45 protein-coding genes (2 of these 45 only partly in view) are annotated in these 57,671 nt (G+C 45.8%); 25 read left to right on the top strand and 20 right to left on the bottom strand.

What is annotated here, in order from left to right; translation table 11 throughout:
• Positions 1–1,475: the 3' portion of a hypothetical protein gene (locus tag QL234_RS11885; RefSeq protein ID WP_281558056.1), read on the top strand. The gene continues 691 nt to the left of window position 1, outside the view; 1,475 of the gene's 2,166 nt are visible here — the last part of the coding sequence; its start codon lies beyond the left edge, outside the window; its stop codon occupies positions 1,473–1,475.
• Positions 1,476–2,002: 527 nt separating this feature from the next.
• Positions 2,003–4,750, top strand: coding sequence for a GEVED domain-containing protein (locus QL234_RS11880; protein WP_281558055.1), 2,748 nt, complete (start codon positions 2,003–2,005; stop codon positions 4,748–4,750).
• Between the two features lie 200 nt (positions 4,751–4,950).
• On the opposite strand, the gene QL234_RS11875 is transcribed toward QL234_RS11880, so the two are convergent.
• Entirely contained in the window at positions 4,951–5,412 is a 462-nt protein-coding gene (locus tag QL234_RS11875) for a MarR family transcriptional regulator (RefSeq protein ID WP_281558054.1), read from the bottom strand.
• 10 nt (positions 5,413–5,422) lie between these two features.
• The gene (locus QL234_RS11870) at positions 5,423–6,049 is read right to left on the bottom strand and encodes a cytochrome b/b6 domain-containing protein (RefSeq protein WP_281558053.1); all 627 of its coding nucleotides are present in this window, start codon (positions 6,047–6,049) and stop codon (positions 5,423–5,425) included.
• Positions 6,050–6,141: 92 nt separating this feature from the next.
• On the opposite strand from QL234_RS11870, the gene QL234_RS11865 reads away from it, so the two are divergent.
• Entirely contained in the window at positions 6,142–6,567 is a 426-nt protein-coding gene (locus QL234_RS11865) for a cytochrome c (RefSeq protein WP_281558052.1), read from the top strand.
• Between the two features lie 13 nt (positions 6,568–6,580).
• A complete protein-coding gene (locus QL234_RS11860) occupies positions 6,581–7,027 on the top strand; it encodes a hypothetical protein (RefSeq protein ID WP_281558051.1) in 447 nt (148 codons plus the stop codon).
• 460 nt (positions 7,028–7,487) lie between these two features.
• Here the strand turns inward: QL234_RS11860 and QL234_RS11855 are convergent, their stop codons facing one another.
• From QL234_RS11855 to QL234_RS11835, 5 genes are all read right to left on the bottom strand, one after another.
• Entirely contained in the window at positions 7,488–8,237 is a 750-nt protein-coding gene (locus QL234_RS11855; RefSeq protein ID WP_281558050.1) for a DsbC family protein, read from the bottom strand.
• 88 nt (positions 8,238–8,325) lie between these two features.
• Entirely contained in the window at positions 8,326–9,237 is a 912-nt protein-coding gene (locus tag QL234_RS11850; protein ID WP_281558049.1) for a permease, read from the bottom strand.
• 190 nt (positions 9,238–9,427) lie between these two features.
• Complete coding sequence (locus QL234_RS11845) at positions 9,428–11,326, bottom strand: TonB-dependent receptor plug domain-containing protein (protein ID WP_281558048.1); 1,899 nt, start codon at positions 11,324–11,326, stop codon at positions 9,428–9,430.
• A 239-nt stretch (positions 11,327–11,565) separates the two neighbouring features.
• Positions 11,566–14,676, bottom strand: coding sequence for an efflux RND transporter permease subunit (locus tag QL234_RS11840; protein ID WP_281558047.1), 3,111 nt, complete (start codon positions 14,674–14,676; stop codon positions 11,566–11,568).
• Positions 14,673–15,764 carry an efflux RND transporter periplasmic adaptor subunit gene (locus tag QL234_RS11835; protein WP_281558046.1) on the bottom strand — a complete coding sequence of 364 codons (1,092 nt, stop codon included), beginning with the start codon at positions 15,762–15,764 and terminating at the stop codon, positions 14,673–14,675. The genes QL234_RS11840 and QL234_RS11835 overlap by 4 nt, the downstream gene beginning before the upstream one ends.
• A 105-nt stretch (positions 15,765–15,869) precedes the next feature.
• Here QL234_RS11835 and soxR point away from each other — a divergent pair, with 105 nt between their 5' ends.
• A complete protein-coding gene (gene soxR, locus QL234_RS11830; RefSeq protein WP_281558045.1) occupies positions 15,870–16,325 on the top strand; it encodes a redox-sensitive transcriptional activator SoxR in 456 nt (151 codons plus the stop codon).
• A gap of 51 nt (positions 16,326–16,376) precedes the next feature.
• Here the strand turns inward: soxR and QL234_RS11825 are convergent, their stop codons facing one another.
• Positions 16,377–17,261: a LysR family transcriptional regulator gene (locus QL234_RS11825; RefSeq protein ID WP_281558044.1), complete on the bottom strand. Its 885-nt coding sequence runs from the start codon at positions 17,259–17,261 to the stop codon at positions 16,377–16,379.
• A 118-nt stretch (positions 17,262–17,379) separates the two neighbouring features.
• On the opposite strand from QL234_RS11825, the gene QL234_RS11820 reads away from it, so the two are divergent.
• A complete protein-coding gene (locus tag QL234_RS11820; RefSeq protein ID WP_281558043.1) occupies positions 17,380–18,039 on the top strand; it encodes an NAD(P)H-dependent oxidoreductase in 660 nt (219 codons plus the stop codon).
• Between the two features lie 214 nt (positions 18,040–18,253).
• On the opposite strand, the gene QL234_RS11815 is transcribed toward QL234_RS11820, so the two are convergent.
• Positions 18,254–18,562, bottom strand: a complete 309-nt coding sequence (locus QL234_RS11815; protein WP_044835609.1) for a hypothetical protein — start codon at positions 18,560–18,562, stop codon at positions 18,254–18,256.
• Between the two features lie 862 nt (positions 18,563–19,424).
• Between QL234_RS11815 and QL234_RS11810 the strand changes: the two genes are divergently transcribed.
• On the top strand, positions 19,425–21,224 hold the full coding sequence (locus QL234_RS11810) for a cytochrome c peroxidase (protein WP_281558042.1): 1,800 nt from the start codon (positions 19,425–19,427) through the stop codon (positions 21,222–21,224).
• Between the two features lie 176 nt (positions 21,225–21,400).
• Here QL234_RS11810 and QL234_RS11805 read toward each other — a convergent pair whose 3' ends face one another.
• Together QL234_RS11805 and QL234_RS11800 are read right to left on the bottom strand one after the other, a co-directional pair.
• Positions 21,401–23,698, bottom strand: coding sequence for a serine/threonine-protein kinase (locus QL234_RS11805; RefSeq protein WP_281558041.1), 2,298 nt, complete (start codon positions 23,696–23,698; stop codon positions 21,401–21,403).
• A 66-nt stretch (positions 23,699–23,764) separates the two neighbouring features.
• A complete protein-coding gene (locus tag QL234_RS11800) occupies positions 23,765–24,322 on the bottom strand; it encodes an ECF-type sigma factor (protein ID WP_281558040.1) in 558 nt (185 codons plus the stop codon).
• A 241-nt stretch (positions 24,323–24,563) separates the two neighbouring features.
• On the opposite strand from QL234_RS11800, the gene QL234_RS11795 reads away from it, so the two are divergent.
• Both QL234_RS11795 and QL234_RS11790 read left to right on the top strand, forming a co-directional pair.
• A complete protein-coding gene (locus QL234_RS11795; protein ID WP_281558039.1) occupies positions 24,564–26,729 on the top strand; it encodes a hypothetical protein in 2,166 nt (721 codons plus the stop codon).
• 444 nt (positions 26,730–27,173) lie between these two features.
• Positions 27,174–27,458 (top strand): SymE family type I addiction module toxin, encoded by a 285-nt coding sequence (locus tag QL234_RS11790; RefSeq protein WP_281558038.1) that lies wholly within the window; start codon positions 27,174–27,176, stop codon positions 27,456–27,458.
• 690 nt (positions 27,459–28,148) lie between these two features.
• Here QL234_RS11790 and QL234_RS11785 read toward each other — a convergent pair.
• Positions 28,149–29,000 (bottom strand): GNAT family N-acetyltransferase, encoded by an 852-nt coding sequence (locus QL234_RS11785; protein WP_281558037.1) that lies wholly within the window; start codon positions 28,998–29,000, stop codon positions 28,149–28,151.
• A 415-nt stretch (positions 29,001–29,415) separates the two neighbouring features.
• Between QL234_RS11785 and QL234_RS11780 the strand changes: the two genes are divergently transcribed.
• The 3 genes from QL234_RS11780 (at position 29,416) to QL234_RS11770 (ending at position 31,106) form a co-directional block, all read left to right on the top strand.
• The gene (locus QL234_RS11780; protein WP_281558036.1) at positions 29,416–30,015 is read left to right on the top strand and encodes a DUF998 domain-containing protein; all 600 of its coding nucleotides are present in this window, start codon (positions 29,416–29,418) and stop codon (positions 30,013–30,015) included.
• A gap of 31 nt (positions 30,016–30,046) precedes the next feature.
• Positions 30,047–30,571, top strand: coding sequence for an N-acetyltransferase (locus QL234_RS11775; RefSeq protein WP_281558035.1), 525 nt, complete (start codon positions 30,047–30,049; stop codon positions 30,569–30,571).
• Between the two features lie 91 nt (positions 30,572–30,662).
• Positions 30,663–31,106, top strand: coding sequence for a CopD family protein (locus QL234_RS11770; protein WP_281558034.1), 444 nt, complete (start codon positions 30,663–30,665; stop codon positions 31,104–31,106).
• A 63-nt stretch (positions 31,107–31,169) separates the two neighbouring features.
• On the opposite strand, the gene QL234_RS11765 is transcribed toward QL234_RS11770, so the two are convergent.
• From QL234_RS11765 to QL234_RS11755, 3 genes are read right to left on the bottom strand one after another with little or no spacing between them, the layout of a single operon-like run.
• A complete protein-coding gene (locus QL234_RS11765) occupies positions 31,170–31,829 on the bottom strand; it encodes a TetR family transcriptional regulator (protein ID WP_281558033.1) in 660 nt (219 codons plus the stop codon).
• A gap of 24 nt (positions 31,830–31,853) precedes the next feature.
• Complete coding sequence (locus QL234_RS11760) at positions 31,854–34,997, bottom strand: efflux RND transporter permease subunit (RefSeq protein WP_281558032.1); 3,144 nt, start codon at positions 34,995–34,997, stop codon at positions 31,854–31,856.
• Positions 34,990–36,312, bottom strand: coding sequence for an efflux RND transporter periplasmic adaptor subunit (locus QL234_RS11755; protein ID WP_281558031.1), 1,323 nt, complete (start codon positions 36,310–36,312; stop codon positions 34,990–34,992). The genes QL234_RS11760 and QL234_RS11755 overlap by 8 nt, the downstream gene beginning before the upstream one ends.
• A 353-nt stretch (positions 36,313–36,665) precedes the next feature.
• On the opposite strand from QL234_RS11755, the gene QL234_RS11750 reads away from it, so the two are divergent.
• The 4 genes from QL234_RS11750 to QL234_RS11735 all read left to right on the top strand — a co-directional run bounded on the left by QL234_RS11750 (position 36,666) and on the right by QL234_RS11735 (position 41,618).
• A complete protein-coding gene (locus tag QL234_RS11750) occupies positions 36,666–36,905 on the top strand; it encodes a hypothetical protein (protein ID WP_281558030.1) in 240 nt (79 codons plus the stop codon).
• Positions 36,906–37,121: 216 nt separating this feature from the next.
• A complete protein-coding gene (locus tag QL234_RS11745) occupies positions 37,122–37,658 on the top strand; it encodes an SRPBCC family protein (RefSeq protein WP_281558029.1) in 537 nt (178 codons plus the stop codon).
• Positions 37,659–37,825: 167 nt separating this feature from the next.
• Entirely contained in the window at positions 37,826–39,718 is a 1,893-nt protein-coding gene (locus QL234_RS11740; RefSeq protein ID WP_281558028.1) for a serine hydrolase domain-containing protein, read from the top strand.
• A 253-nt stretch (positions 39,719–39,971) separates the two neighbouring features.
• Positions 39,972–41,618 carry an SUMF1/EgtB/PvdO family nonheme iron enzyme gene (locus tag QL234_RS11735; protein ID WP_281558027.1) on the top strand — a complete coding sequence of 549 codons (1,647 nt, stop codon included), beginning with the start codon at positions 39,972–39,974 and terminating at the stop codon, positions 41,616–41,618.
• Between the two features lie 73 nt (positions 41,619–41,691).
• Here QL234_RS11735 and QL234_RS11730 read toward each other — a convergent pair whose 3' ends face one another.
• Positions 41,692–43,503, bottom strand: coding sequence for a winged helix-turn-helix domain-containing protein (locus QL234_RS11730; RefSeq protein ID WP_281558026.1), 1,812 nt, complete (start codon positions 43,501–43,503; stop codon positions 41,692–41,694).
• A 371-nt stretch (positions 43,504–43,874) separates the two neighbouring features.
• Here QL234_RS11730 and QL234_RS11725 point away from each other — a divergent pair, with 371 nt between their 5' ends.
• The gene (locus tag QL234_RS11725) at positions 43,875–44,717 is read left to right on the top strand and encodes a hypothetical protein (protein WP_281558025.1); all 843 of its coding nucleotides are present in this window, start codon (positions 43,875–43,877) and stop codon (positions 44,715–44,717) included.
• Entirely contained in the window at positions 44,717–45,025 is a 309-nt protein-coding gene (locus QL234_RS11720) for a DUF1272 domain-containing protein (RefSeq protein ID WP_281558024.1), read from the top strand. Before QL234_RS11725 ends, QL234_RS11720 begins: the two co-directional genes overlap by 1 nt.
• A gap of 261 nt (positions 45,026–45,286) precedes the next feature.
• Here the strand turns inward: QL234_RS11720 and blaVMB are convergent, their stop codons facing one another.
• Entirely contained in the window at positions 45,287–46,018 is a 732-nt protein-coding gene (gene blaVMB, locus QL234_RS11715; RefSeq protein ID WP_281558023.1) for a VMB family subclass B1 metallo-beta-lactamase, read from the bottom strand.
• Positions 46,019–46,507: 489 nt separating this feature from the next.
• Here blaVMB and QL234_RS11710 point away from each other — a divergent pair, with 489 nt between their 5' ends.
• Entirely contained in the window at positions 46,508–47,962 is a 1,455-nt protein-coding gene (locus QL234_RS11710; RefSeq protein WP_281558022.1) for a hypothetical protein, read from the top strand.
• A gap of 264 nt (positions 47,963–48,226) precedes the next feature.
• Here QL234_RS11710 and QL234_RS11705 read toward each other — a convergent pair whose 3' ends face one another.
• Positions 48,227–49,678, bottom strand: coding sequence for a BspA family leucine-rich repeat surface protein (locus QL234_RS11705; protein ID WP_281558021.1), 1,452 nt, complete (start codon positions 49,676–49,678; stop codon positions 48,227–48,229).
• A gap of 825 nt (positions 49,679–50,503) precedes the next feature.
• Between QL234_RS11705 and QL234_RS11700 the strand changes: the two genes are divergently transcribed.
• Positions 50,504–51,913: a DUF945 family protein gene (locus QL234_RS11700; RefSeq protein ID WP_281558020.1), complete on the top strand. Its 1,410-nt coding sequence runs from the start codon at positions 50,504–50,506 to the stop codon at positions 51,911–51,913.
• Between the two features lie 281 nt (positions 51,914–52,194).
• On the opposite strand, the gene QL234_RS11695 is transcribed toward QL234_RS11700, so the two are convergent.
• Positions 52,195–53,304 carry a serine hydrolase domain-containing protein gene (locus QL234_RS11695; protein WP_281558019.1) on the bottom strand — a complete coding sequence of 370 codons (1,110 nt, stop codon included), beginning with the start codon at positions 53,302–53,304 and terminating at the stop codon, positions 52,195–52,197.
• A gap of 270 nt (positions 53,305–53,574) precedes the next feature.
• On the opposite strand from QL234_RS11695, the gene QL234_RS11690 reads away from it, so the two are divergent.
• Positions 53,575–54,399 carry a cyclase family protein gene (locus QL234_RS11690; RefSeq protein ID WP_281558018.1) on the top strand — a complete coding sequence of 275 codons (825 nt, stop codon included), beginning with the start codon at positions 53,575–53,577 and terminating at the stop codon, positions 54,397–54,399.
• A gap of 135 nt (positions 54,400–54,534) precedes the next feature.
• A complete protein-coding gene (locus QL234_RS11685; protein WP_281558017.1) occupies positions 54,535–54,852 on the top strand; it encodes an antibiotic biosynthesis monooxygenase in 318 nt (105 codons plus the stop codon).
• Between the two features lie 57 nt (positions 54,853–54,909).
• Here the strand turns inward: QL234_RS11685 and QL234_RS11680 are convergent, their stop codons facing one another.
• Positions 54,910–56,241, bottom strand: coding sequence for an oligosaccharide flippase family protein (locus QL234_RS11680; RefSeq protein WP_281558016.1), 1,332 nt, complete (start codon positions 56,239–56,241; stop codon positions 54,910–54,912).
• Positions 56,242–56,443: 202 nt separating this feature from the next.
• Between QL234_RS11680 and QL234_RS11675 the strand changes: the two genes are divergently transcribed.
• From QL234_RS11675 to QL234_RS11665, 3 genes are all read left to right on the top strand, one after another.
• Positions 56,444–56,929 carry a nuclear transport factor 2 family protein gene (locus tag QL234_RS11675; protein ID WP_281558015.1) on the top strand — a complete coding sequence of 162 codons (486 nt, stop codon included), beginning with the start codon at positions 56,444–56,446 and terminating at the stop codon, positions 56,927–56,929.
• 52 nt (positions 56,930–56,981) lie between these two features.
• Complete coding sequence (locus tag QL234_RS11670; protein ID WP_281558014.1) at positions 56,982–57,344, top strand: DUF5329 family protein; 363 nt, start codon at positions 56,982–56,984, stop codon at positions 57,342–57,344.
• 62 nt (positions 57,345–57,406) lie between these two features.
• Positions 57,407–57,671 carry the 5' end (the start) of an SDR family oxidoreductase gene (locus tag QL234_RS11665; RefSeq protein WP_281558013.1) on the top strand. Its footprint extends 488 nt past the window's final position, so the window shows 265 of its 753 coding nt (coding positions 1–265); it begins with the start codon at positions 57,407–57,409; the stop codon falls past the right edge of the window.

Genomic DNA, 57,671 nt, shown 5'->3' with positions numbered 1-57,671 from the left:
AAGGGGCATTAAAGGCCAGTCCGGTGCAACTGACTGCACAGGGGCTTTCCTATCACGGCCATTTGGGCTTTGCCGCCGACTATCCTTTATGGGACGGCGCCAGCTGGCAAGGGGCTCAGTTCAACGGTAATAATTGGCAGGTCAGCGACAGTTTCGATAGTGAAAAATTCAACCAGGACGGCCACTTAGTAGTTGGCGGCAAGGTCAAGTTTACCCCGTATCCCATTTCGGTCGACGGTATGTTCAACGTTGATTTCGACCAAAATGATGATGGTCTGGGGGGCGGGCAGGGCCTTGGTGATAAAGTCTCCCAAAAACTGACCGAGCTGGCATCGGATAGCCAGCTTGCCGGTAACGGCACGTTAAAATTGGATCTGGGCAGTGTCTCCGGCATTGGCTTTTCCATGAACCTGGGCAAAGGTTCGATGAATTTTAATACCGCCAATAAGTCGTTTTCTTTTTGGGCAAGCAGCGTCGACTCGCTCGAAGGCGGCATCGCCGGCAACTGGATTAAAAAACTCCTGGCAGGCATGCAAACCCCAGAAGTAATGGTCTATGGCCATATGGACGGCGACGATAGCGGCCTTGCCAGCTACGACAGCTTCTTTAAAGCTGACCTTTCCCACAACGGTTATATTCTCAAAGGCTCGCAGAGCATCAACTATAATACCCCGGGTATTCAAGACGGCTTGACCATGGATGGCCGTTTTGGCTACAAAGGCTCAGATATCGGCTTTAAGCTCGAAGCGAATGCCAGCACCTGTAAAACCACTATCGACACCGGCAGCACGGTAAATGTTGCCGGCTACAGTCTCGGGAATGTCTCCTTTGATTTGTGTAAAGCCACTGATACTTCATGGATCCCGGTTTCCGGCATAGTCAATGTCGGCGAGGACGCCATCGAAGTACTCGGCAATACCAGCGCTACGGCTGTAGATACCCTGTCTTCGGCAGCAAACCAAACCATCAACTTAACCGACGGTACGGTAGAAGAAGCCAAGGTCGAACTCACCGAAGCCGGTGTCAGTGTGAAAAATGCCGCGATGAAGTACGGCAACAAGGCAAAAAGGTTCGTTATGGGGGATTTAAGCTATTCATCAGCCAACAAATTTGCACAAAAATTCAGTGCATATATAGCTAAAAATGGCTTAAGCACCGGTGACTTGCCCATTGGCGGCGGTAACTTTATCAAGTGGCAGACTTTTAAAATTTACGGTGACGGTAAATACCGCGGCGAAGTCAACGGCAGCAAAGCCGCTGCCCGACACGAAACCGAGCTAAAAGTGAAGTATTGCGCAAAAGTTAAATTTGCCGGTAAAAGCAAGCAAACCTGTAAAACCGACAGCTTGGACACGATCAACAGCAACTTAGACTTAAATGGCTGCTTCTCTACGCCAAGCATGAATAAGTCTTTCAAAATATTGGGGATTAAAGTTAAGTTCCCGATCCCGTCCAAAAAACTGTGCATGTTCTAAGCATGCCAGGTGTAATACAAAGCTGCACAACTTAAGTGCAGCTTTTTTTATCGAACAAATAAGGTGCAAGCGCTAGCGGACAGGCTATAAAGCCATTTTTAGCTTTCCCGAAATGGTTTATAACCATCACTTGCGTTTATGTTGTCACTTCGGCATTTTCCCAACCCTTATCACTAAAGACAAAACCTGACACCTTGTTCATTGGGCCTGTTGAACTGACAGACGAACAAATATTTTATCTCTATATCGCATATAAATACGCATTTCATTATATGTGAACTTTTTATTATAAAGTCATTAATATTCATAGCATTAACCTATCCCCACCTTTCCTGCTGTATATTTTTTAGATTTATTTTGGGTATAAAATATACAATATCCCGCATTATTTGCTAACTTGTGAATAGTTATTTTGGTTGCAACGCGATCCAGCCGTTGACACTTAGTGAATGTAATAACGCCAAAGTGAACTAAATAACTGAAAAAAAATAATGAATAAAAACTAAAACATAAGGATTTTGATAGAAATGAAAAACACCAATACCAAGCGCTTGCTATTGCTGACAGCGCTGTCGTCAATAGGCGCTACATCCCACGCCACGATAACAGGCGGGCTTCCAGCCCCCGTCAAAGGTGCAAAGACAAGCTTGGCGGTAAATGCCGATTTAGCTGCTGCGGCCACTTATTGTACCAGTACCGGCGGCGGCGATTACGAATATATCGCCGGGGTAAAAGTCGCGAACCTCGACAATACTTCAACCGGAGTCTCGCCTTACACCGACTTTACCGCACTCACCGCAAACTTAGTGCCCGGTGCCAACGCCATTACCTTAACCCCGGGTTTTGTCAATAATGCCTATACCGAGCACTTTGCTGTCTATATTGACTTCAACCAGGACGGCGATTTTACCGACAGCGGTGAAAACGTGATGACCGGCAGCGGTAACAGTGCGGTTAACGGTACCATTGAAGTGCCTGCAAACGTATCGGGCAATACCCGCATGCGGGTCTTGATGAAATATAACCAGGCGGTGCTTAACCCTTGTGAAAACATTGTCTCTGGTGAAGTCGAAGACTATAGCGTTTCCTTGGGCGGCTCTGCATCCAACCAGCCGCCAACAGCGTTAACAGACGGGCCATATTCCGGTGATGTCGGAGCCGGTATTGCCATGAACAGCAACGGCTCGTCAGACAGTGATGGCAATATTGTTTCCTGGTTTTGGGATTTTGGTGACGGCAATAACAGCAGCTCGGCAAACCCCAATCATGTTTACCATAGTGCAGGCACCTATACGGTTACTTTAACCGTTACCGACGATGACGGCGCTTCAGCTTCTGCAACCACCTCAGTCACTATTCATGATGGCAGCACCAATCCCACAGACTATTGCACGGTCAGCGGCGGCGGCAGCCATGAATGGATCGCCGGTGTGCGAGTGGGTGATTTGAACAATACATCGGCTCAATCCAACTATGCCGATTACACCAGCCAGGTAGCAAAACTGGCAAAAGGGGCCAACACCATTACCTTAACCCCGGGCTTTAGCGGTAATGCCTACACAGAGCACTGGGCGGTATGGATTGACTTTAATAAAGACGGCGACTTTTTGGATGCCGGAGAACAGGTGATCTCCGCCTTAAACGGCAATGGGGCGGTAAACGGCACCATTACCGTGCCGGAAACCGCTTCCGGTTCAACCCGTATGCGTATCGGCATGCAATACAACCAGGCCCTTAGTGCGCCGTGTAGCAATGTCGCCTCCGGCGAATTTGAAGATTACACGGTATCCTTTGACGGTGTCATTATCAACCCGCCCATAGGCAACTTGCCTGATGTCTGTGCCAGCCAGGATCCGGATACCTCAGGCACATTAAAGGACGGCGTGCCTGTGTGTGTACCGGCATCCAGTGCTAAACAGGGCTTTAGTATTTCTGCCTATAATGTCACGCCGGCGGTCACTAGCATTGCCATTACCACTAAACATGGCCTGGGCAATCTTTCCCTGGAAGGCAGGGCAGGGGGCTGGCCTTCGCCGGGCGACGACAGCGTTCGCTCAAAACATGTCGGCAATACCGAATGTGTGATCATCACCAATCCTTCTGCCAGCTGGAATTATGTCAACCTCAGCGGGCTGTTTAAAGGCGCCAGTGTTGTTGCCGACTTTAATAAAACCAGTTGCCGGGAAACCGTTGGCGCACCGGATACCGGTAACGGCGGTTATGACTACGATCATGTCAACCTTATCATCTTCCCGTTTGATTTCCCCGGCTCGCCGCTGGATTTCACCACCGAAAAAATCAATGCCGAAATGGAGCTGGTAAAAAAATACTTTGAAGAGCAATCATACGGCAACTTTACCGTGACCTGGGAAATCAAGCCGAAAACCACTATGGCGGATCCAAAATCAAGATACGATAACGACAAAAACGCATGGCGGCCGGCATATAGAGGAAAAATCATTGCCGCCGGTGTCGATCCTGACTTCCCGGGTGAAGCCACCCTGGTTATGGTGACAGCGCCAAAAATTGGCCCCAGCGATGCGACCTCGATCAATTCTCAGGCGAGCCCGCCGCTGCTGGAAGTCTACACACATAAAGGCAGCACCATAGCCCATGAGATGGGGCATTCCTTTGGCCTGCACCATGCCAGATCCGTTGAAGCGGGTAACAGTATTATTAATTCCGGCAATGACACCGTCAGTGACTACGGCAATGTCTTCGATCTGATGGGTATGGGGGGACATACCTTTGAAGAGATCAACCTGATGTATAAAAGCTACTTCAAGGGCTGGCTCACCGACAGCCAGGTACCCGTAGTTACCAGCTCGGGCACCTATCGAATTTATGCCTTTGACCATGGCAGCGCCAGCGGCACCAATACCCCGGGCAATATCGGCATCAGGCTAAAGTCCGGTGACGGTAAACTCACTTATTGGCTGGAATACAGAACCAGTGCCCATGGCGAGGAAGATACGCCGCCGGCACAGCAATTCCGTACGCCTTTGCTCAGAAATGGCGTGTTGGTTAACGTACAAGATTATATGGAAGAAGATGATGCCGGTGCCTGGTGGGTGCATATTTCCAAACTCCTGGATATGACGCCAAATTCTCAAAGTACCGCCAACTGGGCGCTGGAAGATGAAACAGATGCACCGCTGCAAATAGGCAAAAGTTTCACCGACCCCTGGAATGGTTTCCGTATTACCCCTGTTGCCAAGGGCGGTACTGAAAATACTGCGGATGCCTGGATCGAGGTGGAAGTTGAGAAATTCTAAGCCGCCTTAAATGTAAAATATCAACATAAACTGACAACTGCCTGATACAGGCAGTTGTCAGTTACTACACAAAGCCTAAGATAAGCATATGAAAAATAATTTTAATACCCATGACGAAGTAACAATTTCCCCTTGTGCCAGCCCGATAGGTAATACTCATTAAAAGCTAAAATTGAACTGCTCCTCCCGGCTCCTAATATTCAAAATTTCATATCCGGATTTCGTTTCTTGATTATTCTTAGCATAAGAGAATGGGCCAACTCTTTTTCATCAGCAGACAGGCCTGATAAAATTTCATCATTACATTGTTTTGCTAACGAAGTTGCCTCAGCCTCCAATTCACGTCCTTTTTTTGTTAAATAAACCAAGTGTGCCCGTCTACTCGTTGGATGAGGTTGCCGTTCTACAAGTTCCATTTTCTCTAGCGAGTCGAGCAGTCTGGTAGTAGTGTAATGTGCGGTGTTACAACGGTTCGTCAGCTCTGTCTGGGTAAGTCCGTCTTCTTCCCAAAGAGCAAATAATGTCGGCCAAAGGCTTATATTAAGCCCTATTTTTTTCAAATGGCCGTCTAAGCTGTTAGCCATATCATTACCCAAAACGGCTATTAACCAGCCAAAACTCATATGCCTTGGCAACTTAGGCCCTTGTTGGTTATCTATCAAAAAATACTCCTTATTCGCTTATCGAGATTATTATCAGCAGGATACTAATACTTACCCCCAATAAAATCATCGCTTTATAATTACTTATCAACACAGGTTGCGTTAAATCTCCTGAACTTTCCCTCTCGCCTGTGATCATCGCTTTGATTAACGGTTTACCACGTAACTGATAAACCAATACAGCAAGGATATGCACAGTACTGCAGCCAATCAATGCCATAGCATTAATAGCATGGAACTGCTCAAATATTTTCAATGCTTGGCGCCCCCATAAGTGCTTGCCGTCTATTGCTCCTGATATGCAGATGCCACTAAATGCCTGCAAAAATAAAAGCGTAACCATTAAAAGTACCATTAACCCGCCCAGGGGATTATGTCCTAAATAGCCTTTGCTTCTACGAGATAAATAAAGAAACAACTGCTTGATGGAGGGCACAAAATTAGCAAACCGGGATGTATCACTCCCTACCAGGCCCCAGCCAATACGCCAGATGATTAAGACAAATAGTGCAAGTCCAAACAGGAAGTGTGCACTTTCATTACCGGCCAGACCATAACCGGTACAAGCTAAGCCAATAAACAAAATGGCCTGTAGCCAATGATAAATTCTGGTAGGTAGGTCCCATATTTTTAACATAATTTACTCACAATTGATAATGTTGCATTTGCAAATGTATCAGGCGCAATATATTATGTCACTCGAATTGAATAGATTTTGAGGACGATTAAATGAATAAGTGGCTTTTATTGGTACTGACGGCAATAGCGCTATCTGGTCATTGCCATGCTGAACAGCCTGAAACAGAGCAGCGTCAGCAACTTTTTGAACAAATTGAAGGTAACACTGAACTGCTTGAAGACATCATTGATCAGCAGGATTGGCAACAAGTGTCCACTATGGCGTTAAAACTTGAGCAGAACGTTATTTTGCTGAAAAGACTTTTTCCACAAAGCAGTAAAGGGGAAGGGCGCAGCAAAGAGAAAATTTGGCATGACTGGAAAAATTTTGAACATAAATTAACCCTGTGGTCGATAAGCTTCAAACGCGTAGCAACGTCCAGCAAATCGAAAAATCATAGGCAAGTTATTAAGGCATTGGATTCAGCCACTTCAAGCTGCCGCTCTTGCCACATGCAATACCGTTCACTTTGGTAACAGGAGATAAATAATGAAGCAGAAACTAGTGAAAATTCATGCGATTGCAGCAACTTGTGCATTACTTATGATCACCGTATTTTTTATCAGCACCTTGATTTCAGAGTTATCTGGTAACCTGCTATATATCACCACGGTCAAGTCGTATATTTTCTACGCTATATGGTTACTCATTCCAACTATGGCAATTGCCGGTATTACAGGCAATAAGCTTGCTCCTAAAGCCAATAGCGGCACCATAGGAGCAAAGAAAAAAAGAATGCCCTTTATAGCGTTAAACGGCTTGGTTGTACTCATTCCTTCAGCCGTATATTTGAAATCTTTAGCTTTAACAGGACGTTTTGATACGACTTTTTATATCGTGCAAGGTATTGAGTTGATTGCAGGATTTGCCAACATAACCATGATGTCACTAAACCTTAGAGACGGTTTAAAAATTAGAAACCAAAGAAAAAAGTGAATAAATAGCGACTTATTTTTGAAGGTGCATTAACCAGGGGATATTTGGCGATATAAACCGATACCATAAAATTTCCGGGCTAACTATCCCGATTTGGCTGTGTCAGGTAACGTACAGGCAAAGACCTCGTCACTCCCTGGTATGGTTTTCGTATTCAGTTGTGGCAATCAGTAGCGATAAAAGGGAGAACTGAAACTCCCGGCTACCCGGGTTTAGATGAAAGTTGAGAAACTCCAAGTCGCACTGATATCAAATATAAACTTAAACTGACAACTGCCTGATACAGGTAGTTGTCAGTGAGCACCAGAAGCCTGTTAACCTAAGCTCGGGTTAACTGAGTAAAAGACAAAAGCGACATTTTTCACAACAATTGGCCAACTTCGCTGTTTAACCTTACTTTTATTCCAAACCTCCCCAGCAGTAGATGTTCAATACCAGTAAGCATTTGATTAACAAATTATCAAAAAATGGCTAATGCTTGGGCCAACTGATTCGCAGTTCTATACCCGTGCAATAATGTACCGTCCATTAAAACAATACCAGGTGTGCCAATTAATCCCATTAACTGGCCTAATTTAAAATGCTCACCAACGGGGCTGTTCTTACATGATTGATAGGGAGAGCGGATATTGATCATTAAATCTTCAATACGTTGCTTGCGATTTTCAGCACACCAGGCCGTTGTCATCTTGTGGTATGTATCTGAATTTAAACCCGCCCTGGGATAAGCCAAATACCTGATTTCTATCCCGAGTTCATTCATGGCCTCAGTTTGTTTGTGTAAGTTTCTGCATGCGCCGCAGTCGACATCCATAAAGGCATAGACAACGGCTTTTACTTGACCTTGAGGTGAGTAAACAATAGCCGTGCTGAGATCTATTGTTGAAATCAGCATCTTTCTTCTTGCCCTTGCGGTAATGTCGGTAATATTTACGGCCCCGGTCGCCGAGCTTTTATAAAGATCCCCCTCGAAAAAATAACCTGTGCTATCTGAGTAATAAATCACTTTGCCGCCGTTCATATTTGCCCGGTAAAACCCCGTTAACGGACTTTTCTCGATAGAAGCTATTTGCCAGTTTTCATCAATCTTATTTAATTTAGCTTTTATTAAGCTTAACTCGGGCTCTTGTAAAACAGGGTTCAGCTGTTGAGACATCGCTGGCCCGGATAAAAAAATCAGGACAAATACTGCCTGCACTGCTTGATACATTTTATTGCTTCCAAACTTAATCAAATAAAACTAAAAAGTTTCTGATCATATAATCAGAAACTTTTTACAGGTATCGCTTCAATAACGATTAGAAAAGGTAGCTATACAGATAACCGGCCGCGACAGCCATAGACAGTATTACCGTTAAGAAAGCCATTATCATCTTGTTTTTAAAGATAGATTTTAATAATACAACTTCCGTCAGACTAGCGCCGGCACTGCCTATGATCAACGCCATCACGGCGCCAAGTCCCATGCCTTTTGCAGCCAGGGCCGCACTTAACGGGATAACGGCTTCAGCTCTGATATACAAGGGAATACCGATCACAGCGGCCACGGGCACTGCAAAAGGATTATTTTCATTTGCAATGCTGGCGACAAATTCTGTCGGCATAAAGCCGTAGATCATTGAACCTAATGCAATACCGCCGATTAAGTAAGGCAAAACTTTCTTAAAATCAGACCAGGTGCTATTCCAGATCTTTTTCCATTTATTGACGGGTTTAGCGCCGGAGCATCCTGAAGAACATCCTGAACTTTCCGGGGTAATATAAGCTTCGGGCCTGATGTGTTTTTCAAAGCCCAATTTTTCCAACGTTATGCCGGCGATAATTGACACCCCCATGGCAATAGCAAAATAAAACAAGGTCACCTTAAGCCCGAAAGTAACAGCAAATAAACCGATAATAATGGGGTTGAGTAACGGACTGGCAAATAGAAACACCATCATAGTGCCAAAGCCTGCCTTTGCCCTAAGCAGCCCTTTTAAAAAAGGAATGGTTGAACATGAGCAAAATGGCGTAATGGCGCCCAAGAAGCCGGCAATGATATAACCTTTGCCTTTTTTGCTACTCAATATACTTTGAATTTTGCTTGGCGGAATGTACACCTGCAGCACACCTACCAGATAACTAATAAGTAAAAAGAGCAGGGTGAGTTCAACCGCCAAAAAGGCAAACATGTTTAAGGTATCAAATACCATTTGTTGTGTGATCGTCATAATAAAACCATTAACTCTATATTTCTAGATTTTTCGAATTATAAAGCAAGAATTATCTGCGTCAATATATTTCTAGAAATATCGAATTATGTAATAATTGTCAGTGAGTACTGTCGAGATCAAATCAATCGCTAAAGCCTTGAAATAATGAGGGAACCCGACAAAGTTTGCTATATGGTCAAAACAGCGCTTAAAAATACCACTGTAAGCCAAGTTCGCCGTGCCGGCCTTGACTTATGAATTGCTTGGGATCCAATCCCCGGACATTAGCGGAGTAATTTTCTTTATCGGTTAAATTTCGGATCTTAAACCAAAGTCTGCTGCCCTTAGGGGTTATGGGATAACTGAGGTTAAGGTCGGTTAAAAAGTATTGCGATACCTTAAGGGTGCTCTCAGCTAAATCTTCATCTGTATAGCGAGTCTCAATCGCATCCGTGTATTTAGCGGATAAGCCTAAAGTTAAATTTGGCAATACCTCATAGCTGAGCCGTAATCCCAGTTTGTTTTTGGCTATGTCTGTGCCGCTTTTCGGCCTGGTATGGCTTAGCCAAAAAACCAGCAACCCCTTGGCTAACTGCTGCTTGTACTGGAATTCCGCCCCGGTGACATGGGTTGCCCCTTCATTAAAAGCACTGAACAAGTCGGTATCGGGATCATCGTCCGCCACCTGGCGGTTAACAATCAGCTCGGATGCATTATTTCGAAACCAAGAAAACTGCAACCAGCTGCGATTATTTGGGCTATATATGCTGGAGACTTCCCATGCTTCCATCAGGGACGGCTTCAAGTTTTCATTGATCTCCAGTTCAAACAAGGTTGGCGCCCGAAATGCCTCGCCATACATAAATTTAAGGTTCAGCGACGGCGACACAGGTGTGGTGTAGCCGAGCCGATAAATAGCCGGGCTGCTGTATAACTGATGATGGTCACTACGCACTCCCAGGGTTAACTGATCTGTAGCTGAAAATACTTGCCCCTGTATTTGTGCATAAAGATAACTGTTCTCCTGGCTAAGAAAAGGGGTTAACTCAGCGAAATCTTCCAACTCAAAATCAGGAGTCTGCAAATCACGTTTTAAAAACCCCACCCCGGCCAGCAATTGATAACCTTCCCCTTGATAACCACCGTTCCAATTTACTTGCCACTCACTAGAGCCGGTAATATCAAACTTATACAGCGGAGATACGGTGCCGTCCACAGGCTCACGAAAATTAAAGTCATTTAACTCGTCATCTTCCCGAAAACGTACATTTAAACGATAATGCCAGGCAGACTCGGGCGGCTGATAAGCATAACCGGCACTTAATTTAAGTTGTTCACGCCTGGTCATAAAATCACGGAAGCTGATTTCGGGAGACTCCTGCCCGCCACCGTCCCGATCAAGCAACTTTAACAACTTTAGATCAAAGTCCTGCCCGGGTCGAAGACGATATGTCATCCCCGCATCAAGATGATAAGCATAATTTTCATCCCGGTAAGGATATAAACCGGAATTTAACAATGTTTGTCTCAACACTTGATGCTGTTCGCTAAAATCTTTTGTTTTAACAAACTGGCTAAAATCAACATCATCAAGATCTTGATAATAAGAGAAAAAACGCCAGCTAAGCTTATCGCTGCTTTTCCTGACGGCCAAAGCCGTCCGTATGCCCTGATAGTCCCCGTCTCCCCGTTCCAGCGCCAGGGTCAAGCTGTTTTGTTCATCTTTACGGGTCACAAGGTTGATAATGCCTGTAAAGGCATCGGCACCATAAATAACCGAGGAAGGCCCGGGGATCACTTCCACCCTTGCAATATGCTCCAACGGGAATTGATGCCCGATAAATGCTTCCCCGGTATAAAGCAGGTTAACCTCTTCGCCATCGATCAATAATTTGGTTTTTGACCAGTTATCGGCAAAACCGCGTAATCCCCCCTGTAACCAGGAGTGCGGATAGGCATATTCTACCGAAGGAACAAAATTCAGTAACTCTAACAAAGAGGATATGCCAAGCGATTTGAACTCATTTTTTTCTATGATATAAACCGTCGCCGGTACCTGATTGAACGACTGGGGAAGCTTAGATACTGAGGTTATTTTAACCGACATCAACTGCTCTAAAGACATATCATACAAGTCGACATCGGCTGAAAATACAGGGACAGAACAAAGAATCAGCCAAGCAGAGATCAGTGTTGCTTTAACGCTCAGGTCAATCAAACAGGCCTTTATCAAGACGTTTGTCCGGGGCTGATACAAGAAAATGTAGCCACTAGTATAGAAGAAAATACCGGCATTATTGCATTATCTATCACCGGGCAGGCTGGCTGCCCGGTGTGTTAGTGTCATCAGGCTGATGCCTGTGCCTTCACCTCACTTGCCATCGCTTGCGGATACAGCACTTCAGCCGAGCCTGCAGAGCGGTTAGTGGCAAGCCAGACATAAAATACCGGCAGTACAAATAAGGTAAACAAAGTACCTATAATCATGCCGGCCACTAAGATAATCCCGATACTGTTGCGGGCCTCGGCGCCAGCGCCTGTTACCAGTACCAGCGGGAAGTGGCCGAGTACGGTAGCGGCAGTAGTCATTAATATCGGTCTTAACCGGGTAGTTGCCGCCTCTATCACTGCAGCCAACTTCTCCTGACCGCTTTCCTGCAAATGGTTGGCAAACTCAACGATTAAGATGCCGTTTTTAGCGATTAAACCGATCAGGGTTACTAAGCCTATCTGGGAATAGATATTGATTGTCGTCAGGGATAAAAACGGCAGTAATAATGCGCCGGCAAGGGCAAGTGGCACACAGCCGAGCAAGATCACCAGCGGATCCCTGAAACTGTTAAACTGCACCGCCAGGATAAGGAAAACAATCACCAGGGAAATGGCCATCACCACAATCAGGCTGCTGCCTTCTTTACGGATTTGCCGGGACTCACCGGCATAGTCCAGATTGTAGTTTGCCGGTAAGATCTGCTGCGCACTTTGCTCTAACCGGGCTAAAGCCTGCTCTTTGGTTACCCCGGGCAAGACCCCGCCATAGATGCGAAAAGCATTGAGGCGGTTAAAGGAGCCCAGCTTTCTCGGGACGGTTTTCCAGCGAATCTCGGTAAAGTCGGCAATAGCAATTAATTCCCCCGAGGGCGCCTTAATGGTTAAATCCAGTATTTTTTCAGGCGAGCGGCTGATATCGCCGTTGATCATAGGGATCACCCGGTAAGCTTTGCCGTTATCATCGAAGCGGTTGACATAATTGCTGGATAGGTAAGTCGACAACTGCTCGCTCACCACGCTGATATCCAGGCCCAAATCGGCTATTTTTTCCCGGTCAAGTTGCAAGTCAATTTGCGGTAAATCGATTTTTAAATCGGTATCGGCATAAAGAAACAGGCCAGACTGATAAGCCGCGGCGATCAATTGATCGGCATAGGGTTTCATCTCGCTAAAAGGAGCCGAAGACTTCACCACCAGCTCAATATCGTATTGACCGGCGGTAGGCAAGGGCGAAGGCAATATCGGCAAGACATCCAGGGCGGTTGACCCAGAAAGGCGGCCATAAACTTCCGGCAATACCTCGGCTGTGCTTAAACTCCGCTGCTGCGCACTTTCCAGTTCCAGCCCACCGAAGCCGCCGTTTGCCAGTAATATTTGCCACATTTGCCGTGCGCCATCAAGGGACATCAGGTTATCGACTATCCCGGGCATATGATTTTCATTGTAGGCCAGCGAAGTATCCGGCGGAGATTGCACCACCAGGGTAATGCTGCTTTGATCTTCTACCGGCGCCAGCTCTTTAGCCGACTGCATATAAAAAGGCACAATCAAGGCCGTCACCACCAGGGCGATCAGCAACATGGAAGATTGATTTTCCATGGTGCGTTTAAGCACATTAGCGTATCCGGATTGTATTTTATCAAAAAGACCATTTACCTTTTTTGTAAAAGCGCCTTCCTGACCGCCTTCACTGGAAACATAGGCACTCATGATCGGCGACAAGGTAACCGCAACCACACCGGAAATAAGCACGGCAATGGCCAGGGTAAAAGCAAATTCCTTGAATAAAACCCCGGTTAATCCGGACAGAAAACCTATCGGCGCATAGACCATGGCCAGGGTAAGTGTCATGGAAATGACCGGTACCAGCAATTGCCGCGAACTGATCAAGGCCGCCTGCATTCTCGGCATACCGCTGCGCATATGGCGGGCAACATTTTCCACCACCACTATGGCATCGTCCACCACCAGCCCCACAGATAACACGATTGCCAGTACGGTCAGCAGGTTCAGGGAAAAGCCCAGCAGCCATATCACGGCAATGGCCCCTAAAATAGAGATAGGAATAGTGACCAGCGGCACTAATGCAGTGCGAAATGAGCCCATTAATAACAGCACCACTAAACCCACCAGGACCACGGTTTCAAGCAGGGTAGTGACGATTTCTTTGAGGGCATCACGCATATACAAGGTGCCGTCGTAAGCCACATTGATATGGAATTTTCCCTGACTGGCGGCATTAATGTCATCAATCACCCGGTAAAGTTTATCCCCGATAGCGATTTCATTGGCGCCGGGCAGCCCCCATACCGAAATATAAACGGTGTCGTCCTGATTGAAACGGGCAGTTGAATTCGCCTGCTCGGAGGCATAGGCAATATCGGCAATATCGCTGAGATAGATAATGCCCTGGTGATCGTTTTTAATGATCAAACGCTTAAACTCTTCAACCGAAGACATTTGGGTATTAGCGACAATATCAATTTTTTGCTGGCTGTTTTCGCTATAACCTAAAGTAGAGATACGGTTATTGGCACTAAGTGCCTGGTAAACCTGATCGGCGCTCAAGCCGAAAATATTCATCTTATCGAGATCCAGCCAAACCCGCATCGCCGGAATACGGCTGCCTTCGATGTCGGCTTTTTGCACGCCATCAATATTCGCTATGATGGGATTGACCTGGCGGTTTAAATAATCGGTGAGTTTTTCCAGCGGCACCCCGGGGGCTTCTACGTTCAGGTAGAATACCGCATAAGGCCGGTCGGTACGCTTTACCGAGACCACGGGATCTTCCGCACCTGAGGGTAATTCAAAACGTATCTGACTTAGCCGGGTATTGAGCTCGGCCAGGGCATCTGTGCTGTTTTCGTTCAGCGCGAGCCAGGCAGTTACCGTGCTGTTGCCGGAGGTGGTGCTGGAGTCAACAAATTCAACGCCGGGCACCGAGGCCGCTGCTTTTTCTATGGTATCGGTGACAAAACCTTTCACCACTTCGGCGGATGCCCCGGTGAAGTTGGTATTGATTTCCAGTGAAGCACTTTCTATTTGCGGAAACTGCAATACCGATATTTTATTCGCCGCAAGCACACCTGCCAGACAAATAAAGATGGATAACACTATGGCGATCACCGGCTTTTGCACGAAGATGTCCATCACTTGTTTTTGGAATTGAAACTTGTCGTTCATAGCAACTCTCCCTGGTTTTGGGCAGGTGAATTGAACCGGGTTTGCACCCCAGGCCATAATTTAAAAGCCCCTTCTGAGGCAATTAACACACCGGGCTCGATACCCGAGTTAACGCTGACTTGATCGGCAAAACGGATACCCAGATCTATTTTTACCTGGTGGGCGCGATAGGCCTCACCTTCTTTTTTCAACACGAACACATAATCACCGAGTTGATCTCTTTTTACCGCCAGCTGCGGGATCAGGGTGAGATCTTGCGCAGGCCCTACCGGAAAATTAACTTTGACCAATTGGTTGGGAGTTAACGTCAGGGCCGACTTGGCTATTTTTGCCCGGTATTTAAGCTGGCGTGAATTAGTATTTAATGCCGGTGATATTGAAACTATGCTCGCTTGCGCTGCTTGTACGTCCCTGCCTTTAACGGCAATATCCACAGCTTCACCTAAGGCCAGTACCGGGTAGGTTTGCGGCACATTAAAGTCAATCCAGATAAAGTCATTATTGCCGATCAGCTCAGTGATCTGGCTGTTGCTGTCAAGATACTGGCCAATCACCAGATCATGGATACCGGCATAGCCGGAAAAAGGAGCGGTGATAATTTTCTTATCTATGATGGCCGCGATACGATCCATCTCAGCTTCGGCTTTAGCCAGCAGTGATTTTGCCTGATCTACCTTATCGTCACTGATGCGGCCACTTTGCTGCAACACCAGATAGCGGTCTAAGGTTTGACGATTTAATGCCGCATCGGCTTTCGCGGCTTTTAACAAGGCATCTTCTTCGCTGTGACTGAGCTCCACCAGTAGCTGACCCTGGCTGACTAAGTCACCCGAGCGGAAATTAAGCCGGGTGATTTTACCCGCCAACTCATTCTTGATACTGGCTTGTTCTACGGCATGGGCCTGGCCTATCAACCCTGTGGTTTGCTGATAGCGCTGCACTTGGGGATAAGTGGCTTTAATACTCATCACCGGCTCAGGCATTGCCTGGTTGTCAGCGGCGTTGGCCAAATGATGCTTAAAATAGAACAGGCTGGACAGGCCTATGGCCAGGATGCCTGAAGTGATCAGCAAAGGATTGAGTTTCATATATTCACCTGTAAATCTGGGTTAATCCTGAAAAGTTGCCGACAGCATATGACCTCAACTATACTTGAGGTCAATAACTTATTTTAAATTTGTTTTGAGATTTTTATGGCATTAACAAAAGAACTTTCGGTAGGCGAAGTCGCCAGTCGTGCCGGGGTTGCAGTATCAACCATTCACTTTTATGAGAGCAAAGGGCTTATTTCCTCTTACCGGGACAGTGCCAACCACCGCAGGTTTCATCGTGATATTTTGCGTAAAATCTCGGTGATCCGCATTGCCCAGCAGGCAGGAATTCAACTGAGGGAAATAAAGGAAGCGTTAAGTACCATACCGAATGATAAAACGGTTTCAGTTAAAGACTGGGAAAGATTGTCCACCAGCTGGCGGCAACAACTCAATGACAGAATCAACCAACTGACAGATCTTAGGGACAACCTGGATACCTGTATCGGCTGCGGCTGTTTGTCGATGAAAAACTGCAAACTTGCCAACCCGGACGACATCTTGGGCAAGGACAGTCCCGGCCCGCATATTTATCACGGCGAGCCATTAACCGATTAATTTATATGGTAAAAAATCCTTGCCGGTAAAAATTGCCTTTGCAGCCGGCAACTAACTTAGTGCCTGTAACAGCCACTGCTTAAATTTTGCAATGCTATGACTGTGAATATTGTGCTCAGGCACCAATAAATAATAACTTAAACCTGCCGGTTTTTGAGTATGCTCCACATAGTTGTATTGTGTTAACCAGCCTTGTGCCAGCGCATTTTTAACAAGCAGCGAACTCACCAGGGCGATGCCCTGGCTTGCCAGGGCCGCCTGAATAATATGATGCTCCTGGGAGAACTTCGATATCTGGTAGCGACTTTTATCCCTTGATGCGCCTTTAAGCAAAGCATGCCAGGTGAACTCGGGAAGATTGGCATTTTGCCACCTTGCTTCTAAAAGGTTTGCCATTTGTCCGGCGGCAATACTTTCAACATAACTTGGGGTGGCATACATGCCTATACTTTCAGTGACCAGATTGGCTGCGTTTTCTAGCGTGTCATCATAGACACCATATCTGATCGCAACATCTATGCTTCTGTCTTTTTCTAAGTCATCAACTTGCTCGCCTGTTTTTACGACAACCTCAATGTTCGGGTGCAATTGATTGAATTTGCTTAAATTCGGCACTAACCACATGGCAGCAAAAGAAGAGGTGGTACTGACGGTAATACTGTTTTTAGTGCTTGCTATTTCACTGACGGTATTAGTCAGCTGCTGTAAAACACTATAGGCCGTTTCGGCTAATCGTTTACCGTCTTGAGTTAATTGAATCGCCCGGGTTTTTCGCACGAACAATAGAGTACCAAGCGCTTCTTCAAGGGCTTTAATTTGATGTGAAACCGCCGTCGGCGTGACATGAAGTTCTTCAGCCGCTTTCTTAAAGCTTCCTGATCTTGCCGCAGCATCAAACACTCTGATGCTGTTCAGCGGGGGGAGTTGGGCATACACCTTTAAACACCATAGATAAGTTTTTCTCATCTATAAGCTAGTATTCCTCGTTTGTCAACAACAAGCGACAGCAGCACAATAACGCCATGAATTATTCAAACAAACGGCTGGAATAAATATGGCAACAGTATTACGTATAGACACAAGTGCAAGAAGAACAGATAACCAAGTTCAAGATTACAACTCAATTTCTAAAAGCCTGGCAGCGCACTTTACCGATAACTGGCTCACCTTAAATAGTGAAGATAAAGTTATCTATAGAGACTTAGGGTTAAATCCGCCCGAGTTTATCAGCCAGGATTGGATTGCTGCGGTATTTACCCCGGATGAAAAACGCAGTGCAGCACAAAAAGCGCTTTTGGTTTTATCCGACACCTTAATTGATGAAGTGGCTCAGGCTGACATCATAGTGATCTCTGCTCCCATGTATAACTACGGTATGCCGGCGGTACTTAAAGCTTGGTTCGACCAGGTGGTGCGCATTAATAAAACCTTTACCTTTGATTTGGCCAGGGGTGACTTTCCGTTATCACCAACGATGTCGGGGAAAAAGCTCATTCTCATTTCTTCCAGCGGCGAGTTCGGCTTTGAAGCAGGCGGGATCAGAGAAAAGATGAACCACTTAGGCCCGCATGTTAAAACGTTAAGCAAATATTTGGGCGTAGAAACCTTTTATGAGATTAAATCTGAATACCAGGAATTTGCCGATGAGCGACACCAAAAATCGCTTAACGATGCATATCACGCTATTGACGATTTGGTAAAACAGCTTGCTTAAGCTTTAGGTGATTAGCTGCAAAGGCAGATTAATGCTTTGCCTTATCTCAAGATAATGTCTTTGCAGTAAAAAATAAAAGCACGGTCATCCATTACAGCCTTAAGGCCTCGCAATAAGATGACTGTGCTTTATCAAGGGCAGGGCAGCGTGCCACATCAAGCTGAGAAGAGGCTAATATACTGCCATGCCCGATAAAAACTGCGGTTTATTGTTATTATTCGCCTTCACCCACAGGTTCGGTAGAAGTTGATAAGAATCCGCGTCCCTGCGCATAGTATACATATACCGGTTTTTCATTACGCAAGACATCCAGAACCCCTTCAAACATGCTTGAAGGCAAATGCATTTTGATCCTGCCGCCGCTTTCCGAGTCTTCCTCAAACTTCATTTCAGGATCATTAAACCTGACAAAGGCTACCGTATTACCACTACTGTCATACAATGCAATCTGCGCCCGATTTGTTTGATAGCCGTTGGGACTGCCATACATCAGCACGTGATACTTCATTACTTGTGTTGCCATAATATGTACCTTAATTTAGATTGAACGCCGGCTTATACTGCTTGCGGCATGACTGCCGGCGGATAAGACATGCCATTTAACTTTATTTTTATCGACGTATTGCCCGTACTGTCATCACAGGCTGCTATGTAGCAGACCAACAAGGGATATCCCGGGCGTAAACTGTTGTCCCTACCCTTATCCACTGTCCGGTAACAGCGCTTGCCCCGTGCATTGATACACAGAGTCGGTTTCGCTGCCGGGATGGAATCGATATGTAGCGCGGGTAACTGACTGACGGGAATGATAAATAAAACACCCGATCACCATTTTTATATAATGGCGCCGTGATAGTGGCGAGTGACCTTCATCCATGATATATCCCTGCTCGCTGGGAGAGAAATTTACAGCCTGCTGGCCGTAATCCTTAGAATTCTCTTAAAGGTAGAAGAAAATCTCTAAAGTTCAAATAAATAGATTAGTTTTTAGCAATTCAGGGAAGTTAAAGCAGGCATCCGTCCATTATTTGATAGCATGTGAGCTTTTTATTAAACACTTAATTTGGGCGGCGAGCACGACAAGATTTCGGGAGGTAGATGCAGCCATGTTAACCGAAACTTTCAGGAGCTGGCTCCCGTTTTTTATCACTTTTCAGATACAAGACATCCATCTGATTTATAAGTTTTTTTAAGAAAAGTTGTACAAATTCCCTTTCTGCATATTCACTGCATATTTCAATGATACCCTTACTTTAGCCCCCTCATGAAAATTACTATCACAATACCCAGCAAATAAAACCTGGGGATTTTGCATGATAGAGATCAACACATATAAGGCCGTTCGGCATCCTTGCCAAGCGCCATATATTTAAGGAAAGCAACCTATGAATATTTACTTAAAACTCAGGAACAATATCTTCTACCCCCTCAGTTTTTTATCGCTTTTTCTGCTGATAACAGCCAAGGAGGCATATGCTGAAACCGATATCCAGCCACAACAATTGATTGTAAACACCCTTTCAGCCAGTGAAATCAGCTTGTCGTGGCAAGCACCGCAAGACAGCGCCACTGTCAAGGAATACCTGATTTTTAGAAACGGCGAACAAGTCGCGACCACCCAAGAGACTACTTTTGTCGATACTGAGTTAAACGCCAATAGCAGCTACAGTTATTACATCGTCGCCACCGACGAGCAAAGCGCCCCGGGCGAGCCATCAAACAGCGATACGGCAACAACCCTGGTCAGCAATGATAACGACGGCTTAAATAACGGCTCGGTGATCACCCTGGTAAATTTGAACCTGCGAAATGTTTGCGGTGTCAGGACAATTGCCGATGTACCGGCAGAAAATCTGGATAGCTGTTTAGACCAAGTGATAGAGGCTTTCACCTTGAAAGAAAGCGTTGAAGATATCAGGGCCTTTGTCGCCCGCTTAAGGCGTCAGGAAGATCCTGCCCTGGTCGATCTCGGCATGCGTCTTTTCCACAGTAAGTCCTTAAGCCAGAACAATGACACCGCCTGTTCTTCCTGTCACCATCCGGCCATAGGCTGTGGCAGTGACGGCTTGTCATTACCGATAGGGGTTGATGCCGACAACCCGGACCTGCTCGGCCCGGGCCGGGCCGATGGCAATACCGTACCTTTGGTAGGTCGTCATTCTCCGCAAATTTGTAATTCGGCGCTTTGGGTTCACAGTATGTTTTGGGATCAGCGCATTGTGTTAGAAGATTTCCGCACCGATCCTGTTGGCCAGGTTTCAACCAAAGAGATCAGAACCCCCGAACGCGATGTCACCCGAAGCATGGCAGCAGAAGTAGATAGTGCCGACCCGCTAAGGCTGTTAATTGCCCAGGCACATTTTCCGGTTACCGCGGCAGAAGAAATGGGCGATACCACAGGCTTTGACTCCCCTCAGTCTTATAGAAACCATATCGCCACTAAACTCACCACCGACTGGAAAGATGAGTTTAATCAAGTATATGGCAGCGAAGACGTTACCTTTATGCGTACTGCCCGGGCGCTGGCTGCTTATGAAGCTTCCTTCTTATTTATCGACAATCCTTTCTTCGATTATGTTGGCGGTGACCGCGACAGCTTAACGGAAGATGAAAAACGCGGCGCGTTATTTTTCTATACCGGCGCAGGCTGCTCCAACTGTCATGACGGCGCCTTATTTACCCCAGACAGAACCCGTCCGCCGCTTTATCCGCAAATTGGCGCCAATGCCGTGGCTGATGGCAACAACCAGGAGCAATTTAGAATGCCGAGCCTGCTAAATGTTGGCCTTACCGCCCCTTATGGCGACAAAGGCGTATTTCCTACCCTGGAGCGGGTGATTGAACATTATTCTAATACCCACCAGTCACTACTTGATTATTATGAAAATAACGAAACCTGTGATCTGCCCCAGTTCCAGCACTTGTCGGATGAAGAATGTGAGAGCGTAGTCGGCGGAGGTAAAGAGTATATCCTGGCGAGAATGGAAACCGACGGTACCATAGATGCCCCGACCCCGAACTTTACCGAACAGGAAGTTGCCTACCTTGCCGCCTTCCTGCACTCGTTAACAGATAAAAGCGCCATGGCCGGCAGCAATGAAATCAATGCCTTAATCCCGCCAAGAGACGGCGGCCCGGACGGCAATCAGCTTGATGCCGAAGACAAGGATGGCAATCCGCTATAAGCGATACCTTGTTTTGTTGTAATAAAAGGCTTCAGTTTTGTGCTGAAGCCTTTTTTGTCATTATGTCCCGTCCTGGATAAGCCGTTTTAAAGTGAAAGTTAGCTTGTTAGCGCTGATAGAGCCTAAAACCTCAAACCCTGAGTTCATATTCGTACCAAAACAGCTTGTAATCGCCCTTACGACACAACCGGCGTACCAAAAAGTTCCGCAAAAAAATCGATGGATATCTGCTCCATATAGATGTTACTTTGCTTAAGTTTGCCATTCAAATAAACTGTTTTCATTCGTAAAGCATAACCCTTTGCTTCTTCTGTTTTGCCAGAAAACAACAAAGATTCAATCAGCATGATACCCGCCTCAAGGGTGGTATAGGCATCGGCAGCCTGTATTTTCATAAACCCTTCAAAGCATGGTCTCAGTACCTTTTCTGCTTTCTCATAGGCATTACTCCTCATATAAGCAAGCGCTATGGAACGCATAGTGCCCAAAGTATAATAATTCTCGATGCCGAACACTTCTTTTTGGATGGTTAAGTTCTTTAAATGTAAAGCCAACCCGCTTTGATAATCACCTTTCATCTGGTAAAAAGTGGCCAGGTTATTGCGCGAATGTGAGGTCTCGGGATGCTTTAGTCCCAATACCTGTTCTCTCAACGCCAGCAGCTCTTTCATTTCTTTAATGGCGCTTTCCATCAACGGCTTGTCTTTATTTTTTCGTCCTTTAACAAATTTTCCGATAGCCACATTATTCATCAGGCTCAAAGTTTCAGTGTGCCTGGGTCCTAAATGCATTTGAGCAATAGACAAGTTTTCAGTATAAAGTTCCAATGCTTTATCCTGATTTGAATGCCGGGTTACTTCACCAAGTTCGGTATAAAGCCGGATCATTTCCAAATCACTTCTTTCAAGATATTGCGATTTAATCGATATTGCCTGATTCAGGTTTTCCAGTGCTTTTTCCTGTTGCCCCAGGCCGGAGCGGGAGCGCCCCAGGGTAAATAACAAGCTTGCCTTGATATCCTGTTCATTATCATTAAAGTCATCGAGCTTTTCTTCGGCGCGGTCCAGTAAATCGACCACCTTGAGGTTCATGCTGCCTTTTCTCGGGTCAGCAGAAGCTAAGATATCGGTAATAAAGCGGTTAATGGCATTACTCTTTGCCAATTCATTTTCAGCCAGCTGTAGCGCTTGCGACTCTTTATATAAAGACCAGGAGCTGATCGCCGCCGCCGATATCAGGCTCAAAAAAACGCTCAGCGAAATAGCCACAGCCCAGCGGTTACGTTGCAGGTATTTCTTAAAAAAGTAACGCCGGTCACCGGAAACAGCCGACAAAGGATAGTTATTTTGCCATCGCTCGATATCAGCGACAAAGGCTTCCACGGAGGCATACCTGAGATCCGGCTCAAGCGCGGTAGCTTTTTGAATCAAGGCTTCAAACTCGTGGTTCAATTGCCCTTTGAGCCTTTTTGCCGTTAACCGGCGTTCATCCGCAATAACTTGCAAGGCTTGCTGAGTTAACTCAAACCCGCTAAAAACGGAAATATCGCTTTGTTTTTGCCGCAGCAATTCATCCAATGTCAGTCCTTCACGGGCGAAGGGCTGTGAGCCGGTCATTAACTCGCACAGCAGCAACCCCAGGGCATAAATATCTGAGCGGACATCGGCCTTTTCATCCCCCTGCAATTGCTCCGGGCTCATATAGGCAGGGGTACCCAGGATACTCTGGGCTGAATGCACATTTTTTATTTCGTCGGGGTCAGAGGTTTGAAAATGCCCGGCAATGCCAAAGTCGATGATCTTCGGCTCTCCCTGGTCATTTACCCGGGTGATCAATATATTCTGGGGTTTAATATCGCGATGCACAATCCCCTTTTGATGGGCATATTGTATGGTATTGGCGATCTTAATAAACAACTGTATCCGCTTGCTGATCGACAAACGGTTTTCATCGGCATAAGTAATGAGATCAACCCCCTCGATAAGCTCCATAACAATGAATGCATGGTCATCGGCGGTAGTGCCGGCATCATAAATGTGGGCAATATGGGGATGTTTAAGTTGCGCCAGAATATTCTGTTCGTATTGCTGTTGTAAGACATTGGAATAGGCCAGCTTTTGCCGCGAGAGCTTGATCGCCACCTGATGCTCGAACTGCTCATCGTCACGACGGGCTTTATACACGACCCCCATGCCGCCCTCACCAATCACCTCAGTGATCAAATAACGGCCGATACGATCTCCGGCATCAAGCTCAAGTTGGCTATTTAATAATTGATGGGCATTTTTGAGTACCAGGGTGCGCAAACCCGGCTGGTCTCCTTGTCCAGCCTCCGCATCCAGCAGCTTTTTCACTTCAGATTTCACCAGTAGCGGTTCATCCAGAGCATCCAGCGCTGACATTTGTTGTACCAAAGGCAATTCGATAATTTGCTCGAAGTGTTGCTTGATCTTTTTCCAGTTATTACTGTCCATGTATTGTTAATCTTGTTATTTATTGTTGATAGGGGGTTGGCCGCCAGGTGCCAGACCGCTGCGTAACTAGTGCTGACACCTTAACCAGGCCTGCGCCACCCGGATTTCCCTTTCCACTGTCGATAATGAAAGTCCGGTCACGTCGGCCACTTCGGGATGGGTTAAGCCACCAAAGATCGACAGCTCCAGCATATTGCACGCCCGCTCGTCGAAAGCGGTGAGTTTATGTAATAAGTCATCCAGAACTATCAGCTCTTCCGTCGCCTGATGATGGGGCAGGGAATCTTCATCGAAAGTCATCTGGTCTTGCAGCGACACCCGCTTTTGGGCATTTTTCCGCTTGGCATGGTCGACCAGAATACGGCGCATGGTTTTCGCGGCAATGGCCATAAAGTGCTTTTTATCTTGCCAATCGACATCCACTTGCGCCAGACGCAAAAAGACTTCATTAACCAGCGCCGTTGCCTGCAGCGTATGGGAAGTGTTTTCCCTGGCCATATATGCCCGCGCCAGCCGGTGCAACTCTTGAACGATTAAGTCATCCAGTTCCAGTTTGGCGGCTTGATTGCCGTATCGCCAGTGGTGGAGCGTTTGTGTAATGAGGGTAGTGACATCCTGGGTCATAAAAAAACATATTCCGTTAAACAGGGCGGTAGTATATCAGTTCCAGATAAGCGATTAAATTGCCTAAACCGATTAAGAACAACAAATAGCCGATTAAATTTCATCATATCACGCGAAACTCCCTCGAAAGTGCAAAATTTCACCGGCTGAAAAGTTTTTTCATTTTTTTTGAGGGGATTTCTGAAGTTCTTTCGCTTTAACAGGTGAACGATTCAGATAAATACACATTAAGGAAATATCTATGTATAAACTTGTTCGTAGGCATCCTTTGCCAGCTGCTGTTGCCCTGTCTCTGGCAGCCGGCTCATTTTCAGCCGCTGCGGCTCCAGCCTATCAATTACCGTCAACCGATTTAAAAAATGCGATGTCTGAGACCCTGAGCTCGGCGACATCGAACTCGCTGAGCCAAACCGGCGACACCATGCGCTACCAGCTCGACAGTTTTAAGGCAGATATTACCTGTTTCAACGGCTGGGTGGATATCTCAGATCAATACAGCAGCCATAATGCCTACTATCAGTGTGAAGGTTCGGTGCAGTTTTCGCCGGTTGCCGGAGATTTAGAAGGAATCATAGGGTTTACCGTCAATAGCTACCAGGTCATTATCTCTGACAACGGTGAATTCTTCGGTGAATTACGGGAGATTCCTAACCTGGGTTTCGACGGCGCCAATTTGCTGACCGACAATATGAGCGGCAGCCGCTTTGCTTTTGCCGTGGCCAAGGGCGCGATCTTAAACGATTACGCCAAGGTTAAAGTTGGCTTACCCGACAACCGCATCATGGCCTTTTTCGATTTATCTTATACCGACGGCGGTAAGATGGCATTAACCGACTCAATCGAAGCCTCGGTTGGTAGCAACTCTGCCAGCTTTAAATTTGTTTTAGACTGGAAAGATCCGCTTTACTATTTTGAAACCAACTTATTTACCAAAGGTGCATTAAGTTCCAGCCCGGTGCAGCTTACCTCACAAGGGCTTTCTTATCACGGCCGCCTGGGATTTGACGCCGATTATCCTTTATGGGATGGCAACAGCTGGCAGGGGGCAACGTTCAACGGTCAGCACTGGGAAGTCAGCGATAACTTTGATTCGGAAAAATTCAATCAAGACGGACATTTAGTTCTTGGCGGTAAGGTTAAATTTACCCCGTACCCCATTTCTGTCGATGGCTTGTTCAACGTTGACTTTGACCAAAACAACGATGGCCTGGGCGGCGGGCAAGGTTTTAACGACAAAGTGTCCAAGAAACTGACAGAGCTGGCTTCAGATACCCAGCTTGCCGGTAACGGCACCTTGGCAGTAGATCTGGGCGATGTCTCAGGCATTGGCTTTTCAATGAACCTGGGAAAAGGCTCAGTTAATTTTAACACCGCCAAAAAATCATTCTCATTTTGGGCAAATAGCCTGGATCCACTTGAAGGCGGCATTGCCGGGAACTGGATAAAAAAACTGCTCAAAGGCCTTCAAACACCTGACGTGCAGATCTACGGTCATATGGATATCGACGACAACGGCCTTTCCAGCTACGACAGTTTCTTTAAAGCAGATCTTTCCCACCACGGTTTTCTCTTAAAAGGTTCACAAAGCATGAACTACAAGACACCGGGTGTAAAAGACGGTTTTACCATGGATGGCCACTTTGGTTACAAAGGCGCTGATATTGGCTTTACACTGGAAGCGAGTGAGCACTCTTGTAACACCACCATAGACACCGGTATTAACGTGAACATCGCAGGCCACAACCTGGGCAGTGCCTCTTTTGATTTGTGTCAGGCCGTTGATAACTCATGGATCCCCGTTTCCGGCATAGTCAATGTTGCCGGAAATGCCATTAACGTTATCGGCAACACCAGCGCAACAGCCGTCGATACTTTATCGTCAGAAGCACATCAAACAATAACCTTAGTTAACGGCAGGGTAGAAGAAGCCACGGTAGAATTAAAAGAGGCCGGGGTAACCGTTAAAAATGCCGCGATGAAATATGGCAACAAAGCACACAGGTTTGTTATGGGAGACTTAAACTATGCGTCAGGGACACATTTCGCACAAAAGTTTAGTAGCTACATAGCTAAAAACGGCTTAAGCACCGGAAACTTATCGCTCGGCGGCGGCGGCCTCATCAAATGGAAAACCTTTAAAATATACGGTGACGGTAAATACCGTGGCGAAGTTAATGGTAGCAATGCTGCCGCAAAACACGAAACCCAGCTAAAAGTGGAGTTCTGTGCGAAAGTAAAGGTTGCCGGTAAAGGCAAGAAAACCTGTAAAACAGATCATTTGGACACCATAACCGGTAACCTGGATGCAAATGGTTGCTTTTCAACACCTGGCATGAATAAATCATTTAGTTTGTTAGGCATTAAGGTTAAATTCCCTATTCCGTCTAAGAAATTTTGTATGTTCTAAACCGCGAGTTGTATTGCAAAAAACACAGCCTTGGCTGTAATGCCGGTCAGTTAAGCGCTGACCGGCTTTTTTAGCATGTTGGGGCAACTTTTTTCACCGTGGAGCAGTGATTAAGTTTGCTGCTATTCAACTGCCTGGGAACGGCTCCCGGTAATAAGAATGGCAGGACGACTAATCTCCTTTTTAACAGGGTTTGCACGGAAAACAACGGTTCAAATTTATCCTCAAAAAAAGACCAATTCACTATTGATTTCCTCCTGAATTGGTCTTTCCTTAATAATGCTATCCCAGTCTTAAAAGAGAGCATTTATTGCAGCAGTTCTTCCAATGAACAGCGGCAATAACAGGCGTTACTACCAAGCAAAAGTAGTAACTTAAGTCGCAACCCCTGAGTGGTAGGACACTCAGAGGTCGCTAACCACAACGAACTCAGCGGAGTAAGTCATGGCTAAATGTCATCATACGCCAGAGCCAGCCTCGGCAAAAGTAAAATATCCCATTTATCGGCAACTTACCGTACAAGAGACGGTTTGCAACACGGCAACAAAAACCCGCGGCATAGGCATTAACTATGTGCCGGTCAAGCTTGAGCCCTGTGTGATACTCAGGGGAAAATGGCTGCGGTTGGCCGGTTTCCCGGTCGGGCAAAAGATCAGTATTGCTGTCAATCAGGCAGAGCTGGTCATCACACCTAAGCAGGAGGAGGCAAAGCTGTCGGCTGAAAACTAAATCAGGGCTTTATTAAAAAGCCACAAACTAAACTGCTGTGCCTTAAAGCTGGTACAGCAGTTTTATCATTCGGGATAAGGCTGATGAATATTGCTGGCTGATGCCGGACAAACCAGCCAAAAAAGTTACTTAACCCCATTTATGCTTGACCACGTAAACTTGGACTGATGTGTGGCCAAAACCAGTTGGCCACTTCAATGCGATTACTATTAAAGTAAGCTCCGAATAATCGTCAATACTCTTAAACGAATAATAATAACTGAACGGATATTTAGGATGAAAAAAATACTGCCAACAAAGTTTTATTGGCTTTGGGGGCAGGTTTTGGTTTAGCCGTGAGTTCCGTTGACCATTCTGCGCCTGATTGTGAATACCTAACTTATCAATACGAGCATGGCACAGGTGAAGAAGCAAGAGAGGCATGTCGCCTTTGCTCTTTTGGCTGCAATTTTCCATAGATCCTGCCTGCGCTATTGCTCTGGCTGTCGTACTACTTTTAAATGACTTTTATCATTAATCGATTGATTATTTAATACTAAAAACTGGACAGCCTAAAATTAATTATATCGTCGGCCTAGTTTTTGGGGATATGATTTTTAGCTGTTCAGCTTTGCAGGCCGTAGACTGAGGCGCTTGATTTTAAGGCGCTTCAGCCTTAGCGAAACTTTCGTACTGCTGGACTTCAAACCCCTAACCTAATTCAAAGGTGGTAATACCGAATACTTTATCATTGGCGATATCAGGTAAACCCTTTTGGTACATTCGTGCAGTAGCGAAAATAACCTTCATGCCTGCACACTCCGCTAAAGTCACCGCATCTTTATTAATTTCGGGCACATCTAGCAGCACGGTCTCTCCTTCAATATCGGTTTGCACAGCGTTTAACAACTGCTCTGCCACATCGGCGTTGTCCGCAAATAGAGGACCAATTTTGTAGCCTTCAACACAACGCCGCCTGACAATATATCCTTGAAGAACATCATCAACACGGTATACCAAAGACATTCCTTCGGCTTGTTCAAGCCACTCTTTCAGGAAAAGTTCTCTAGGGGCAGGAAAGCACTGACGGTCATAGGCTAAAAGCTGTGCCAAGTCTTCACGATTCACAGGTTTGATCGCTGCGGAATTAAATTTTTTATTGGCTGCAATCAACTTATAACGGCGATTTTCATAATAGGGTACATAACCTATACGCTGATAAATTTTGACATTCTCTAACACGCCATCAATGCCGACGTTCCGGTCACCACAATAGGCTAAACGGTGTTGTGTGAGAGCTAACCCATAACCCTTGCCGCGATACTCGGGCGCTACAATATACAAGCCACAAAAAGCAAAGTGTTCATCATACACAGTGGCGCTACCCACAGCGACTGCTTGACCACCAACTTCGCCAACGAAAAAGCCACTGGGATCAGCCTGGTGAAATAGGGCAGCATCGTAGCGGCCAGGGTTCCAGCCTTCTCGTTCAGCCCAATTGATTGCCAGACCTAATTCTTCAGCGTTCATTGTACGAATAGATAGTGTTGTGTCCGTCATCATTTACCTCGCGATGAATAATTGAAGTGCCCTTAATAAAATACCGTCAGCCAAAGTGTTTCAACCTCGAAATCAGTCCAGGCAGGCCTGCATTTTGTAGCAGTTACTATAGCAGGAGATAAAACTGAGTGTAATAACAAGATCATCCTACAGCCGGCGATTAAAGAGGTCCTGCGTTTAGATTACGAGACAATTCTACTTTTAGCTTCAATTATTTTTTTGGGGGATTACCGTCTTGCGCTTGCTTATGTACTTTTTGACGGCTCCGGTAAGGTGATAGGCAACTATTTAACTGTAATATTTTCCTTGGTAAAAGTTTGCTTAAATCCCCCAGATAATTGAGTATAATCAAAGCTTAACCAAGCCAGGACAACCTTGTTTGCTTAGTGCGCTACTGGTTTTGAAAAAGGAGTTCTCTATGACTGAAAGTTTTTATGCTTACTGCGGCCTGCTGGCATCCGTCTGGATAGTGTTCGGTGTCTTTATTGCCGCAAAGCGTTACCAGGGTTATAACCATGCCAAACAGTTTTGCAGCGAACTGGGCGCAGTCGGCAGCCCCACAGAAAAATTTTCACCACTCATCAATAATTATCCCCTGGGTGTTTTATTTTGTCTTTTTGGTTACTACTTGATTGCATCGGCTACGCATTCGATATTGCTGATGGCGATAGGGGGACTGGTGATTGTCCATGGTTTAGGGACCTTAGTCGCCGGTTTTTTTCCTATGGACGCCGATCCCTACACCAAAAATCCAACAACGGCGTGTAAAATACATTCTTGGGCAGGTTTTATCATGTTATTGTCGCTCTACATTGCGCCGATTTTAGCCCTGTTCGAATCAAGCTTTACTCTCTATTTCAAACTCTTTTCCCTGGCCTGTTTTCTTTTATCTGTCTATTTCACCGTTACCCTGGCAAAAGCAATTAAAAAACAGAGTAATCCCGGCACCCATCAAAGACTAGGGTATGGTGTACAACTTTTCTGGTTGTCTGGCTTATCCATATTAGTGGCGCAATAAAAACCGGCAGTGACTGTCTATAGGAAAATCCATGAATATAAGAGTATCGACCGAGCAGGATAAGCAAGACATTTTCCAGCTTCATCGGGATACATTTGAAAAAGATGAAGCTGAGGCCGTCGCCCAACTGACGCTTGATCTGCTTGAGGATAATACCGCCTTACCCCTACTTTCTTTAGTTGCGGAGCAAGACGGGGAAATTATCGGCCATATTCTTTTTTCATCGGCATCCGTTGAAGGAACAGATATAGGACAGGGCTATATACTCGCCCCGCTTGCAGTGCAAAGTAATCACCAGGGGCGTGGCATCGGCACGGCGCTTATTCATAAGGGGCTTGAAACCCTCAAAGCGCGCCATGCCTGCTTTGTGTTGGTGCTCGGAGATCCTAAATATTATTCTCGGGTCGGTTTTACAGCAGGGCACGGCATCAGTCCGGCTTATGAGTTGGCGTATCCCCAAGCCTGGATGGCGCTGGAATTAAAAAAAGATGCACTAAAAAATATTAAAGGTAAAGTTCAATGTGCAAGATCACTCAGTCCGGCACAGTTTTGGTAACGCAGCCCGCTGCCGACAACAGGCACATAAAAACAGTCAGGCATATCTGCCGGCATTTACACAACAAACAAGACTCACGGAGGTTTAACTAATGTACGGCTTATTACTTGCGCTACACTTGCTGGCGGCCACAATCTGGACCGGGGGTCATATTGTGCTATCCATGGTGATCTTGCCAAAAGTACTCAAGCAGCGCTCGCCGGAGCGACTGTTAGACTTTGAGTCCGCCTATGAAAAAATCGGCATGCCGGCGCTGGTCATCCAGGTAGTAACAGGCCTGATGCTGGCGCATCACCTGCTGCCCGATGTCGGTTTATGGTTTGATATGTCTAATCCGGTAGCCCATGGCATTGCCGCCAAATTAAGCTTGCTGGCCCTGACGGTAATGTTCGCGTTGGACGCCAGGTTCAGGGTGATTCCGAAACTCTCTGAAGACAACCTGGTTGATATGGCGCTGCATATTATCCCGGTAACCCTTTTTTCGGTGCTGTTTGTCCTTGCGGGGGTTTCCTTCAGAGCCGGTTGGCTGGCTTAAATACAAAGTCGTTGTCAGTTCTTTGTTAAACACTTACCAACAAAAAGAAGACATCTGCACTTATTATTGAGCCAGATTAATCGAAGCTGCGGCTTGCTCCAGCAGGGCCGGGCGGATACCGCTGCCGGATAACACTATTTTAGCGGCATCAAGAATTTGCCCGGACAGGCTGCCTTGTCTGTCCCGGCACCAGCGCATTAAAGTCCCCGTAACCGCGTCTATGGCTATAGTCGCTATAAGTTCAGGATTACCCTCTTGATTATTCTGCCAGCCGTTATCCGGTAACTTTTTTAATGCCGTGGTGATAATTTCCTTGGTTTTGGCCACTTCTTGCTGGTCAAATTTGAGCAAAGGGGTCAACTCCCGGGTATATTCGCACTTGTAAAACGACACGGTAAACAAGGCGATTAATTCGGGAGATTTCTCCACCTCGCTGGCGTAATACGCCAGCGATTGAAATAACCCGCTCAGGGGCTCCGCCGCCTGTTCGAGCATATTGGTGGCTTGTTCATCCAAAGGCTGTGAATAGGCTTCGACTATGGCTTCAAAAATTTCTAGCTTGTTTTTAAAGTGCCAGTAAAACGCCCCCTTAGTGACTCCGGCCGCCTTGGAAATATCATTGAGCGTGGTGTGGGCAACACCATGCTCGCTGAAATGCATTAAGGCGGCGTGGATCAGGGTTTTACGGGTACGTTCTGCTTCTTCTTTCGTTTTTCTGGCCATAATCTGTATTGTCAGGGGCAGGCGTTAAGCCGGCCCGGTTTGCTGCTGGTGCGAGACTAACATATACATTGTCGGAATGACAATCATGGCCACCACGGTTGATGCCAGCAGGCCAAAGATGATCGCCATGCAAAGGGGAAACCAGATGGGATCGCTATAAGCCAGCGGAATAAGCCCGACCATAGTGGTAACCGTTGTGCCTAAAATAGGCCTCAATCTGTCTGCCGCGCCGCTGGCGCAGGCTTCCACCAGGGGCTTGCCGTCATCTATATGATTGTTCATGGTATCCACCATCACAATGGCGTTATTGACCACTATGCCTACCAGGGCAATCAAACCTATCATCGCCGGGAAGGAAAATGCGATGCCGAACAGCCAGAAACCGGTGAAGGTGCCGATCAAGGCTAAAGGTATAGTGATCAATACCACCAGCGGCAGTTTAAAGGAGTTCAGCGCCAGGGTAAGCACGGCAAACACCATAAAGATGGCAACAGCAAATACCATACCGGCAGCACCGTAGGTTTCTTCCGAACTTTGTGCCTCACCGGCAAAGTGATAGCTATAACCCTGGGGCCAGTTTTGTTCGAAGGTTTCCATGCTGGGTTGCAGGCGCTGAATGACCTCGCCGACGGTAATGCCTTCGAGTTTACCTTTTACCGTAATTGAGCGTTGGGTTTTGTTATGGGTAAAAACCGGCGGCGTTTCACTCAATTCATAATCCGCCAGGTTACCTCCCGGCACCAGGTGTCCCTGCGGACTGAAAATATTAATCAGGCTGATCTCCGCCATAGATCTCGGGCCGCCTATCTCTTCACCCCGGCTTTCCCAGTAGGTGCTTAAACGAATTTTTAAATCGTCCTCAATCCCGGCAATCTTAAATTTACCGTATTCGTCTGCTTCTGTGGCAATACGCAACTGGCTGGCAAAGTCCTGCTCTGTGATGCCGTGGAAGTTTAATGCTTCGGCATTGGCAATCACCCTGACCTGGCTTTTCCACGGGCCCAGGTTGTTACGAACATCGGTGACTCCTTCGATAGCGCTCAACTCGTGCTCTACCTGCCGGGCAATTTCGCTCAGGGTTTCCATGTCTGCACCCTGCAACACCAACTGCAAGGGGTCGTCACTGCTGGAGCCGCCCACTTCGGGTTTAAACAAGACCGTGATCCCGGGTACATGATACAAGGTTTGCTCCAGTCCCTGCCTTAAGCTTTCAACATATTGATAACCCAACTTATCCCGCTCGCCTTTAGGTACAAACAAGGCAGAAAAACCTATCAGGTTAGGGCTTTCGTTAAGGGAGAGCTGTTCGGTGATGGAGCCGACGGCGCGCGGGCTCTTTTTCCCCACGTACATGGCAACATTTTCAAAAAAGGGCTGCTGCCTGAGGTAGTCACCGGCGAGTTTGGCCACTTCACGGCTTTTCTCCAGCGGGGCATCCGGTGCCAGCTCTATGGTGATCGCCAGGTTACGGCCATCCGCCTTGGGATAGAGCAGGGAGGGCAGGGTGGTAAACAAATAGATGGACACCAGCCAGACTCCCAGCACTGCCATCAGCCAGCTTAGTGCCTGTTTACGGCTTTTCAGGGCATTTTTCAGCAGCCAGGCGCGCAGCTTGCTGCCGGCCAGTCTGGCAAAACGGTCAACCTGGCTGGGACCGGCATTGTCGGTATTTTTCAATAAAAATTGCGACAGGGAAATACAGATCACAAAGGCAATGATATAGCTGAAGATCAGACACAAGACAGCAGTGATCGGGATCAAACGGATAAATTTACCGTCGATACCGCCAATGGCCATCATAGGCGCCATCGCCAAAATGGTGGTGAGCTGGCCGGAAAATGCCGGCATGGCATAGGTTTTTACCGTTGCCATGGCGGCATCGGCAAAAGACATTTTTTTCTCATAAAGATGATCATGCATGCCTTCCATTACCAGGATAAAGACATCCACCAGCATACCCAGCGCCAGGACCATGCCGATGATCACCATAGTATTTAGGGTATAACCCAGCATCCCCAGCACCAGCAGTACCCCGAGGAAGGTAAGCGGAATTGCCAGCCCGGCAATCAGGGCTTCGCGCCAGGTCAGCAGTACCATTAAGATAATAAACACCGCCAGCATCGCCTGCCAGATATTGTTGAAAACGTTGTTAAATGACTCTTCGATGATCTCGCTTTCATCGCTGATGACGGCGGCCTTAAGCCCTTTCGGCCAGAAACTTTGCTGTTCGAACTCAGCCATCAGGGTTTTAACTTCATTGATCAGGGTAATGGTATCGACCCCGGGACGTTTTTTCACGCCAAGGGATACCCCCTGGGTGAACTGTGAGCCATGCTGGGAAAAGTAAGTTTCCGACTTTACCTTGTCCAGTCCCTTATATACCAAAGCAACTTCTTCCAGGCGCACCACACGGTTATCGCCCATACGGTAGACCGGCAAGGCCCGTAATTTTTCAATACTGTCGAAACGGCCCGCCAGGTACAGCTGGATAATGGTTTCGCTGTTGTCAAATTCGCCCCAGCTCATATCCTGGTTGGCTTCTTCGATACGCTGGCGCACAATATTGGGGGAGATACGCAGGGACTGTAACCTGTGGGGCAGCAGGCGCACATGTACGCTGGTTTCACGATAGCCGCCTTTTTCAACTTTTTTTACCCCGGATTGCGCTTCCAGGCGTTTTTCGATGCGTTTTACTACCTGGCTAAAAGCGTAGTCGTCAAGGTCGCCGTAGAGCATATATTCGATCACCGGCGAGTCATTAACGGAAACCTGCTCTATCAGCGGTTTCTTTACCGCCTGCGGGAATTCCGCCTGACCTTCATCTACTTTGGCGCGCAGCTGTACCATGGCATCGGAAATAGAAATATCGGTATTAAACTCTACCGCAATGATGGCAAAAGAATATTGCGAGCCGCTTTGCAGCTTTTTCAAGCCCTTTAAACCATTGAGCACATCTTCTAACGGCTTGGTGACTTCTTTTTCTATTTGCTCTGCGGCGGCCCCCGGCCATTCCACCGTGATAAGCGCCTGGGGAATTTCCAGATCCGGGTTGTTTTCTTTCAGCATGGCGTTATAGGCCAGTACGCCGCCCAGCAGCAAGACCCCCAATAATAAGGAGGAAATAACTTTTTCGACAAACAACTTATAGGCAAAAGAAGACTTATTCATGCAAAGACTCCTGCACCAGACGTACATCGCTGCCGTCCACCACTTTGTGCTTGCCTTCGGTGATCACCTGCATGCCGGTACTGAGACCACGGGTGATTTCCACCTGGTTCAGATCCTCGATACCGGTTTGTACTGCCACCAGTTCGGCTTTATTCTGCTCTGTTACCGCATAAACATAAGGTTTATTGTTGCGGGTCACGATAGCACTGTTGGGCACCAGGGTGACATTTTCTTTTTTATCCACCATGATCCAGGCGGTAACATGCATACCGTCTTTTAATAGTCCGGCACCCGAGCGGGTATGTACTTTCACTTCTATCGCCCTTTGCTCCAGATTAATACTGGGGCTGACGGAATAGACAACACCTTGGCTCACCTGATTGCCGCTAAAGCCGCTTTTTGCCGCCGCCAGCAGTTTCGCCGGACTCCAGCTGAGAAATACCGCCTGGTTTTCCTGTAACTTGTCACCGGCATAATAGGGAACATTAAGGGTGACTTCATACTCCCTGGTATCAACAACGACCATGGCAGACGAGGCTTCCCGCTGGCGGTCACTGGTGGCTGCCGCCGGACCGCCCCAATAATCCCCCTGGCGTACGTTGACCTTACGCAGCACCCCGTCAAAAGGGGCAAAAATACTGGTTTTTTCCAGGGCAACCTTAGCCTGGTTCAGCTGGGCAAGGGCCGATTTTTCCTGGCTCCTGGCCGCAGCCAGCTCGGCTTTGGCGGTGGTTAACGATTCTTTGGCATTTAACAGTTCGGTACGGGAAGCCTCATATTTTTCTTTTGGGATCAGCTTTTTTTTCCAGACAGACTCGTTACGGGCAAAGCTGTTTTTTGCCAGCTGCAGGTTATTTTCCACCTGTTTTAACTGAGAGTCCGCCTGGGCAATGCGCAGGCGGGCGGCATTTAAAGCGGCTTCGAATTCACGGACCGACTCGATATCGGCCCTTTCGTCAACCCGGGCAAGTAACTGGCCGAATTTCTCCCCAGCTTTAGGGCCATAAACCCGGCTACCGGCGCGCAGCGGGATCTGGTTATCGTCACTGGCGATAAAGGTGATTTTGCCGCCTTTTTCAAAGCTCAGGTATTCACGGCGAATGCCCTGTGCGACCCCTTCACTGAAAGCCCAGTCATAGACAGTACCCGTTTCTACTGCAACCGCCCGTACCGGCTGACGCTTGACTTGCGATGCTGAAACTGAGCTAAAAGCGGTGCAGCTTAAGAGCATACACAAGAGATAGTTTCTTAGCCTGAATGTTCGGGCCGGGAAGGTAGTTAAGTAACGCTTACCTGGATTTTTTCGTTTTGACATTATACATACCATCGAGAATGTTTATTTTGGCGGGATTTTACATACTCCTTGGTATGTATGCAACGAATTGTTTAAATTCCATGCAAGCGGGGGGAGGTTAATGGCTACAAATCGACCGCCCGGCAAGGCTTCCAAGCGCAGCTATGTTTTGCAACACCAGCTGGCTTTTGACTTTTTTCTGAATAAGCCGAGCCAGCATCAGCTTTAAAAATGATGCTTTGTAAGCTTTACAATAAAAATTTGTTGTATTATTGTGAAATTTCAGGGAAGAGCGCAGTAGCAAAATGAATTAGGAAAATTGACTTTTGTTTTCTGTCCCTGGCTAATGTTAGTAACAATGAAAGGATTTATTTATGAAAACAGCATTAAAAAAAGCCGCTGCTATAGCGGTAGCAGCTTTATCATTTTCGTATGCTTCTCATGTATATGCAGGCTATCTACTTACGATTACCTATTACTCAGACGCCAGTTATTCTCAGGTTGTCGGCGAAATGTTTATAAATCAATGCCGTGGCGACATGGAGACGATTACAGGAACCGTAACGTCTTATTATAGGGTCACCAGAGGTGCTGCTTGCGGCTTCATCAATTAAAAATACTGTCCCAGATTTTAACGGGCAGCAAGTTTACCCATAGCTTCGGTCTATAACCGGAAAAACCACTTAAGCCAGTAATACTAAATTGCTGGCTTTTTATTAACTGCTTTACGGGCAGTGTCACTATCCGGAGATATATTGCCAAACCCGGCAATTGAAAATTTAATCTTATTAGGCCACACTAGAGCAAAACAATAACAGGTTGAATTTCTTATGTTAAAAAAAATCGCGTTAGTAATAGTCACTATCATTGCCATTCCTCTGGTAATGGCGATATTTGTGAAAACAAGTTATGACGTTGAAAGGGAAGTGGTGATTAATAAACCTAAGGATCAGGTGTTTAACTATATTCGTTTCCTGAAGAACCAAAATGAGTTTAGTAAGTGGGCTAATATCGACCCCAATATGACCAAGAGCTATCGGGGCATTGACGGGGAAGTCGGTTTTGTTTCCGCCTGGGACTCTCAACACGAGGAAGTGGGCACGGGTGAACAGGAAATCGTCGCCATACAAGACGGTCACCGCATCGATTTTGAATTAAGGTTCCTTAAACCCTTTGAGGCAACCGAGCCCGCCTATATGATCACCGAAGATGTTTCCGGTAACCAGACCAAAGTAAAATGGGGCTTTAGCGGCCATATGGACTACCCCATGAACCTGATGTTTTTGTTTATGGATTTTGAAAAAATTATCGGTGACGATCTGCAAACCGGCCTGGACAACCTGAAAGAAATTCAGGAGAGCCGGTAGCGCTGACTGATTTTTTCGGGCAGCCAACTATGCCTGCTCTGTGTCTGCCCGGTAACGATTCAGCCGGGCTAACCTTGTTGTAAAAAGCGGGCTGCGGCCCGTTTTGTGTTTTATCAGCGCATCACTGGCGGGTTGTGTATCAGCTAATGTTCGGCACGGGAGTTTTAATGAAACGGCTTTTTTGGCTAATAACGGGGATTTTTTTACTTTGCCTTACAGTCTACGGACTGCAAAGCGGACAAGCACAAACTCCGCAAACCTCAGCCCATTCGTTTCACACTTCCGCCCATTCAATCCCGCACTCTTTGCCTCAGCTAAAACAGCGGCTGGAGCTTTTGCTGGCGCTGGAAAAAATTCCCGGCCTGCAAATAGCCTTGTTTGATGAACAGGGGATTTATTGGCAGCAGGCCCTGGGAACACGGGATATAGATAAGGCGTTACCGGTAGAACAAGAGACCCTGTTTCGGGGCGGCTCAACCACTAAAACCTTTATCGCCCTGGCCATTATGCAGCTGGCCGGACAGGGACGGCTGACTTTGCAGGACAAGCTTACTGACCTGGCGCCGGAGGTCAAAATAGAGAATCCCTGGCAGGCCACACATCCGGTAAAACTGGTGCATCTGCTGGAACACAGCGCCGGGCTGGATGATATGCACTTTCGCAATATCTATAATACTTCCGATCCCGGGATCAGCCTGCTCGATGCCGTCAACCGGGATGCAGGCGCTTTAAAAGTGCGCTGGCAACCCGGCACACGGCATGCCTATTCAAACCCGGGTTATGGCGTACTGGGCTATATCATTGAAAAATTTTCCGGCCAGAGTTTTGAGCAATATATCAGGCAACATATTTTGCAGCCGCTGGCGATGCAGCACTCCACTATGGGGCCATCGTCCAGCCATCAGCAGAAGTTAAGCCAAGGGTATAGCGCCGGGAAAGCCGTGCCTTACCGGGATATTTATCTGCGCTCTGCCGGCAACATACAGACCCGGGCATATGAGCTGGCCTTGTTCGGCCATTTGCTGTTAACCCGTAACCGGCAAAATATCCTGGCGGATATCAGCGCTGCCGATATCTTGCAAATGGAACAACCACGCACGACTTTGGCTGCCCGGGCAGGTCTTAATTACGGTTATGGCCTGGGGCTTTATTCCAGCAGCCAGAGCCGGCGGCCCTGGTTAGGACACGGCGGCGCCATCGCCGGATTTTTAGCCGCATATGGTTATTCGCCGGCAATCGGTCAGGGTTATGCACTGGTCGTCAACTCCGACTCTGCGCATATTCATACCCTGCTGACACTCATCACCCGCTACCTGGCAAAAGATCATCCTCCCGGCAAGCAAATACAAGTTGCCGGTATTGATGCTGAGATCGGCGGCTACTACCGTATGGTGAATAACCGCAATGAAATTTTTGCCGGTCTCAGTTATCCCTTAGATACCATCATTATTGAGGCACGCGACAGCGAAATAGATCTGATACCTGTTATCGGCGAAGGGGAGAGGTTGCTGCATGTGGGGCAGCAACAATTTCGTTTGCCGGGCAACAGCCATGCCAGCGGGGTTTTTATCAAAGAATCGGTTGACGGCAAAGTATTCGTGTTTGACGGTCAATATTATGCTAAGTCAAGCGCCTTTGCTGCCTGGGGTATACCAATTATGCTGGCATGGGCCTTTTTTGCTGTGCAGCTTACCCTGTTGTATCTTCCCTATTGGTTGATAAACCATACTTCGGGTAAACTGCCCGGAAAAGGGCGGCTTAGCCTGCGCTTATATCCTGCCCTGGCAAGCGTGTCTTTGGCTATAGTGATGATGGCCTTATTTTGCTTGTCTCCCGAAGAGGCGGGACAACTGAACTGGCAAACACTGTTTATCTGTATCTTTACTCTGGTGTTTGCCATTTGTTCCTTGTTGGGATTATTGCAACTTGTAAAAATGTGGCGGCTTGAACCCCATTCTGGCGCCAGATATTTTTCCCTGATTTCTGTATCCGCCCTGGTGATGCTGACGGTTTACGGTTGGTATTTTAATTATATCGGCTTAAGTTTATGGTCCTGGTAGGCCGGGAAACGGGTTAAAATAACCGCATTTGGACTTTGCGGGCAGCTGCAATCACATTTTTTCGTCTCAGCTCCTTAATTTTTGCCACCTCCTTAAAAGACAACTTAAAACAGGTGCTTACATGTTTTTAACAGGCTGTTTTTAAACCTTATAAATCTATAATTTTTCTATTTTAAGCAATATCTAGCTTTTTTATAGGATTTTCCAGCCCGGCTTTTTCATGCTTGTGCTCTCTTTAAAAAAGGAAGCTCAAATGAAAGTAAACAAATTATTTATTGCCCTGTGTTTATCTGCAAACAGCTATGCGCTTTATGCCGGCGGACCGATAGAGCCTGTAATGGTCACCATTCCTGCGGGAAGTTTCGAAATGGGCTCTATGGATTATAACAATGCCCAGCCTCTACATAAGGTTGATATGCCAGAATTTAGCATGGGTAAATATGAAGTCACAGTGAACGAGTTTCGTCAGTTTATCCGGGCTACCAACTACCCGGCATCAAAGGAGTGCCGACACGAGTTAAACGGCTGGTTCAGACCCGGCTCTAAAGGCAACTGGGAAACCAATGCCTTAAATACCAGTGAATACCAGCCCGTAGTCTGCATTACCTGGCAGGACGCCAACGCCTATGTGAAATGGCTGGCAAAGGAAACCGGCAAGCCCTACCGTTTGCCTTCGGAAGCCGAATGGGAATATGCCGCCAGGGCAGGGACAAAAACCAATTATTATTTTGGTGATGACAGCGATAATACCCTGGTATGCGACTATGAAAATACCGGCGATCTCAGCGGTGAAAATATTTTGCAGCGCGACAGCAATACCAGTTATTACAACTGGACCGGGGAAATTGCCGATTGTGCCGATCACTCGGGTTATGCCAGTATCGTAGGTATGTATAAAGCCAACCCGTTTGGCCTGCATGATATGGTGAGTAATATCCGCGAAATGCTGGCAGATTGTTATAGCGGGGATTACTCCAAGGCAAGCAGCGATGGCTCTGCCAACCTCGAAGGTAGCTGTGAAAGCCGTGCTATCCGCGGCAGCAGCTGGCATTGGAGTCACTGGCCGTTGGTGCAACGCAATAGTTTTCCTGAGGACTTTGCCGGCGGGGTGGACGGTTTCCGCCTGGCGCTTGACGGCAAGGCGCCAAAACTGTCAAAAGCCAGCAAGCGGTTCCTGGCCAGGCTGACCTTTGCCCAGGAGCAGGAGCAAAAACGCCGCAATATACAGCCTGAATTCCCGCAAGCCGTGACCAATGTCACATTGCAGCAAACCAGCGATGCGGTAACCATCAGCTGGGATAAAAGCAAAGAGAGTGATGTTGAAAGCTACCGGGTTTACCGCAATGAAATTGCCGGCGGCATGTTTAAACTGCTGGCGAGTAACTTAACGCAAACCAGCTATACCGACAGTAATGTCAGTCCCTATAAATACGACTATACGGTCGTGGCTGTGAAGTACCATAAGCAAGGGCATTATAGCGAGCCGGTTTCTACCAAGGCTGGCTGGGTCAATGTTCCCGGCAGAGTCGAGGCGCAATGGGCATCAGATTACAGCGGCAGCGAGCTTACGCAAACTTCAGATGTTGACGGTGGCTATAACTTCACCGGGGTTGGCGGCATTTCAGATAACGCCAGCCTTAAATATCAGGTTGAAGTGGCAAAAGCCGGACTTTATCAGCTCGAATATCGTGTTGCTTCACCGCGTGATACCAAAGGTTTCGAGCTCTATGCCAATGATGAAAAAGCCGGGGTAAACCAGGTAGTGAAAACCGGGGGCTATCATGAGTGGCAAACCCAACAGGGAAAAGCAGTTTATCTTAAAAAAGGGAAAAACACGGTTACGGTTAAATCCCTGGATAATAACTGGAAGTTAAACTGGTTAACCCTTAAACAGGGTTAATACCGCAGGCATAAGCTGCAGCAAAAGGGCAGGGATATCCTGCCTTTTTGTTATTGGCTACACCTTATGCTCCTTATAACTTAAGGGCAAGTAACTTGTTTTTATTGGCGCGCCGCCAGTACAGCGGGGCATTTTCATGAATGTATTGCGAATAAAAGTCAAAGTTTACCTGGCTGTCGGGGGTAGAGCATAGCAGCAAGGCGACATCTAAACTCAACGACCGTTCTCCTGCCAGGTGGGCTTGTTCGAAAGTACGCTGGGCATGGCTGATAAACAGCTCAGGTTGCTGCCGGGCCTGTGCCAACAAGGTTTTCAGGTAAGAGCGGTGGGCATTATCGCTTGTCAGGCTGTCAACCAATGCCCGGGCCTCGCTCAGGCGGTTCTGGTCGATATAATATTTCATCAGCTGCTTGCGGCTTGACTGCGCCACCCAGTGATCCGGGGTTAACGCGGTAAATTCGAGCACTTGTTTTAAATGCGGCTCTTTATCTGCCCGCTTTTTAGCAAAGATAGCATAATGGAATGGTACTTTGGCAAAATGATACACTGGCAGCTGATACGCTTTCATCTTATTTTCAGCCTGCTGCAGGTACAGGTATTTATCGGCTTCCTGATGATGTTTATGGGCCATTACCGACAGGTAGGTTAGGGCATCCAGCTCCCGCGCTTTATCCCCGGCATCAAAAGCCAGCTGTGCCGCCTTGAGTAAACTGGATTTAATCGCAGGATAATCATCTTGTTGATGGTCAAGCCAAGAGTGTGCATGCCAGGCATCCGCCTGGCGTTTTAAATCGCCGATGTGCTCAAACTGCTCAATTGCTAAAGCAAGCTTATGCGCGCTTAACTCAAATAACTCCTTGCTGGTTAAAATTCTGCTTTGCTGCAGATAAGCATTGCCGGTTTGCTGGCCATTGTTTTGGCTAAGCGCGATGCTGGCCAGCTTATCTGCCATCACCATAGCTTTTTCAAGTTCACCGGTTTCGATATAAGTGGTGATCAGATTATCAAGAACAATGAGATCCTCAGGCGCCTGCTGGTGGGCGATCAGCAGATTAGCCTGCTTAAGTTCGGGGGCCTGGGCGCTGCTGAGCAATTCATAGATAAAAGGCTGCTGTAAATGCTGTTGCATTTGTTTTATCGCCTCATCTTTTGACGCAGCGCTGATTTGTCCCTGCCACTGGCCATAAGGGCCTTTTAATAAGAAATCCAGGTGTGTCTGCCCGCCGTAAGTGCGGCTGTGACCGGTTAACACAAACGGGTGTTCATCTGTCAGGTTTGGGTATTCAAGCTCAGCTGAGGCTTCAAAATAGGCGGTATCCAGATGCGTTAATGGCGTGAAATCAAAATGAACATCATCCTTTAAGGTGATGCTGCTGTCCCGGTTGTCGGTGAGCGGGATATAGGCCATTTTTATGGCCGGTCCAGTCTTTGGCTGCACCGGCTCATTTTGCCAACTCATTAGCGCAACCATTAGCAAAACCATGCCTGCCAGCACCGCATACGGCCAGTAAGCCCGCTTTTGCCCCGGTGCAGAAGGGACGGCTTGTTGCCTTGTTTCGTCAGGACTGGTAGCAGGCTTTGCAGCCGATGAAAGTATTTGCGTTTCGAGCTGCCATTGATAACCCCGTTTGGGGAAGGTTTTAATAGCCTGATTGCCAAAAAGGTTTCTTAAGTGGCTGATGTTTTGGAAAACGGCCTGTTCCGACACCACTTTATCTTGCCAAACCCGGGATAGGATTTCTTCCTTGCTCAGGACATTGTCTTTTTGTTCAAGCAAGAGGGCCAGTACTTTGGCTTCGTTGTGGCGAATATCGATTGTTTCGCCATTTTTTGCCAGCACAAGACTGGTACTGTTAAATTCAAAATCGGTAAATTGATAACGCATTATTTTTATTATCTGAACTTGGCTGTTTGATCATTTTCTCTGTCATCATAACTGATCGGCGCTAAAAGCTGCATTGATTTATCGACGAAGCAACTGATTAGCGGGATGTAAGGCGTAGTGATATCAAATGCAAATTGATATGGTATTTAACAGAAGCGGCAATGACTTGGTCCGGCATCAGTTAGTATCGGCGATAAAATCGGCCAGTATCTTTTAATCGCATAAAATAATAATTGGATATATTAATGAATGCATTTGTAAAAACTTTTTTGGCCAGCCCGGTGATGGCAACAATCGGCCTGTGTTTAATGACTCATGTTTCTCATGCTCACGGATTGGCAAACACGCACGCAACCGCTCCTGAGCCGGTTATGGCTAAAACAGCAAGCTATTGCTGGCAAGATCCCAAGTTCCAGGCCATTGAATTAAAAGCGGGTAAAGGCGCTTTTACCATCTATCACTATGCACAAGATAAACAACTGGCAACGGAAATTGCAGACTCGGCCTTAGCATTAGATAGTGAATTACAAAATTTCTTTGAGCTGGACCGCCAGTCTCCCTTTCGCCTGTACGTAGCAACCGATCGCTCCCACTGGGAACGCCTTGCCGGTACTAATCTTGACTGGGAGAAAGCCTGGTATGTGGTAGGCTCTATGCTGACCGCCAATGATCAGGTGGTGATCAACCCAGATAAATGGGACAAACGCTCTCACGACTTTGTGGTACTGCGCGAGCTGGTAAAACATGAACTGGCGCATTCTTATGCCTATGCCCTGCGTGGAGAATTTGACAGTGAACAATGCCTGCTAAAAAGCGAGGATGAGCTGGCACAGGAACAAGAAAAAAGCATGTCGCCTTATTGGATTGAGGAAGGCTTGGCCACGGTTGTAGCCGGACAGATGCTCACCTGGAAAGATCGCCTGGTGAAGTCTTTAAAAGAAAATGCCGAATTTGCCCATGCCATGGATCCCAAGCGTCCTAATTACTCTCGTGCCGGGGCGGCCACTTTATTTTTATTGGAAACCTACGGCAAAAGCTCCTATTTTGAAGCGCTGAAACTGGTAACAGACGGCTGCCGGGATGATCAGGCAAAGTGTAATGCTAAGTTTTTAGGGCACTTTAACAAAGATAATCATCAACTGGAGCAACAGTGGCTGGATTATATCAATAAGAAATGGCCGGAATATAAAGAGAATAGAGAAGGGGAGTCCTGATGCTGGAAATTCGGCCCAACTGTGAATACTGCGATAAGGATCTTGCGCCGGATGCCGACGATGCCATGATTTGTACATATGAATGTACCTTTTGCCAAAAGTGTGTGCTTGAAGTGCTTGAAAATGTCTGTCCAAACTGTGGCGGTGGTTTCACCCCCAGGCCGGTAAGGCCCAAAACAGCCCGCAGAAAAGGGGTTAGCCTGGCTCATCAGCAAGCTGCAACACAAAGGGTTCATACAAAATTTAGCCTGGACGAGATAAAAGCCTTTGCAGCATTGGCAAAAGCTATTGATCCGAAAGCACGTTAACATATGCTCCTTTAGGCTGATTGATTGGTCGGGAGCTTTACAGGTAAATGGAAACTAAGGAAGCGCAAGGTAGTTGGTTTAAACAGGCTTTTTTAACTGATACTGTTTCAGTGGTTTTAGACCGGTTTTGCCACATGCGCGACATTAGGAGATTGGCACTTAAAGCTAATTTGGATTAGATTGTGTATCGATAATACCACGATAAGCGGCTTAATAATATTTGGCTAAAATAAGCGACAAAGGAGCTAAAGCCAACGGTTTTTAGTCCTTGTTAGAGGCCTTTGCAGACAAAGCTAATTTTTGTGTATGAGTGAGTAAACTAACGTCTCCAACTTTACCATGCCCAGGAACAACTAACTTAATATCAGGATAGCGATTAATGACTTTCTGAATAGAGTTTGACCATTCACCAATAACAGCGTCCCCAGTATAGCCTAAATGTTTATTGTGCAGGCTTTTAACAAAACAGCCGCCGAATAGTATCTTTTCCTTAGGCAGCCAAACAACAATATTATCTTCTGTATGTCCTACTCCCGGGTAAAAAACACTCACGACACCATCAACTAATTCAAATGTATTACTTGATATTTCATCACTAGACGTTTCTTTTTGGTTTGATTTGAGCAGTTTGTTGGTTAATGATGTTGCATAAGTTTTTATTTTTAGATCATTTAAAAGTGGTAAATCGCCGCTAGCATCTTCATGAAAATGAGTAACGACAGTATTTTTCAAAGTTAGCCCTTTAGCTTCAATCCACTCAATTAATTCTTTAGTTCCCTGAGTTGTCCAAGGAGTGTCAATCATATGTGCTTCAGTACCATTAATAACAACGAGACCTGATGCCTCTACTACCCCCCATGGTTCAACCCTCCTAGATGAAATATGCTGATAGACGTTATCACTTAATTTTTTAATTTTAAGTTGTTTAACACTTTCATTCTTTGCAAAAGCAATACAAGGAAAAACGAGTATAAGTAGAATAATTGATTTCATAGTTAAATAGCCTCTAACGCCCCATTAACGGGGAAATAATCGTTGGTCAAAATAAGCGACGCAGGAGCAAGAACCAACTGTTATTGGTCCCGGTTTAAACGAGTATCTATAACCACTTACTATGTTGCGCCCATTTAGTGAGGGCTAGTATATCTTTAAGTTTTGCTAGAACAATGCTCAAGTCATGATGAATTATGGCAAAACATGACAACTTAACTAGCAAAGCAAGACAGCCAAAAACTGAATTTTCAAGCGACAATATTTCAGCAAAATCACATGTAAACTTTTGTAAAACTTGACCCCTCGCATTTTTACATAACATGCCTGTTGTAACGTTAAACGAAGATCTATATTAGCCCTAATTAGGGCTATCTGGTTGATAGGAGCTAGTCATCCAGTGCCTCTTTGCCCAACACTATTTTTGCGCAAAACTCACCACTTTTTATTTGGCACGGGTGATCTAACCTAAATAAAAATAAGGAATTACCGATGAAAGTTAACCTAACACGTTATTCACGCACCTTTGTATTTGCTTGTTTGACATTCTTCAACATCACGATATCAACAGCATTAGCCGCAGAAGCTGAAGAGTTTGTCGCTAAGCTCAAAACACACTATCAAAAAACACTGTCAATTAACGCCTTCACACTGAATCAGCACTTCACAAACAAACAATATAGAGACCTTAATTATTGGGACTATAAAACACCAAACGTATACATGTCGGTAAGATCGGCCGAGGTGGATCTGGCAAGAAAGCATTTTTATGATAACGATATCCTTTATTATGCAGGCGGGCGGCTATACGACAGAGTTAAAATGCAGAATAATACAGAAAGTTTTTTTTATGAAAGAAGTGCCACGACCATAGGGAAAGCTAGTTTCAAAAGAGGCATGGATTACTTTGATATCTTTAAAAACCATATTGTCATGAATTTCGACTTTCTGGCAGTAAGGCCTCTCTTTGAAGAAGCCAATATTGAGGAAAATATTACCCTTCACCAGGACAGCATACCGGGAAACACAACGCTTACCCATAAAATTTCTGATGATAATGTTATCGATTATAAATTTAGTCACAATCCATTGCAGCTTGTGTCAATCAACAAGGGGGGCCAAAGTGGCATTTTTGTCTATAGTGACTATCAAACGACTAGAGGTTTAACCTATGCCAGAACCGTACACAAATATTTTGAAGGAACAACGGAACCAACCTATATAACCTTTAATGATCACTTTGGCATCATTGATAAAGTGGACCCTGGCAAACTTCAGGTTCCAGAAGGATATAACTCCAAAATCCCTAAATGGGACGGGGTGTTAGTGTCAAAAGAAATTGCACAAGACCTATACCTTGTTACCGATGCTTCAGCCTATCAAAATAGCTTGTTTAAAGTGAACGGTGATAAAATTGCGGTATATGGTGCAACTGAAGATTCCGATTTAGCAGAGAAAACTATCAAGCTTATTCTTGAAAAATTTCCAAATAAGAAAATCACCTCTGTTTATGTTACCCATCCTCACGGAGATCAAATTGATGGCCTCAAAGTCTTTGTGGATCAGGGTATTGAAATACTTGCCGATGAATATAGTATTTCTGCCATCAAAGCCTACCCACGCTTTGCTGACGATATCACCAGGTTCAAGTTTCAAACCATTGAACATGAGCAAGTCATTGATGGAGCACATTTTTATGTATTGGAAAATATGCACTCAAAAAGGCAAAGCTTTGTATATTTCAAAGACAGCGGGATTATTTTTCAAGCAGACTTTCTGCACATTCCTTACGATAATACCATTGCTAAGGTAATACCAAGTTACACAAAAACCTTTATTGATTTTGTCCGAAGTAAGCAGCTTAAGGTCAACCGAATTGTTGCTTTCAAGCACAATAACAATATCTCTGTTGATATCATGAATAAAACCTATGATGTCAATATGTGATAATTGAACTAGATGATGCTTTAGCACTTTCGAAAGCTACAGATATATGACCAACGCAAAGAATTAGCAAGCATGGACGCTTTCTGCCACTTTCCAGACATTGTCCGCACTCAATTTGGCATACGCACTTCGCTCGTTTAGGCGACCAACAGCGGACAACAAATAATGTAGGATAAATATTGGGAGATTGGCCCCCAATATTTATCACCTCAGTCAGTATTTTTAAAAAACGCTGCCTGAACATTCACATTTTGCATAGTCAACTTAATTGGCAACACCACCATCGCTGATGTTCCACCCATAGGTAACCGTGAGAACATCTCTGGCACTTTGCGCTGAATTTGAATATTGACTATTGCCAGCGTGGAAAGAAATATTGTGCTGCAAAGGAAAGTTAAGCCAACCAATCAGTAATGCGTCATAGTTCTCTGTTGAAAGTGTTACTCCGTCAAACATCCCAAACATATTTGTGGCATTTGATACATCCCAACTGCTTAGATCCTGATTGAAGTTACCGGCATTCCCGAACATGCTGTGCATAGACATGACATTCGATACATCCCAATTGCTTAGATCCTGATTAAAGGCCTCGGCCCCAGAGAACATAGCGCCCATATCCGTGACATTCGATACATCCCAGCTGCCTAGCTCCTGATTAAAGACCTTTGCCATATAGAACATATGGCCCATATCCATGACATTCGATACATCCCAGTTGTTTAGCTCTTGATTAAAGGCCTTAGCAAAATCGAACATGCCATTCATATCAGTAACATTCGATACATCCCAGCTATTTAGCTCTTGATTGAAGGCCTCAGCAAGAAAGAACATGTCGCTCATATCGGTAACATTCGATACATCCCAACTGCTTAGCCCCTGATTAAAAACCTTGGCCCCAAAGAACATAGCACTCATATCCGTAACATTAGACACATCCCAGCTGCTAAGGTCCTGATTAAATACTTCAGCACCCTCAAACATAGAGCTCATGTCGCTCACATTCGACAAATCAGGTTTATCCGTTGCATTGCTGATCAGGGATTTACAGCCTGCAAAAGCGCGATGCATTGAACGCCACTCAATATCGCCCCATTGCTCGATTGAACGTAGCTTGTTGTGGTCACTGCTATAAAGATCATAATATTCGTCAATAGGCGCTTCAAAATAAAGTTGAGGAAAACTACCGTTTATTGTAACGGTATAGGTACCTTCAGCAGCGTATGTGTGTACGATATCACCGGTAACATGTTCATCCACGGTGCCGTCACCCCAGTCGACCTGATAGTCATATCCCGTGCCATCAGTATCTATCATGATTTGATTATCGTCTGAAAAGGCTTTACCGTTGGCATTGGTTTCCCACGTGGTGATAAAAGGTCTGGGAGCCGAGACAATAATATCACGGGTTATACTCGCGCTATTGCCGGCAATGTCAGTTGCGGTATAGGTAAGGGTGTAATTACCTAAAGTGCTGGTATCAATAGCGCCGGAAATAGCAACCTCAACAACGCCATCTTCATTATCGGTAGCACTTGCTCCTGGCTCACTATAACTTCTTCCCAGGGGCAAAGTCATTGTGCTGTCACCATGAAGGGTAATAACCGGAGGGATTGTATCTAATCCCGTATTATCGGAATTTCCACCACCGCTACAGGCAGTTAAAAGCAATAGCGTACTGCTAGACAATATCCTTAGTGATTTTCGTAGTATCCGCATAGCTATATTTCTTTCCTAAAGTGGTTTTGGGTCTATTGATTTTCTAAGTTGTTAATTGTGGCAATATTTATATCGTTAGCCATCTGTGTTATTGAATGCTCAAATAAAAACTATTCGTCAAATTTTATGCCTTTTCCCTGGTTGGCAAAAGTATCAAAAGTATGGGGCATCCACAAACGAATATCCCTGAAGTTTGATATGAAGCAATAAATAAGCTTTTCAAATCATTAGGAAATATATGGGGGTATTTCTAGTGTTAATATCAGCAATGCGCAAGGAACTACCTTAAATGAATTTGAGACCAAATTATCGGTTCAACGAATTTTTGAAGAGTTTGCTAAAGGGCAATAAATGCCATGGAGCGGAAATCAAAGGCTAGCATATACCACTAAGTGGTAGTGATTTGACATCACTACAATAAGCGGCCACTTCAATCAAAAATACCGAGGTAAGAAAACGGATACGATCAACCATCCACTGCCACCTGTGATGATAATTCTTGTTGATATATTTATCATCACCGCACAGTAAAGTGCGACAAATACAGCGGGAAACCAAATGGTAATAACAGGTATCGAAAAGGGAAATTTGGGAACGTCATGCGTGAGTCATAGTGAACACCATTGCCAGTAAAATAACTAGAAGTAATCAAGGACACTCAAAACTTAGAGATGTCCTGTTCGGTTGTGAAAATTAATAACGCCAGCATCTTTCATAACAAATATTTTACATTTTAACTTACAGCCGCCTGTAAATATGAGATAATGATGGAAATAATAATATCAAGCCTCCTTTCCATCCCATTTGTAATTTGGATTTATCTTAATGAAAAAACTATTAACTGTATTGCTTCCGGCAGCAGTGCTTACCGGTGTTGTTGCACCTAAGATTGTTGGCACTCAACTTGAGTCGTCTATTGATGAAATAATCACTGCCGCGAATGTAAATCCGGCATACACGGTTGAAGTAAAAAACATGGAATCATCCTGGTTTTCAACCCGGGCAACCTTGCTGGTAAGCATGGATGTCAATGCTGTCTCGGGTGTATCAGATGCCCCTGAAGTTGACCCTTTTTCCGTAGAAGTCGATTTTAGCGCTTCCCACGGCCCCTTTCGCTTTGGTGAACATGCCGGTTTTGGTTGGCTCGGCTGGACGGTACAAGTTGCCGGTGAGCAATTACGTGAACATTTGGATTGGGCTGAGCAAACTCCTTTTTATCAGGCTCATGGCAATATGAATGTTTTAGGTGGTTATCACTATAACGACAGCTTTCCGTCATTTACTGCCGATATTGAAGAGCATAAAACTCAGTTAACTTTTAGCGGTTTTCAGGGCAAAGGGCAATATCAGAATGAACAATTAACTTACCTGGGAGGGGTCGATAGCTTTTCCGCCACTTCAGAGTTAATGGACGCCAAGGTTGAAAGATTGACTATGGATATGAAGATATCCTCCTCCCTTGAAGAAATCTTTGAAGGTGCTTTTTATGACTCTGATACAACCATTAACTTTTCTGCCATCAAGTTCAATAATAAAGCACAAAACGAAAACATTGACATTGCCGACCTGTATATAAAGGTCATTACTGAGCTCAATCAGGAAAAACAACAGGGGAATATGCAACTTGCCTACGGCACTAAAAAGGTCGATATAGATGAATTCCACGGTGAAGATCTGGCCCTTGAGTTTGAGATCACCAATATCAGCCAAGCATTTTTGAAGTCTTACCTGGATTTTACCAACACACTCAATCAGCTGTCAGCTGAAGAAGCAGGTGCTAAGGCAATGGAGTTTATGGGCGCTAATCTGTTGTCTTTAGTGGCCGGCGAGCCTCAAGTGAACATCACCAGCTTACGTGGCACTTTCCCGCAAGGCAGCTTTAACAGTAACCTTCATACCAGCTTAGTGGGCATCAGCGCATTACCGGATCAACTACTGGATCCGGCTTTCTGGCTGTCACATGCCTTAGTTGACGGTAAGCTAAGCGGCGATAAAGCCGTGATTGAATTTATTGCCGTACATGCGATGAAAGCTCAATTACAAAATAACCCGCAAACCCAAGGCATGAGTGAAGAGCAACTGGCGCAAATAGCTGCTCAACAAGTACCGACCATATTAGCGTCGCTTGAACAGCAAGGTTTGTTAGTGGCAACGGATAAAGGCTACAGCACCAGTATCAGCCTGAAAGACAGCGAGCTTAAGGTTAATGAAAAACCGATGCCGCTGCCGTTTTAGCGGATATTAGCCGTTTGTGATAGAAGTGGCTTATCTAAAGCCACTTCATACTTTTCTGCCTCAGACTACTTATTCCCCTTCCAAGACTGACGATTTATCTGGTACCTTGTTTTAACGGTGTCGACCTAAGTATCAACAAAATCAAACTTTGGGGTGTCCCGTTTTGTGCATTCGTTTTGTGCATTGACGTGCATGTTAAACTTTATTTTCACAAATTAGCCCCTGTTAAAATAAAAAACGCCAAGAACCTAACCATGAAATTATTTAACAAAATTTTATGGTTAGTTTATAGGGATTCGAGAAAACAAACCTGGCATCACATAATTTTGAACTGAATCCACAAGGGTTCGTGACCAAACACCATCCTTGTTACCATTTGTTAAATAAACAATTATATAATGGTCATCTAAACTGCTCTGAAACAAAATTCTCACTCTTACCAGAGTCCCTCCATCGTGCCCAACTTCATGCCAACCTCCTGCACGGTTATAATCCCAGCCTGTGGAAAAATATCCTTCATCACCATCCGATAATCTATAAGGGCGCCAAAGTTCAACCAAAGACTGTTGTGAGATCAGCAGGCCTTGTGCCAGTGATGACATAAACTTGCTCAGATCATCTAATGATGAATAAGCGTCAGAATGTGAAATAGCATATTCGGGAAAGTGGACCTCGTTCTTTAAATAACCGCCTCCACTTTCGGGAAGGTACGAGGAAACAAGGTGCTCTTTAGGTACCTCTTTTAATCCAAACCAAGTCTCTTTTAAGCCCAATGGTTTAATAATTTTCTTGTTAACCAGCTCGTAATAAGACATATCAGTAATCGCCTCTAAAACAGCTTTGATCACTAAATAATTTGTCTGGTTATATTGCATTTGCGTATCAGGACTGAATGACAATCCTTTATCTTTCATTCGATTAAATGCTTCTTCAATTGTACGCGGAAATTCGTATTCCCCATTTTTATAACCATAATATTCGGGTACTCCTGAAGCGTGGTTTAAAAACTGTTCAACCCGAATATCACGCCAAGAACTGGGTAAGGTTGATACATATTTTGAAGCCGGGGCAGCTAAATCCAATTGGCCAGATTCATAAAGCTGCAACACCAAAGTACTGGCGAACAGTTTGCTTACTGAATATATTGGAAATATCGACTTATTCGTTACCGGTAGGCCATTTTCTATATCTCTAACGCCAACACTATTACGATACAAAACCTCCTGATTATGCATAATTACTAATGCTTGTGCTGGGATCCCATGTACTTTAGAGTTTTTTTCTAGCTGCTGGGTTATTTCTACACTTAATTCTTCTTTCGTCTGGCTGCATCCCACTAACGCAACCATTACTAATATAGCCACTCCTATAATAAATTGTTTAACTATCAATCATTCCTCCTTAATATGGCTGACTTGTAGTTGGGTTGACTTCATCAAACACATTAATACATTGATTTAATTTCGTTTTAAATGAAGCACCCAGTAATAAAGTTACAATAATCTTAACTTGTTATAAGGCAATACAGCAGCAGAGTATACAGCAAGGGGAAAACTAAAAACTCAGAGGGCATCCATTATAAGCTTTCGTTTGTGATAATAGATGTTATTGCTGTTATTCTTATCTCGGCTATTATCACCATAAACAATAAGGAGATGAATATGGACAAGCAGTATGCTTTCCCCGGTTTCTGGCGAAAGACTTTCGCGGCCTTGGGCCTTTACGCCTTAACCACCATTTTTAGCGTGCAAAGCCAGGATTTCACCAGCGGCAAATGGCTGGATCTCACCCATGAATTTAACGAGCAATCCATTTACTGGCCAACCGCTGAGCCGTTTAAGAAAACCACTGTTTTTGAAGGGCAAACCCCGGGTGGTTTTTATTATTCCGCTTATAACTTTGCCGCCGCCGAGCATGGCGGCACCCATCTGGATTCTCCGGTGCATTTTTATCAGGGACAACAAAGTGTTGAACAAATCCCTTTAGAACAACTTATCGGCCCGGCGGTGGTAATAGATATCAGCAGCAAAACAGCTCAAAACCGGGATTATCAACTCACCGTTGCCGATATTCAGGCTTGGGAAGCCAAGCAAGGCAAGATCCCGGATGGCAGTATTTTACTGGTTAATACCGGCTTTGCCCGCTATTACGGCGATCAGAAAAAATATATGGGTACGGTAAAACGCGGCGAGCAGGGAGTAAAAGAATTAAGCTTTCCCGGCATTCATCCCAAAGCCGCCGAGTTTATTGCCAGCAAACGGAAAATAAAAGCCGTCGGTCTGGACACCCCGAGCCTGGATTATGGCAAGTCAACCCAATTTCAAAGCCATGTCACCCTGTTCAGCCATAATATTCCCGGTTTTGAAAATGTTGCCAACCTTAACAGTTTACCGGCAACCGGTGCTACTGTGGTTGCCTTGCCGATGAAGATCAAGGGGGGCAGCGGTGGCCCGTTACGCATCGTTGCTTTCGTACCAAACCGTTGATTATCGGGCTTGTCCGGGGAGGATGGCGAGTGAAGAATTAGCCCCCGAATTTTATCCTTTTATCCGGGGGCTATCACAGGTAAAGTGCTTTGCCGCTTGATTTTTTACAACACAATAAAAAGCATTGGAGTTTCGATGGACCTTATCGCAAAGACCCCCAAGCCGCCTTATTATGCGGTTATTTTTACCAGCCTGCGTACACCGGGCGATTCAGGTTACGGGGAAATGGCAGAGAAAATGTTACAGCTGGCTGCGCAGCAACCGGGGTTTCTTGGTGTAGAGTCGGCCCGGGAAGATGTCGGCATCACCGTCTCTTATTGGTCAGATCTGGAAGCGATAAAGAAATGGAAAGCCAATATCGAACATCTTGAGGCGCAAAAATTAGGTCGTGAAAACTGGTATGCCGCGTTCAAAGTAAGAATATCTAAGGTCGAGCGCGACTACGGCATTTAGCCCTTAATTGTCTGTTATCTGGCAGACATTAAAATTAACCTGCTTTACCCTGACAATTTATTTTGCCTTTATCGCACTGTCATTATCAATGACTTTATTGGCATGTTTGCTTAATGACCTGTAGTAGACAATCCAGGTCATCAGGGCGGCAAAAGCCATGGCAATCAAGGTCGCAAGCGCAGCGCCATTGATGCCATATAAAGGGATCAGCCATAAGTTAAGACCGGCATCTATTGCCAGGGTAGCGCAGCCGATACGAATAACATAACTACCTTTATTAGCATATTGTAACCAGGTAGAAGCAAATGCGGCCAGTCCCCATAAGGCATAGGCTAAAGCAAGATAGATCAGGGCCTGCTCCGCCTGCACATAATCCTTGCCGAAAAAAGAAAGCAGCCAGGAGCCGACGAAAAGCAGGGTTATCACCAGACATAAAATGCTGGCGCTAATTAATTTTTGTCCTTGCCAAAAAAGGGCTCTGGCACGCTCGGCATTACCTTCAAGCGCGGGACCGATGAGCGGCAGGAACAAACCGGCGATGGTGGTTTGCACCACAGGCAAGATATGGCTGGTGGTGGCGGCCGCGGCAAACAGTCCCACCTCATGCTCAGGGGCCAGCACTTCCAACAGAAATAAATCGATCTGATTGAGCGCCAGGGTGATCAGCATTGCCATCATCATAGGCACCGACAGTGTTAACAGCTTATTGCCGGTAAAGCTGCCGGGGACACGTTGCAATTGGATTAAATTCAACTGCCTGATCTTATACCATTGCCAACTGATAATAAGACACACGGCAGTAATGCCCGATACGACTACGTGCCATAATTCCACTTCGGCTAAGGTGACAGCCAGCAATAAAATCAGTAAAGTTTTTAACAGCGGCAGACCAATACGCCAGGGCAGGTTTGACAGTGCCAGCATCTTCGCCGCTTGCAGGATACGGCTTAGCAGGGCGCCGATTGAAATCAGGGGAATGGCCAGCGACATCAAAAGTAACGGGTGGTGATGCTCTAAATCGGTCGAGCCGATATGCCAATAACTGGCAAGGGCGGTGCCAATGATCACCAGCAGGGAAAGGGCAGCAGTGATCAAAAGATAAAAGCGCAAAAACTCCCAGACACTGCGGTTATCTCCCTGTGATAACGGCCCGGATAAAATACGTGGCGCAACCCGGTCGCCCCCCAATAAAGTTAATACGCTGGTAATAGTAGCAAAGGCAAAAGCGACCTTGTAGTCGCCGTATTCATGGCTGGACAGCGTCCGGCTCAGAGTCAGGTTAAAGATATAGTCAAGGGCAAAACCGGCGATCACCGCCACTGCCAGGATCAGGCTGCCCTTTTTTAAATAATCCTTTACCGGGGTGTCCTGGCCTGTGTTTGCTGACATGGTTTCATCCGCTGATTTTATGTTTCATTAAGTGATATTAGGATAATAATAAGCAAGTTAACTTATATTTCAATGATATATACATCAGCTATAGAGCAATACATTGAATTGTAAAGATAACTCGGTTAGGCTCATCAGTCCAAATAACAATAATAATCAACAAGCCTCAAAGCTTGATAGCATTAACAGGAGTTGTCGCTTTATGCCTATATTCAAATCACTCATTGTTGTTCTTTCTTTGGTAATAACAACGTCTGCTTATGCTCAGGAAAAGCCTTTTAGGGTGGTTCAGGAGTTATTCTCGGCGATGTCGGCTATAGATCATAAAAAAATGCAGGCTGTTGTCACCGATGATTTTCAATTGCTCGAAGCCGGTGAAGACTGGGATATGCAGGATCTAATCGATGTCATTAAACCTTCCGACTATAACAGACGCAATTATTTTCATTTGATCAATAGCCGTGTCTATGGCGATATCGCCTGGGTCAGTTACTGGAATAAAGCGACCTTTTCTAAGGAGAAAAACAAGGAAAAGAACGAAGGAAATAGTGAACAGGCAGTGGCCTGGTTAGAGAGTGCTGTGCTGGTGAAACAAGACAACCGCTGGAAAATACAGATGTTACACTCAACCCGGATCAAAGCTGAGCAAATCCCATCTGATTTAGCCTTGAGTGAATATACGGATTGACCAGGATCCTGCCGTTATTTTTACCGGGCCATCATTTATTGGAGAGCATAACTTGAGAAGTATTAAAATATTAACTGCGGTGTTCACCACCTTGTTTTTTACCATGGCAAGCCAGGCCCAAACCGCTACAGAAGATGAAATTAACCATTTATTAAATGTGGTTAAAACCACCTCCTGCCAATATGAAAGAAACGGCACTATGCACAATGGCAGTGAGGCGGTAAAACATATCAGTGAAAAATACCGGTACTATAAAGATGACATTGAATCAACAGAAGATTTTATCAAATATTCTGCCACTAAAAGTAAAATTTCCGGTAAACATTATAAAATTCACTGCAGCAATCAGGCCCCGGTGAAAAGTCAGGACTGGCTGTTAAAAGAGTTAGCGGTATACCGGGCCAGCCGACAATAGTTTATTGCTGCATTTAAGCTTGAGTCTTTTCAATTCATTATCTCAAACCAATAGGAGTTTTTGTGACTGCTGAAAAAGTAGTGATTATCACAGGTGGCGGGCGCGGCATAGGTGCTGCGAGCGCACAACTTTTTGCCGATAAAGGTTATGCGGTTTGTATCAATTATAAATCCAGATCGGCGCCTGCCGAGACACTGGCAAATGCTATTATCGCCAGAGGTGGGCGCAGTATCGCGGTTCAGGCGGATATCAGCGTTGAACAGGATGTGCAGCGTTTTTTTGCCACGGTAGATCAGGAATTCGGCCCCCCGGATGTACTGGTCAATA

Source organism: Thalassomonas sp. RHCl1, from assembly GCF_947387555.1.
Lineage (GTDB): Bacteria > Pseudomonadota > Gammaproteobacteria > Enterobacterales > Alteromonadaceae > Thalassomonas.
The sequence above is the reverse complement of the archived record's forward strand: the minus strand, read 5'-3'. Positions and strand labels throughout refer to the sequence as shown.

Coding starts and splice junctions, on each gene's coding strand:
- QL234_RS11880 (WP_281558055.1), top strand. CDS start 2,003: ATGAAAAACACCAATACCAAGCGCTTGCTATTGCTGACAGCGCTGTCG.
- QL234_RS11870 (WP_281558053.1), bottom strand. CDS start 6,049: ATGTTAAAAATATGGGACCTACCTACCAGAATTTATCATTGGCTACAG.
- QL234_RS11865 (WP_281558052.1), top strand. CDS start 6,142: ATGAATAAGTGGCTTTTATTGGTACTGACGGCAATAGCGCTATCTGGT.
- QL234_RS11860 (WP_281558051.1), top strand. CDS start 6,581: ATGAAGCAGAAACTAGTGAAAATTCATGCGATTGCAGCAACTTGTGCA.
- QL234_RS11855 (WP_281558050.1), bottom strand. CDS start 8,237: ATGTATCAAGCAGTGCAGGCAGTATTTGTCCTGATTTTTTTATCCGGG.
- QL234_RS11850 (WP_281558049.1), bottom strand. CDS start 9,237: ATGACGATCACACAACAAATGGTATTTGATACCTTAAACATGTTTGCC.
- QL234_RS11845 (WP_281558048.1), bottom strand. CDS start 11,326: ATGTCGGTTAAAATAACCTCAGTATCTAAGCTTCCCCAGTCGTTCAAT.
- QL234_RS11840 (WP_281558047.1), bottom strand. CDS start 14,676: ATGAACGACAAGTTTCAATTCCAAAAACAAGTGATGGACATCTTCGTG.
- QL234_RS11835 (WP_281558046.1), bottom strand. CDS start 15,764: ATGAAACTCAATCCTTTGCTGATCACTTCAGGCATCCTGGCCATAGGC.
- soxR (WP_281558045.1), top strand. CDS start 15,870: ATGGCATTAACAAAAGAACTTTCGGTAGGCGAAGTCGCCAGTCGTGCC.
- QL234_RS11820 (WP_281558043.1), top strand. CDS start 17,380: ATGGCAACAGTATTACGTATAGACACAAGTGCAAGAAGAACAGATAAC.
- QL234_RS11815 (WP_044835609.1), bottom strand. CDS start 18,562: ATGGCAACACAAGTAATGAAGTATCACGTGCTGATGTATGGCAGTCCC.
- QL234_RS11810 (WP_281558042.1), top strand. CDS start 19,425: ATGAATATTTACTTAAAACTCAGGAACAATATCTTCTACCCCCTCAGT.
- QL234_RS11805 (WP_281558041.1), bottom strand. CDS start 23,698: ATGGACAGTAATAACTGGAAAAAGATCAAGCAACACTTCGAGCAAATT.
- QL234_RS11800 (WP_281558040.1), bottom strand. CDS start 24,322: ATGACCCAGGATGTCACTACCCTCATTACACAAACGCTCCACCACTGG.
- QL234_RS11795 (WP_281558039.1), top strand. CDS start 24,564: ATGTATAAACTTGTTCGTAGGCATCCTTTGCCAGCTGCTGTTGCCCTG.
- QL234_RS11790 (WP_281558038.1), top strand. CDS start 27,174: ATGGCTAAATGTCATCATACGCCAGAGCCAGCCTCGGCAAAAGTAAAA.
- QL234_RS11785 (WP_281558037.1), bottom strand. CDS start 29,000: ATGATGACGGACACAACACTATCTATTCGTACAATGAACGCTGAAGAA.
- QL234_RS11780 (WP_281558036.1), top strand. CDS start 29,416: ATGACTGAAAGTTTTTATGCTTACTGCGGCCTGCTGGCATCCGTCTGG.
- QL234_RS11775 (WP_281558035.1), top strand. CDS start 30,047: ATGAATATAAGAGTATCGACCGAGCAGGATAAGCAAGACATTTTCCAG.
- QL234_RS11770 (WP_281558034.1), top strand. CDS start 30,663: ATGTACGGCTTATTACTTGCGCTACACTTGCTGGCGGCCACAATCTGG.
- QL234_RS11765 (WP_281558033.1), bottom strand. CDS start 31,829: ATGGCCAGAAAAACGAAAGAAGAAGCAGAACGTACCCGTAAAACCCTG.
- QL234_RS11760 (WP_281558032.1), bottom strand. CDS start 34,997: ATGAATAAGTCTTCTTTTGCCTATAAGTTGTTTGTCGAAAAAGTTATT.
- QL234_RS11755 (WP_281558031.1), bottom strand. CDS start 36,312: ATGTCAAAACGAAAAAATCCAGGTAAGCGTTACTTAACTACCTTCCCG.
- QL234_RS11750 (WP_281558030.1), top strand. CDS start 36,666: ATGAAAACAGCATTAAAAAAAGCCGCTGCTATAGCGGTAGCAGCTTTA.
- QL234_RS11745 (WP_281558029.1), top strand. CDS start 37,122: ATGTTAAAAAAAATCGCGTTAGTAATAGTCACTATCATTGCCATTCCT.
- QL234_RS11740 (WP_281558028.1), top strand. CDS start 37,826: ATGAAACGGCTTTTTTGGCTAATAACGGGGATTTTTTTACTTTGCCTT.
- QL234_RS11735 (WP_281558027.1), top strand. CDS start 39,972: ATGAAAGTAAACAAATTATTTATTGCCCTGTGTTTATCTGCAAACAGC.
- QL234_RS11730 (WP_281558026.1), bottom strand. CDS start 43,503: ATGCGTTATCAATTTACCGATTTTGAATTTAACAGTACCAGTCTTGTG.
- QL234_RS11725 (WP_281558025.1), top strand. CDS start 43,875: ATGGCTAAAACAGCAAGCTATTGCTGGCAAGATCCCAAGTTCCAGGCC.
- QL234_RS11720 (WP_281558024.1), top strand. CDS start 44,717: ATGCTGGAAATTCGGCCCAACTGTGAATACTGCGATAAGGATCTTGCG.
- blaVMB (WP_281558023.1), bottom strand. CDS start 46,018: ATGAAATCAATTATTCTACTTATACTCGTTTTTCCTTGTATTGCTTTT.
- QL234_RS11710 (WP_281558022.1), top strand. CDS start 46,508: ATGAAAGTTAACCTAACACGTTATTCACGCACCTTTGTATTTGCTTGT.
- QL234_RS11705 (WP_281558021.1), bottom strand. CDS start 49,678: ATGCGGATACTACGAAAATCACTAAGGATATTGTCTAGCAGTACGCTA.
- QL234_RS11700 (WP_281558020.1), top strand. CDS start 50,504: ATGAAAAAACTATTAACTGTATTGCTTCCGGCAGCAGTGCTTACCGGT.
- QL234_RS11690 (WP_281558018.1), top strand. CDS start 53,575: ATGGACAAGCAGTATGCTTTCCCCGGTTTCTGGCGAAAGACTTTCGCG.
- QL234_RS11685 (WP_281558017.1), top strand. CDS start 54,535: ATGGACCTTATCGCAAAGACCCCCAAGCCGCCTTATTATGCGGTTATT.
- QL234_RS11680 (WP_281558016.1), bottom strand. CDS start 56,241: ATGTCAGCAAACACAGGCCAGGACACCCCGGTAAAGGATTATTTAAAA.
- QL234_RS11675 (WP_281558015.1), top strand. CDS start 56,444: ATGCCTATATTCAAATCACTCATTGTTGTTCTTTCTTTGGTAATAACA.